The following is a 57,671-nucleotide window of genomic DNA, read 5'->3' on the forward strand; positions in this document are numbered from 1 at the left end:
GGATGTAACTGACCTTAAAAATTCATTGCCTGATGAAGATTTTAGCGAAGCTTCTGTAAAGGGTATTGCTGCTGATTTGCTGATTTTAGTTGAGGCTAAAGTATTGGGCTATGCAACGCCTTATCAAAAAGCTCAACAGTTACGTAAACAACTTAAAGAAACGGCTGAAAAACTGTCACATCGTGTCCAGCCATCACAGAGGGAAATTGACTTCCAACACAATCCAGTCAAAGAAGATGATATAGGTGTTCCTAAGTACGCTATACCATCGAAAAGTTTTATGGCTGGTTTTCAGCCGATGGTCATTTCATAACGGCACTCGCAAGGGAGTTGCACACTAAAAAATAGCATGCAAATAAAGGGGGCTATTTGCATGTAAATTATCACGATAATAAAAGAATCAACTATATGTTTTTATTAGTTAAAAGTCATAAAAACTTTCATCATACTGGCTTCGCTATATATATACTAAGTAGTGCATACTGAAGATGATGTCTATTTTTAATAATTAAAATGGCTGCATATTCGCCCATTTGGGCGATGACAGCCAAGCACACTATCAATCCCAGACACACCGAATCACTCTTTTGATAACTTGAGTGTTTGTGGCTAATCACGCGCTTTGCGCGGTCTAAATTGCCAATATAATGTAAGTGCAAATCAATTTTATACTCCAGTGAATCTATAGTTGCACACAATCAACAATGGGAGTGTACCTATAAAATATCTACTACACTCCCCAAAAAAAGATGAAATATAGACAGCGTTAGTTAACTAATTAAGACTACAAATTATTGCTTCTTTTGAGTGTTAGTAGGTACTAGGTGAACACTCAATACAATAAATCTTACGATAGTGTCTACTCAATTAATCACTTTACATTTTTTCTTGGCGAGGTATTAGTTTTTAGGGTGCTCGCCAATATGCTGTAAATATTACCTTAGTAGATAGGTAGTGTCGTTGGTGTCCGAATACAATTCTAAAGAATTGGGCTACACGTATCAAAGTATTGAGTCTGTGTTGGCTTTTATTCCTATTCTTTGTGTTTAATGTTATTGGTGTGTCGCTATTGGTTAGCTTGAATGCTTTCATGGAGAAGTTTACACACATCAAGATGATGTACTAAAACGGTCGTTTGCGTACAGTGTCTAAATAAGTGTACGAAAATTAGGGTTGTGTTATTTTGTATGCTATGTATAATTGGTACATCCTTTCCGTACAGTATAATCGTCATGTCCAGAGTTTTTGCATATTGCCGTGTTTCAACAGCCGACCAAACCACTGAAAATCAAGTGTTAGAAATTCAACAATCAGGTTTTTCAATTGACAATAAGCGAATCATTCAAGAGTCCATTAGTGGTTCTGTGTCAGCTAACCAGCGACCGCAATTTGCCAAGCTACTTGACCGCCTTGAAGGTGGTGATGTGCTTGTGGTGACGAAATTAGACCGTCTAGGGCGTAATGCGATGGATGTTAGGGCTACAGTCGAATTGCTTGATAAACACGGTGTAAAGGTGCATTGCTTGGCATTGGGTGGTGTTGACCTTACTAGCCCAGCAGGAAAGATGACAATGGGTGTTATTGCTGCTGTAGCGGAGTTTGAGCGCGACCTATTAATTGAGCGCACACAATCGGGTCTTGAACGTGCTAAACAACAAGGTAAGACTCTTGGACGAAGAAGCGCATTGAATGATACCCAGAAAGCGGAAGTATTGGTAAAGATTGCGGCTGGTGAATCTGTGTCGGGAATTGCTAAAGAATTTGGCACAACACGGCAAACCATCATGAGAGTGAGGAATGCTGCTTAGTGCCAGATATTTTGGAATGTCTGCCGTTAAATTGCTGGCGGTGCGGTAGCCTGTTTGACAGAGTGGTGGAGTTTCCAAAATTCTAAAAAATAATTTTCACTATAGAGTAATTTAATTTTTTATTTTATTAAAATCATAGCGCTCAGTGCGTTAGTTGGTGTGAATTCTTGATGGAATTGGCTGTTCAATCGCACTAAGACCAAGCAAAGGAATATGACAAGCAAACATCGTGCCAAATTCCACCATAATGCGATTTGGGCGATGTTTTGAGGGTGTGTGCTACTGTGTAGCAGGAGTGGTGCTAAAGGGCTAAAAATCGCCACACAAGCGTATTGGCTTTCCAGATTTTGGAATTCTTTTTTCGTTAAATGCTGGCAAAAATAGCCTTACTTAGCCAGCACTATATTTTGCACAAGAAGCGATTTTGGCAATATGCGCGTAAAGATACATAGGCGATTTAATACATTATTCTGGCTTTTTCACATTCAATTGCTTTGCAAGGCGATCAAAATGTGCAGCAGGGTTGAAGTATATAATATGTTCAACACCACTTTGGTCAAGCGTATCCAACTTGTCACGCAACGGCTTCATGATAAGTTCTTGCTTAACGAGTCTTAAGCGCATCATTGATAAGACTTGATACTCTTCAGGAACGGAGATTGTGACAAAGGCTGTATCCGATGTCTTACCATCACCACTCGCCAAGATTGATTTCATTAAACCACCCACCCATTTGTATTGCTCTATAGCTTTATCTTTTTGTCCAGTGCGTAAAAAAGCCGTACCTCTGAACAAATGACCTTGTATATCTACAGGGCATTGATTTACCCAATCATTGGTCAGTGTAATCAATTGGTCAAATTGCTGAGTATTCATGGCAATAACCATTTCTTGGGTATGCGGTTTATCAATACAGATTTTCTCAAAATCATCACGCTGACCATAATCATTCCGCAATTTTGCATAGTCAACATCTGTCGCAGAGGATGGCATATTCAATACTACTTGAGTGGCATCATCAGCATAGGTCAAAGGATGTGCAGACGTAAGCAACATTAGCAGTATAGCTTTTTGGCATAGTTGACGTACTTTCATCATCATTTTAATTCTCTAGATATATTGCTTGATCAACAGTTTATAGAAATCATGTCTGTATACTTAACTTAACCGACTTGGCGACATTACATCACCAAGCCAGCTTTGATTTCAGGTTAGACATTCAAACTTTAGTCATCTGCTTAGTGCGCTGCCGCCAATATGGGCGTAAAGAACGAACTATTTGCAGCATTCACTAAGCTCGATGAACTTGCTGAAGCAGGTGCAAATGAAGCCATAGCACTGATTAAGCTATCTAGACTTGATGTCATTGGTTTTTCAGCTACAGCATTTGGATTAAACGCTAAATCAACCCCTGCAATATCACCCGTCTTACCATTTGCCCATGTGAAGGTGCTGTCATCAAGAATCGTATTGCCATTGTTATCCTGATTGATATGACTGCTATTCAGATTGATTGAGGTAATTCCCAGTTGATCGAGTGAATGAAGTTGATCTGCATTGAAATTACCTGTGCCATCTGTCACCCAAACCCGCATGTCTTTCCATGCTTGGTCTTGGTTATTGAACATGCTGTCATGGTTACTGTTCATACCTTGCAGGATCGAAAAGCCTGCAACGAGTTGGCTGTCTTGAGTCACTGCACCATCGGGATTAGTCGGATTGTAGACCAGCATGCCCTCGCCCGCAGTTGCCCAGCCTGTTTGGACGGCTTGATCATTATTTTGCATGTCAAAGTAAGCGGATGAGCCTGAGAGTGATTTTGTCTCGACAGGCTTGCCCTGCAGATTGAGAATGACGGGGTCTTTAACCCATTGAGCGGTTACCACATTACCAACTGTTGTGGTGACGGTATGACCTGTTGTACATTGATTTGGATATGAGGCTAAATTAATTTCATTTAACCCGGGATTATTGCTACTACTCGGTATAAAGACACCATTTTGAATCGTTCCTATTTGAATCGTTGTTCCCGGTGTAATTGATTTAGGAGCTGGGGTATTGGGAGTAGCTGGTGCGCTAGAAGTTGGTGCAGATATGCTTTCGACTCCGCTTGCTGACCATGTATGAACCCGTCTAGTTCCATTACTGAGGTTTTCATATACGGTCATGCCATTTTTACCACCAATAAATTTATTACCATCCCCATTAACTTCAAGCACATGATTCATGACGATGGTCTCTGCGGGATGTCCGTTCACACTGAGCTGATAAGAGCTGGTTAAATTATTGAGATTGAAAGTATTATCATTACCTCCCACGGTTAATGACGATGATTCATGCGAATCACCCGGGGATATTGTTGCACCTACATTAAGTGTTAAATGAGACCCAAATATTGTATTATACAAGCCTGTATTTACAGCAATATCAGTCCCTGTAGCCGAAAGGCTGCTGGTTCGCCCCATAGAAACCGTGTCGGAAGTACCAAATAGTGTTGTCCAGCCACCGTTGCTCAAATTAATTCGTCCAAATCCTCCACTATCGATTATAGTCGAGTCATAGATAGAATCTAAAGTATTCACTGTAGAGCCTGCGCTTCCAAGCGTAACGAGTTGACTTTTGCCGCAAAGCCCGACCGTCCCACCTCCATATATTGTAGAACTAGTTCCCGTATCGACTAGATTGACCAAATTTCCGGCATTGCCATTAATGGTTTGATTTACACCTGAAATACCCACATACGCACCAGTATTTGCAGCCTGATTCACGGTGTCATAGCCGCCTTTAATATTAGTGCTGTAGCCACCCTGATTAAAATTAAAGATTTGATTCGATGCGGTGACATTCTGATTATTAGCACAAATACCGACTGAACTTCCTCCTCCATTCACAGTTGCAGAAGTTCCAGAGTCTGCTAAATCAACACGTGTTGAACCACTGATTCCATTGATCGTTTGATTTTGACCAGCGACGACAAGATAAGCTCCGCTTGACCCTACGCCATTAATAGTATCGCCATTACCTTTGATCGTAGTGGTATAGCCACCTTGGTTAAAGTTAACCAACTGATTCCATGCGGTCACAGATTGATTGGTTCCACAAATGCCCACGGAACTACCGCTTCCATTGACGGTGGCATTAGTGCCATCACCTATCAAATCAACTCTGCTTGTTCCAATGACCCCATTAATAGCGAGCCCTGTGCCTGAAGCAACCACATATGAACCATTGTTTCCATTTTCATTAATGATGTTGCCATTACCTAAAATCGTGGAGCGCAATGTGCCTGTTGCAAAATTGATTCGCAAATTGCCAGTAGTCACCGTTTGATTATTATCCATTAAACCAATGCTACTGCCATTACCGCCATTTACAGTTGCCGTTGAGCCTGAACCCATCAAATCAACTCTGCTTGTTCCAATGACACCATTAATAGTGAGTCCAGTTCCTGAAGCAACGACATACGAACCATTGTTTCCGATTTCATTAATAATATTACCATTACCTAAAATCGTAGAGCGTAATGTGCTTGGTGCAAAATTGATGCGTAAATTGCCAGCAGTTACGATTTGATCATTATCCATCAAGCCAATGCTACTGCCATTACCACCATTTACAGTTGCAGTTGAACCTGCGCCAGTTAGGTCAATTCTGCTTGTCCCAGAAACTCCATTGATGGTCAGACCTTTACCTGAAGCTACGATATAAGAGCCGCTATTTGCTGTAAGAGATAGGCGATTATTATCTCCTAACACTGTTGCTAGAGTCCCTGCATTGAAATTAATATTGATGCCTGTTTGATTAACAACTGCGCCATTGCCTGAGACGGAAGCATAAGTTTGACCACTTACTGGCGTGACCAAGAGACTTTCATAATCAGCGGTAGAGCTATGCCCAACTAGATCAAGCAATTTCATACCATTAGGGCTCGTTTCACCTAACGTAACTGTTGGGTTCCCTTGTGAGTCGAATCCTTGGGTTGTTGATATTGCCCTAAAGAAAGCATTCGAATTTCCAAAAGAGGTAGTTAGAATGTTTGGACAGCCCGGGACAGTATATGTTCCAATCGCATTTGAAATCGCACTTGTAGAAATACCTCCAGCCAATGCCGCAGTACACCATGCAGAGTTTGAATTCTGAGAAATTGGCTTATATGTCAGATTATCATTACTGATCTGACTCATGGCATTTGAAATGTTATTCCACTGGGCACTTAAATCTGTGCCCGTAGCTAAAGTAGATTGTGGATTTCCATCCGCAAACCATTTACTTCCATAAATGACCTGATTATTGTCTCCTTTACGGCCTACAAAAGTAGCTAACGATCCGTAAGGCGTTGAGGAGCCAGCTTCAGCAGCAAAAATATTTGCTGGGCTACTGGCATCCATATTTTGATTAGATCGTGTACCCGCAGCATAAAACTGCTGTCCTGCTGAATTAGTGTATAACAATGTACCATGATAAACTTCATATATACTGCCATTTAATATGTCAACAATAGGTTCAAAGACTACTTTAATACTCTCTTGAGGCATGATTTTAAATCCTCACAATCCTGTTGAATTAATATTTACTAACATGGTTTTAATCGTAAAATTTTCATCCGAGATTGGGGAGAGAACTATAAAAAGCTCATTCTGCCCCAATAGAAATTGCTCCATAGTAAATTTACCTATAAAAAATCTTGGATAAGGATTGTTTCTTGGAAAATCACTTAATTGAAAACCTGCGGCGGTAAGAAAATTTCCTGCTTCTACCATACTAGATCCGATAGGGATATATTTCTGAGCAATTTGATAGATTTGAGTTTTTATTTCAGGGTAAAAGTCAGAATTATACTTGTTTTGTTCTTTCATCGTTTTGTAAAGACTATCCATCTCTGCCCTAAATGCTTTGGCTCGTTCTATTGTGGCAGCAGACGGGGCATGTGAAACGACATATTTAGTACTAACGGAATCACCTTCTGTTGAGTGATCTATCGTTTTCGTGCAACCTGAGATTACTAATAAAATAGATAAACCTATCCATCTCTTGCATCCTAGATTTTTTATAGGTATTACATTCTTTGCCATGTATCTCTCCGTTATGTTAGCTGTATCTTTTGAAAAGGATGCTTCACATCTATTTCTTATGTTTTTCATTTCTAATCACTTATGTAGTATTTACTAAATGGTCTAAAATTACCAGAAAGATGACGACAAAAAATCCGCTTTTGAAAAACAATTTTATGTCTATTACTTTGCATAAATTATGGTATTCACTAATCATTGAGTATGGTGAAAAACCATTAATAAGAATAGTGAGAAGATATGATTATCCGAAATATTTATTGAAAATCTTCGAATTAAGCCCTACTTACCGTGTCGATTCATTGCTATAGAAGCCTTCATGACCAACCCAATATGAACCCGATGCTTGATTGTTATCATCGAGAAACTTAACCTCAGTCGGGGCGGTGAAATGAGGATAACCAATCATTAGAATCCTTTGAGTAGCACGGCTTTGGGTGCAACCATCAGCAAGTTCGTTGATACCTTGCCCTATGCGCTCTCTTTCTTCCTTAAAGGACTCTTCACTATCACAGACAACTGCCCCTTTCTTTACATACCATGCTGCGGGGTCATTACTATGCTCATCCTTTGGAATGAGAGAAGTGGCAAATGAACACGCTTTAAATAGCACAAGAATAATAATCGCAATGATGGCAAAGACAGCAACCACGGCAAAATAGCCACCAATCTTGTCGAACGGTGAATGCAATTTCTTCTGGATTTCAAAAGGTACAGTGTATGGACACAACTTTAACTCGCTAATTTGCTTATAGGAGTTCTCATTGGTCTTACAGGTAGAAGTCTCATCATTGGTAAAGGTGATGGTGAAATAGACGACAACTTGTTTATTCTCAAGCAGCTTGATGGACTTGATACAATCGCTTGGTATTCTGAATGAAGCGGCTTTTCCATAAACCGTTCCTGTACCGTTTAAATAAGGGTCTGAGAAATACCATGTAGAGTCTCGTAGAAAACCATCAACTATTTCAAACCTCATACTATCTCCTTTGTATGCCGTTAACTCTTATTGAATCCTCTTCAGCAATTAAGCCGAGCTACGGAAGGCTATTATCCGCTACTAAGAATGTGAATTAGGTCTTTGATGACCTTGATTACAGGATTGGGTGAAATTCTACTATGTCATTTCATTAAAAGATAGTTAAAACAGGTGCTGCCATTAAGCGTGTAGTTAACAAGCGTAGTGTAATTAAGAGTGTAGCCATACCATCCATAATTATTTGGTGGGTGGCTTATGGACACAAACGACAGAGCAAAGCTAAAAGCTTTCGGAGATCGACTAAGGGAGTTGAGGAAGAAACAGGGGATTGCTCAAGAAAAGTTAGCTTTGATTAGCTGTCTTGCCCGTAGTTATGTAGGAGAGGTCGAACGTGGCAATCAAAATATATCATTGCTAAACATTCACAAGCTTGCAGAAGCTCTTAATGTTGCCCCATCAGTCCTTTTAGAGACTCCATTGGAAAGTTAGTTTTTTTGAGAAAATATTTTGTTTGAATAGTTCTGGGATTAGAGTGACTTTATAGCTTTCCGTGTGTGTATTTGTCTACGAACTCTACCAAGCACCCTATTACTCTTACCACCCACACCAGTAGAGAGCGAATAAAACCCTCTAAGCAAGGATTGTTTTACTGTATTACCTATGTAACTGATATTGCAAAGTTTAGGTCTTATCAAACCATAACATGCTGAAATTATAGTCTTTACTTGAGCGATTGAAAGTTTCTTAAAGACTTACTCTTATTGTGGGATTGCCCTCTCACAGCAACAAGTCCCAATAATTGCAAGCTTTACATGTAGAATTGTGTATTGGCGAGAGAGGCTTAAAGTCTAAGAAAACAATAATCTTAATCGTTATGAATTGCATCACGTGTGAGCTAACTAAAATATGACACTGTAGTTGCAGGTTTGGAAATCATACTGCCTTTGAGTGACTAATGTTCGATTAGTCATTAATAATCGGAAAAGTTTACAATTTTATTTGCGTACTCAATAATCAAATTCAGACTTTAAAGAAGGACAGTAATAGGCAGGTGAATTCCCGCCACATCGGGGTTAGATTGAGGGTAAAATATAGTGTATTCTTAAAAATATTTTTTAAAAACAATTGCTTATTTAGTATATTCGAGCCCCACACAACCCACCATATTTAAGATTATTAGAATAATGCTCTTGCTAAATACATGAGCTTTTTTTTGCCTAGTGCGTGACTGGAAGGATTCAGAAAATGGCACATCGCCAGAATTTTGTCGGAACTATAAGATTCAATCCAAGCGCTTATTTAATTATCGTAGTTTAAAAGGTAGATATAAAAAAAATTGATGAATATTAAGGCGCCTAAACTCTTCGTAAAAGTCGCCAATCAGGAAGAAATTTCACCCAATAAAGGTAAGTAGAGCATTGTAGGACGTAAACTATGAAAATGCTTGGAAAAACACTCATCTCTAGGAGGAGAGTTTTTTAGAAAAGCTGTAAGAAAAGAATGTCCTTGCTATCGAGAGACCAATTAAAAATTTTAAATAAACAATCTAATAATAAGAGCTATAAGAATATCAATGTCTTTTGCTATAGTTAACAAATTTTAATGCGACCTGTACCAACCTTTAGTCGATATGTAATTATTTATATTTATCAAATAACTCGTATCTAATAGAAAATTATTTTTTTTAGTTCATTCAGGGAAAATCATGGCTGATAAATCCGTAAACGAATTAGCACAGCAAGTCGGCCGTCCAGTCGAAAAATTATTATCCCAAATCGTTGAAGCAGGTTTACCCGCGCGGGCTGCAACTGCACTCGTCACTGAAAATGAACAAGAAAAACTGGTTGCTCATTTAAGACAGAGCCATGGTCAATCTGCGCCTGATACCACTCAAATCACATTACAGCGCAAAACGCTGGGCAGGGCCAAAGTGGCAAGCTCAAGCAGTAAAGCGAGAACTATTAATGTTGAAGTGCGCAAAAAACATACTTTTGTTAAGCCTGATCTTGCAGCACAAGCTGAGGAACGAGCCAAACTTGAATTAGAAGCGAAAGTGCGTATTCAAGCTTCTATTCAACAGAAAGCAGCTGAAAAAACTAATAAAATTCTAAGTACACTTAGATCGCTTAACATCAACCTACGTAACCTGTACAAAGGCAGCGGGAATTTGGATTTCAAGCTAAATAGCGATATGGATATCATAGAACTAGATTTACATGGAATGGGCCTAACGGATCTTTCGGAATTTAATAAATATGAACTAGACCTAACCCATCTCGTTAAATTAGATCTTAGTGCCAACTCATTTTCTAAACTCATAATTAATTGGCCGATGCCTGAACTACAGTCACTGAATTTAGGTGGGAATGAGATTCAACATTTAGGTATTATAGATACGGGATTAATATCTTGGGAAGTTATTAAAAACCTAAACGCAAACACCATTGAAGAATTATATTTAGAACGTAACCACCTATCAGTTTTTGAAATCACTACTTCAATGCCAAAACTTCGTATTTTGGAAATTTTTGAAAACAGAGTTCAGCTAACTAAAGTAGAAATTTCAGTTGAAATGAAAGCTTTAATGCTTATATCTATGCGCTTCTCACAAATTGAAGAATTTATCATTTCAAAACGAGAATATTTACCATGTCTAAGTAGCTTAGACCTTCGCTTTAATAACATTAAAAAAATTGGCATAGCTTTAGATTTTTTTGATCCAAGTAAAGCAGATGATTATGATATATTATTAGATAATAACCCGCTTTCAGACCTACTTCTAGCAGCCTTAAAAAAAGAATCCAATAAAGAACGTTATCAAGCGTTATGGGATCTACTTAAAAGCACGACAATTGTCAACCGTGTCAAGCTAATATTTATTGGAAATACAGGCGTTGGCAAGTCTACTCTATATAAGATTTTAAAAAAGGGAACCTCTGGATATATTCCACAAAAGGGGGATAGCACACATGGAGTTAATATCTTCCATTATCTAGTTAAATCAACTATGGGAAAAGGAAATATTGAAGTGACTGGTTATGACTTTGGAGGGCAGGATTATTATCATAGCATACATTATAGTTTCTTTGGTTCAAATGCGTTATACATACTCCTATGGGGAGCTGGGCAATATATATATCATCGTGCACATTGCATTCGCAATGATAAAGAAGAAATTAGCTACCCTTTGAACTATTGGTTAGATAGTGTCGATTATTTCAGTAAAAAAGAATACGACTTTGAAAAGGCACTGAATAGCAAACCTTTTGAAGAAAATATGAAGAATTCTGAAATTGAGAAAATAGAACAAAAAAAACTGAATGAACTAGATAGACCTACTGAAAAAAATAATAGCCTGAGTTTACATTTATTTCAAAACCCTAGAAAACTTCTAGATTGCGAAGCAGATAAGCCTTTTGAGCTTGATATCGTTAGTTTACGTCAGAAATTTAACTTCATAGACAAAGTAATTCAAGTTCCACCTCTTACAAACATTAATTTTTCAGATTATCATGAAAGTGTTAAAGAAATATTAGATAATTTAATCGATGATTACGCTAGACCAGAAGACTATCCAAAAATCCTGAATGCCGTCGAAAAACAACTTTCTAATAAAAAATTTATTAGTGATACAGATATAATTATTCCAACTGCAAGAATAATAAATTTTTTTGAGAAATCAAAAAAAAACTTAGATTGGGATGGTGATTCAGAACAAATACTAGAATGGCTAGATATTACAATGAGTATTTATTGGGTTTCACCAAAATCTTTAAAAGTCAAAGAAGATTTAACTCCAGAAGAAAATAAGCAACTTGAGGACTATGAAAATATTATATTGAATACTTCCTTCAAAAATACAGTTGAACAAGACAATGCATCATTTTCGAAAAAAATAATCAACAAATTTTACTATTCATCTCCAAATGGTGTTTACTCAGATAATTTTCAAAAGATAAACCCTATAACTTCATTTGGCAACATATTAACTACTACAAATACTAAGCAAGAAAAAAAAATAATTGATTTTGAAATTCAAAATAATCTGGACGAAAATGAAAAAGCAGTTAAGAAATTAAAAATACTACTTAGAGAAGATCTAAATGTATATGATAAAAAACTGTTATGTGAACATGCTGTATTAAAACTAGCTGATCTGACTAATTTTATTCACAACATCTTAGATTTAGAGTGCACTGGACATATAGATTTGTCTGGAATGAAAAAAGGTTACTTCACTCACGATAGTATTACAACTGGGTATGAAAAGAATTGGGATATTTTTAAAAATAGTCATCTTTTTTCAAAACCTGATTCTATTAATTTTTTAAATGAGTACTTAGACTATATTATTGCCTTTATGCTATACAACAAAATTGCTTTCAGAGCACCTAACCCATCTAAAGACGGCAATATACTTTATATAGCACCGACATATTTAGATGAAAGTCTCTCATCAGCTGAAGAAATATTTTTAAGCGCATTTGATAAACCCATCGTCGAATATCGGTTTGATGGTTTTTATCATGTGAATATTTTTACTGAAGTTCTTGTTAAATTTCAAAAACATCTATCCAACTCTCAATTTGAGCAAAAAAACGATGTTGATTATTTGCTTTGGAAGAACAAAGCTATTTTGTTTGAAAATAAAAAAGAATTACCTGAATCGCAGGATCGGAGCTTAGCTGATTTATCGTCAGAATCTAAACAAGCATTGCTTTATCTTGATTTTGATCTTGGTGAGATATTGGAGAACTCATCAGATAAAGCACTTGATGATCAAATAAGATCTAAGCGCCAACCATGTATCCGTTTGCGTACGTTTGGACATAATAAAAAACAAATCAGTGAAAGTTTTTTGCGACAAATCATAAATTTTATCGATGAACAACTCGAAGGATATATCTATGAAAAATTTGCTTTAACTCCAAATAAACTCGACTATGTGAATGTAAAAGCAATGGTTGATTTTGAAAATCATGAAGGAAAGTCTACTGGCTCCTTTACTTATGAAAATAGAGTCTATAGGCTCTCAGATTTTAATTTATTCATAAAAAATAGAAGTGCAATGAAGAAAGTATTCATTTCGCACTCTACCAATGATTACAAAGAACTAATAGATTTTACTACTTACATACATCCACTCAAACTTGAAGGTTTAATAGATCATTGGCATTGTAGCCAACTGGTTGCTGGTGATTTTTGGGATGCCGAAATTCAAAAGCATCTTTGGGAGAGTGATATTATTTGTTTGTTAATTAGTCCAAGTTGGCTTGCTAATAACTATACATTTTACAATGAATTAAAAACTGCTCTAGATAGGAAAAATAATTTCAAAATGAAAGGCCAAGGAAGAGATATAATCATATTGCCAATTATTATCAAGCCATGTATGTGGGATAGAGTTGAATGGCTTAGCGAGATACAGGCAGCACCACAGAAGGGAAAACCTGTGAGCAGTTTCGAAGATAAAGATATAGCGTGGAATGATGTAGCTAAAAAGCTTATAGAAGCTATTAATAGAATAGACAACCCATACTATGTTCCAGTAATCGGAAGTCGAATTGGAAAGCTATTTGCGAGCCAGTATGAAGGTAAATTAGATAAATAAAGCGTACTTAGCTTTTTTGCAAGATATCTTAGGGTCATAGTTATTAAATTATCGGCTAGAGAAGATATTTCGTTAGCTAAATAAACACGGTGCCTAGTTCCAGCACTAGAATCGGCTATCTATGTAGTCTTACTGTTTAACGTTAAAATGAATAATAGCAAGATAGGCCTTGAGCGATTATAATATTTTAGAGCATATTCAAAAAAATGAAAAAAGAGGGCTAAACCATGGTTTAGTCCTCTTTTTTATTACCAAATTAGCCTATATCAAGCAATCAAAAACTCTTCCAGATGCCGTGCGACCACCGGATAAAGATTCATAGGGATACTGGGTGCCAGTTTACGCAGCATGTGTTTATTCAGCATTTTGACGATACTAATCACCCCATCCAAAGTCTTGTTCACCACAAAGTTAAACTTCATCAGTTCTTTTGGACGAATCAACAGCGGTTGCAAAGTCTCGTCAAACACTTCTACCAGCAGATCCACAATCTCTTGCACATCCGTGACACGCCCATCTGCCAGCTTGGCAAGGGCTTGTTTCAGCACGGCGGCAAAATCTGTGGTGATGTTAAACGCCATATAGGGTTTGGACCCACTGCCCAGATCCATCTGATGCATCAAGGTATAGTAATGGGCGATGACAGGCGGTAAGCGATCATTGGAAATAAAAGGACCAATCCAGCGGATGTAGTGCCGTGCCTTTGATTTGATATCTTCAATCACGGCATTGGCATCCAGCAGGTCTTTGGAAGGTTGCAGCCGTGAAAGCTCCTCAAAGATGCTGCCGAAACAGGTATCCAGAAGATCACAGTTTGCCTCAATCAACAATTCAAGACCGAGTTTCTTATCGGCATCGCTCACCCGTGAACGGGTACGTTGATAGAGCCCCTCTAACTCTGTGGTAATACGGTCTTGCACGGTACTTGCAAGAAACGGCGCATTGATGCTCATTTTCTTTTATTCCAATTTTTGTGATGTCTCGGTTGTTTTTTTTATTGATCTTGAGCTTGATAAAATGCCCAATGATTCGCTGAATATGATTGCACTAGTTGGATAGGAATGGCAAGTGTTGTCTGACAAAAATTTAAAGTTAGAGTACAGTTTCAATGATCTTAGGCTAAAGCTAAAAAAGCCATCCTAAGATGGCTTTTTTAGCACGATTAACGCCTTACCAACCTGATGCTACGGATGTGTAAGCGATCGTAATTCTAGCCTTACTCCCTGCAAGTCCACCGCTAACAGATACGTTCCCACCATCCAAATAAACCAGAGCCATCGGGTTAGCTTCGCTGGATGGGCCTTTAGAGAATGCCTGTACAAATAAAACCTTCAGATGCCCGCTAGAAATATTATGAGCACCAACGTATTTGCCCGCTGCATCCAAATCAACAACAAAGTTCTTGTAGAGCACATCTCCGATCAGATCATTGGTGATGATATCGCCATTACCTGCATTGTTATTTTGAGTATAGCTACCCAAAATGCCAGCTTGGCCGCTATATTGCCAACCATTAAAGTTATTGCCTGAACAATAATTCGAAGCATTATCAGAAGTATATTGAACGGCAACTCCTGACCCCGTTCCCCTAACATTCCATGAACAGTTTTTAACCACAACAGATCCAGCAACCTGTAGCACATGCGGAGCCAAATAGGCGGATGTTGAAGAAGGCAGGAATTTAATGCCATTTAAGGATAAATAACCCCCATCACATTTTGCGAAGGAATTATTGATATTGGTGAATAAAACCTCCCCCCCATTAATCGTTAGGCTCCCAGTATTACTGGTATGTACTTCGCTACTGCTCAATACTGAAGAACAAGCAAACGAGTCAATGATACAAGTTCCTGATGACACATCAATCGTCGGTACAGATGCCGCTGGGGACTTGGTTGAATATGCTTGGCCAATACGGATATTACCTTGATTGATCAATAATCTAGCACCATTACCATCTAACTGTAACTTGCTGATCAAAGTAGGAATTGCAGGATTAACTGTAGGCTGAGCAATCACTATCTTTTGTGAGAAGGTGGAGATACTATCAACCGTCAATCCATCACATGCCCCAAGGGAAAACGCCGAAGCCACGCCATCATAGTAAAGATCATTCAGGATGGCTTTACCCGCAATTCCAAATGGCCAGAAATGCCAATGGCCCCCATGGAAAAAATCCGCGGGTCCATCAATAGTAAGCCCATTACTTAAGGCACCCACCTCGATAAAACCGATATAAGATCCTCCACAATTCCCCTTCGCACTAATCCCAGCCCAGCCATTCTCAATACGAATTCGATCTATAACAGAACGTGGCAAAGCATTCATATCAATCGCAGGTGGATAAGCTAAACAAGTACTCCGATCAACTGTAGTTGCCGGCTGAACAAAGCGAAATCCTATATCAAACACTTGAGCACCCGGCTCAGCCGTCCCCAATCGAAGTACGCCTGATGCACTCATATTGAAATCACTTTGAATCAGGAAGTATGACTTTGTCCTGCCATCACCGCGTAAAATCTGACCATTCTTTAATGTAATTTTATCTTTGACATGGTATGTCCCTTCAGGCATATAAATTTGATAACCAGTATTAATCGCGGTCTGTATCGCGTTGGTATCGTCAACAACACCATCACCAATTGCATTATATGGCGCATCTTTAACATTAATAATCATCATCGTTCTCCACAAGAAAGTTGATTAACGACGCCTTAGTCTGTTGCTAAGACACAAAGATTCAATGTGTGGTATAGGCCTTTAGCACATAGAGCAGCCACATGTAAGATACATAAACACTGAATCGTTAGATTTATCTTACTACAAAAAGTCAATTAATGCTTCCCGATTTAGTTTACTTTTCGTACGGGTAAGCCTATTCTTTTATTGAGAAAACCGATAATCAGAAATTATTAAATATTATAAATTCAAATAGATGACAACTTAACTCTTCTGCAAGGTACCATCATGAACGCGACTCAAACTGCACATCTGCTTTCTTTAATCGGGAAGCGAGTGTCGTGGGCTTGATACCCAGTTTTGCCGCAGCCCCATCCGTACCAAACAATTTGCCATTGCAGGCTTTGAGTGCCGCCAGCATGTTGCGATGCTCCAGATCACGTAGTTGGGCATCAGTGAGTATCTGATCCGAAGCCGCATTAGGATTGATCACGTCACTTGCCGCGATGGATGGAAATGAATCAGACAATTCAATATTCAAATCTGCGCCGCGTGAGGTGATCAGTGCACGCTCAATCACATTCTGCATTTCACGGATATTCCCCGGCCACTCGTAGTGCTGGAGACGTTGGATATCACTCTTGCTCAGGCGACGTCCCGGCATTTTAAGACGTTCGCTCACGCTCTTTAAAAAGTGCGTCGCAAGCAAAGGAATATCGCTGCGCCGCTCTCTGAGTGCTGGTGAATAAATCGGGAAGACATTCAAGCGGAAGAACAAGTCTTCGCGGAAACGCTTGGCTGCGACTTCACGACGTAAGTCACGGTTGGTCGCAGCAATCACGCGTACTGTGACATTCCGCGTGCGCTCTTCACCCACCCGTTCAAATTGCCCCTCTTGCAGGACACGCAAGAGCTTACTTTGTAGCTCCAGCGGGATCTCACCAATCTCATCAAGAAACAGGGTGCCGCCATTGGCCAGTTCAAAGCGCCCAACCCGATCACGAATCGCACCCGTAAACGCACCGCGCACATGACCAAAGAATTCACTTTCAAACAGCTCATCGGGAATCGCAGCACAGTTGACGCGAATCAATGGTTGATCGCTACGCTTGCTGGCTTGATGGATGGCACGCGCAATCAACTCTTTGCCCGTACCCGACTCCCCATGAATAAGCACATTGGCATCGGTGGGTGCAACCACATCAATCTGCTTGGCGATTTGCAGGATGGCATCACTCTGACCGACGATCTCGCGGTAGTTATGCTCGGTCAGGATTTCTTCTTGCAAATAGGCATTTTGTTCTTCCAAGCGTTTTTTAAGTGCTTGCAACTCAGTCAGTGCATTCTGCAATTGAGTCTCGGTGTTGCGGCGTTCAGTGATATCACGAAAAACCACGACTGCACCGACTATGCTGCCTGCTGAGATCACTGGCGTGCTGGTGAACTCGACGGGAAAGAAACTGCCATCACGCCGCCAGAACACTTCTTGCAGACCCTCGTGCACCACGCCATCACGCACTGCGGCGTAGATCGGACAGTCTTCCACAGGGTAATGACTACCGTCGGCATGGGTATGGTGATGGATACGGTGGATGTTTTTACCCAGCATTTCTTCAGGCTTCCACCCAAGCATCCGCGCACCTGCAGGATTCACGAAGGTCGCAAGGCCTTCACTATTAATACTATAAATCCCATCACCAACCGCACTGAGCAGCAATTGATTACCGCGTTCTGATTCTTTAAACAGATTGAGGATCGTCTGCCATTCAAGCAGTCCGGCACGCATGGTGCGCTCAGTCTGTGCTTGATCTTGTTGGTAGCGCTCATGATGTAGGTCACGGATCACGAGAACAAGATGAGGTTTGCCTTTGAGCTTGAGGTAAGTTGCCGAGATTTCGACCTCAAGGCGCTCACCATCTTTATGGATGCAGGTGAGCTCGTTCGACCATGCACTGCCATTTTCCATTGCGGCTTGCGTGAAGACGACCAGATCAGGCAGTTGTTCGCGATGTCCGAGTACTTTGGTCGCAGACAATGAGAGCAACGCTTGTCGTGAATAACCCAGCAACTGACACGCTGCGATATTGACATCATCGAAGCGATTTTCAATCGGATTCAACACCAATAAAGCTTCACCGCAGTGTTCAAACGCCATATGACGTGCTGAATTGGCCAGCCCCGCCTCTCCTGCGATGTATTCAATCTCATCCACGGCGATCCCCTTAAGCAAAACTACGAAATATCGTATATTAACTACGGATATTCGTGATTATACGATAGTTCGTAGATTTAAACGAGCAAAATAGATACACCATAGATTTTCTAATTTTTTATTATATTTAATTAATTCAATGAATTAATCATCAGTAAACATCATTTTTAAGTATTATTTTTCCGTTGGCACAGTCCTCGCAATAACAGGAATAACAGCAGCACGATTTGGCACCACCAATACCCTGCTGTTTAAGCCCTTATCTATTCGGAGAAAATGCGTCATGCCTACCGTCAATATCCCAGCCTATAAAGATGGCGACTTCCTCGTAAACTACGAAGAAAAAGTCTTTGAAGACGTTAAAGCAGAACCCGGCGAGAAAGCGTTGATCACCTTCCATACCGTTGCGTTTGAAGGCTCTATCGGTCTGGTCAATATGCTGCAAGCCAAACGCTTACTGCGCAAAGGTTTTGAGACCAAGGTCCTGCTCTACGGTCCAGGTGTACAACTCGGCGTACAACGTGGTTTCCCAACCTTGGGTGCCGAAGCCTTCCCCGGTCACCTTGCAGTCAACAATCAGATCAAAGGATTCATTGCCGAAGGCGGTGAAGTTTATGCCTGTCGTTTTGCCCTGCAAGCGCTTTACGGTCAAACCGAAAAAGCCTTGATCGAAGGCATCCGCGCCATCAATCCGCTGGATGTCATGGACCTGCGTCTGCTGATGCGACGCGATGGCGCGCTCATCATCGACACGTGGACCGCATAAGGAGCAGGCATGACGATCATTAAAGCAGCCGCAGTGCAGTGTAGTCCTGTTCTGTATAGCCGTGAAGGCACCATCGCCAAGATCTGTGGCCTGATTGAGTCATTGGGTTTACAGGGCGTGCAATTCGCGGTCTTTCCTGAAACCGTCGTGCCGTATTACCCCTATTTCTCGTTTGTGCAGCCCGCCTTCGCAATGGGGGCGCAACACTTGAAGCTGATGCAAGAGTCGGTGGTCGTGCCTTCAGCCGCTACTGAAGCATTGGGCGAAGCCTGTCGTAAGGCGAACATGGTGGTCTCGATCGGTGTCAATGAGCGTGCGGGGGGCACGATTTATAACGCCCAATTGCTGTTTGATGCCGACGGCAGCCTAATTCAGCATCGACGCAAAATTACCCCGACCTATCATGAGCGCATGGTCTGGGGTCAGGGTGATGGTTCAGGTTTACGCGCGATAGACAGTCAAGTTGGGCGCATTGGTTCGCTGGCGTGTTGGGAGCACTACAACCCGCTTGCGCGTTATGCCCTGATGGCGGATGGCGAGCAGATTCATGCTGCGATGTTCCCCGGTTCACTCGTGGGTGACATCTTCGCCGATCAGATTGAGGTCACCATTCGCCACCACGCATTGGAGTCTGGCTGCTTTGTGGTGAATGCCACGGCGTGGCTTGAACCTGATCAACAAGCGCAAATCATGCAGGATACTGGCTGTGGCATTGGGCCGATCTCAGGCGGTTGCTTTACCGCAATCGTTTCCCCCGAAGGCAAGCTGCTCGGCGAACCACTGCGCAGTGGTGAAGGCGTAGTCATCGCTGATCTCGACTTAAGTCTCATTGATAAACGCAAACGCATGATGGATTCGGTTGGGCACTATAGCCGCCCTGAGCTGCTGAGCCTGCTTATCGACCGTACACCTACATCAACCACACACGACCGCATCACAACCCCTCATCCGCAGCACTCTAATCTGGAGCACTCTAATGTTGGCAAATGATCTGATGACCAATGATTTGATGGCAGAGTTACAGTGCCATGGTGTCCTGTGGGATGGAGAGACTGGCCTTGCCCGTAAGGGGGGCGCAGGTCCTTCTGATCACAAGGCACTGAGTATGGGATCAAGAACGCTGATGATCCCGATCTTGAACCTTGCTTCACGCGAGTCCCCCTACTCGGCAAAAATCAGTGCCAATGAGGAAGAAGCCTTTATCTTTCGCGAAGGTCTGCAAGTCGGTACGGTGAGCATCCCCCATGTGCCCAAATTCTATGGTTTATCGACTGAAGATGGTACGCCCTATAGTCAGATTGCAACCCTGCATGGTCGTGACGTGCTGGCAACGACCATATTGCAGCACTGCATTCGGATGAATGACCCTGCAACCGCCTGCCAGTTCTGTGCGATCAGCCAATCGCTCAACTCAGGACAAACTATTGCCCGTAAACGCCCTGCCCAACTGGCGGAAGTCGCCAAGGCGGCAGTCGAGCTGGATGGCGTCAAACATATGGTGATGACCACCGGCACCCCGCAGACCTCAGATCGCGGTGCCGCAATCCTCTGTGAATCCGCCGCAGCCGTGACGCAGGCGGTAAATCTCCCCATCCAAGCCCAGTGTGAACCACCCGATGACAACATCTGGTTTCAGCGCCTGTATGACAGTGGTGTGGTGTCTCTGGGCATGCACTTGGAAGCAGTCAATCCACAGATTCGCGCCCGGATCATGCCCGGCAAAGCCGAAGTACCGCTCAGTCGCTACTTCGAGGCTTTCGCTGCGGCGGTGGATGTCTTTGGTCGCGGGCAGGTCAGCACCTACATCTTGGCGGGTCTGGGTGACACAGAAGATGAGATTACCGACATGAGCGAACGCTTAGCAGCAATGGGGGTTTATCCTTTCGTGGTACCGTTTGTCCCGATTGATGGAACGCCGCTGGCGCAGCATCCCAAACCCAATGCCGAGATGATGACGCGTCTCTATCCACGTATTGGTCAGCATCTGCGCACCCATGGACTGCACTCTGACCAGATCAATGCCGGTTGCGCCAAATGCGGCGCCTGTTCTGCCCTGAAGCAATACGAGTAGGAGTCCTGTCATGGCCACTGCATTCGATCTATACATCAATGACTTTATCGAACCTACATTCGTTCCCGCTGACATTCAAGTCAAACCGATCAGTGAAGCGTGGGAAAGGCAAGGTTACTTTGCTTTGCGTAAACGCGTCTTTTCGCAAGAGCAGCAGTTACTGCTGCGTGACCGTGATACCCATGACTTTCAGGCGATCGGCATCGTGGCGGTAGCCAATATCTGCGGCATGGCCGATCAAGTCGTCGGTGCAGTACGCATTTATCAAGCCGAAGCGGGTCTGTGGTACGGCGGACGGCTCTGCGTTGCACCGGCCTATCGACATCACCACGACATTGGCAAGGCACTGATCAATGAAGCAGTTGCACGCGCCATAGATTTAGGCTGCATGCGCTTTCTGGCGACCGTACAAGTATCCAATGAGCACTACTTTCAGCAATTGTACTGGCAAACCTTAGAGCAGATCACACTGCTTGGTCGTCCTCATTGCCTAATGCAAGCCGAACTTACGCACTATCCTTTTATGCCGCGCGGTTTTACTCCGCCTCTGCATGTGAGTCACCATCATGACTCTTGAATACACTTTGGATCAGATGATTCAGCAGATCCACGCCCTGCCCGCCATACAAGCTAAGCGGGACATTCAAACGGTCTCTCATTTACTGGCGCATGATGATGACATTCATGATCTGACCTCACGTTATGCCCTACCCGGGGATGACTGTGCGGCGATTGCAAGCGGCGCTGGCTATCAGTTGCTGGCGATGGAAGGCATGCTACCGAGCTTTGTCCAAGCAGCACCATGGTTTTCTGGCTGGTCGGCGGTGATGGCCAATGTCAGTGATATCGCAGCCATGGGTGGTCGCGCGACTGCCATCGTTAATGCTTTTTGGCATCACGATGAGGATTCTGCCCGCGAAATCATGCGCGGTATCCGCGATGCCTGCCGTGCCTATGGACTCATACTCGCTGGGGGGCATAGCAGTATGGGTGCCCATGTCAGCGCGAATCTTGCCGTTGGCATCATGGGCTATGCACATAAGTTGCTCTCGACTTTTCACGTTGAACCCAATCAGTGTATCGCCATGGCTGTGGATTTAAACGGTCAGTGGCATGCCAACACAGCCTACTGGAAAGCCTTTGAGGGCAAAGCAGATAAGGTGTTACGCGCACAACTTGAAGTCATCCCAACACTGACCGAAGCAGGTCACTTGCTCGCTGCCAAAGACATCAGCAATGCCGGCATCTTGGGCACGCTGATCATGCTGCTTGAGACCACGGGCTGTGGCGCCGAGATTAATTTGGATGCACTGCCCTGCCCAGAGGGCGTCGATCTTTTACGCTGGCTACAAATCTTCCCCAGCTATGGCTTTCTCTTCACCTTAAGCAAAACCGATCTGCCTACGGTCATTGATGCCTTTGCGGCAGAAGGCATCACGTGTGGGGCAATCGGTCAAACCACTATGGATGGCAAGGTTCATCTGACCCATCAAGGACATCGCGCGCTGTTCTGGAATCTACGCACTCAACCTTTCACTGGCTTTAGCTATACCGCCAAACCGACCCTTAAGCCCAAGGAGCCGCATCATGCCCGCTGTCAACTTTGAGATTCAGTGGCCCGATGGCCAGATCAGCAGTGGTTACTCTCCGTCTACCATCATCCATGACTACTTGGCTGAAGGCGTCAGTTATCCGTTAAGCGACTTTATGCAGCGTGCGGAATCAGGACTAAACGCCGCATCAGAACGTGTCCGTACGGTCTACGGCTATGCCTGTAGTTCCGCCATGGACTGCCTCTACATTCTGCAACAACAAGCCCAAAAATACCCTGACCCCAAAGGCCAGATCACCTTGCTTCGCATGCGCCAGTCGCCTTAAAGACCTGATCTAACATTCCTTATTAGACCCTATTTTGGAGAACATCCATGAATTTCAGTATGATTCAACCCAGCATCTATCACACCAGTCACTATCCCGTCATTATCGTTGGCGGGGGTCAGTCTGGGCTATCCGCCAGTCACTACCTGCAGAAACTCGATATTGAGCATCTGGTGCTGGAGAAACATGAAGCCACTCATGCTTGGCGTGAAAAACGCTGGGATGCCTTTAGCCTTGTCACACCCAACTGGCAATGTAACCTGCCCGGCTACCCCTACGCAGGCAATGATCCACATGGTTTTATGAAACGCGATGAAATCATTGCTTACTTGGATGGCTTCATCGACACCTTACAACCACCAATTCGGGAAGGCGTGGCAGTGAATCTGGTCACACCACTTGAAAGTGGTGGATACGAACTGCAAACCACTGTCGGCACGTTCACGGCTGATCATGTCATCGTGGCTTCAGGTGGTTATCACACGCCGATCATTCCTGACTTTGCTGCAAAGCTGCCAGCCGCGATCACCCAGATCCACTCAGAACAATATCGTAATCCCGAGAACCTACCTGAGGGTGCGGTACTCGTGGTGGGTTCAGGTCAATCCGGCGCACAGATCGCCGAAGATCTGCATCTGGCGGGCAAGAAGGTGTATCTGGCCACCGGAGATGCTCCACGCTGCGCCCGCTTCTATCGCGGACGCGATGTCGTGGATTGGCTGGCAGATATGGGCTATTACGATCTGCCGGTTGAGGAGCATCCACTGCGCGAAGGGGTGCGGAATAACACCAATCACTATGTGACGGGTCGTGATGGTGGACGTGACATTGATCTACGCCGTTTTGCACAGGATGGCATGGTGCTGTTTGGACGCTTAGAACAACTCGATGGAGATACATTGAGCTTTGCTCCAACGTTGAAAGCCAATCTTGATAATGCAGATGCCGTCTACAACCGCATCAACCGCTCGATTGACCAATACATTGAAAAACATGGCATTACAGCAGAAATCGCCTCCAGCTATGAGCCGGTCTGGGAGCCTACGAATGAGCAAAATACGCTAAATCTGAAAGAGGCTGGAATCACATCCATCATCTGGTGTATCGGCTTTCGACCTGACTTTAGCTGGGTGGATGTACCCGTGTTTAATGCGCAGGGTTACCCCAATCACCAGCGCGGTATAACCACACATGCAGGGCTATATTTTTTGGGATTGCCTTGGCTGCATACGTGGGGATCGGGACGGTTTTCAGGGGTGGCGCGGGATGCTGAATTTATTGTGCGGCATATTGATGAGCAGGCTATAAGCCTATCAATCTGTGCGGGGAATTCATTTGAAAAAAGTTTGGCAAGCCATTAGAAGCACTGCAAAAGCCTATGCTTAAACACTCTGAAAAGGGGTGACTCTATCCCTTTAAACTTATCTCCAGAGCACTGTTTGATACATTCGATCAGTGCTTAGGGATGCTCTTTTGAAATGAGGGGAATAGAAATATGATTCTTGGTGACTTTACCCCAATAAAAACGAATATTCGTCTCAAGACCTCGTTTTAAAAACGATCATAATACTCTGCCCAGTTCCACCAACAACATGAATATACGACACATCAGACCAAGATAGATTGATCACTAAGTGAAGTCATAAATCAAATATCCTATCTGGAAAATATAAAATACACGCAAAACAAGAAAATCCTGATCACATATCTCTATGCAATGAAATTTAAACCAAAAACTTTATATCTATTCAACTTCCTTGAAATAGGTATCGTGTAATAAAAGAACAAGTATAAAATCAACGATAATCATCAATACGGCACGGGAATTTAGGGAAAAATCCATACTTCGGACCTGCGTAGGCTCTGCCGGATTGATATGAACACGGATCACCTTTCCTTGAGGATATCGGGTAATCTCCTCTTGAGGGGCTCCGCAATTAGAATCTTGTGTTTCTAAGAATGATGTCATTGAGAGATTTTGATAAACATAACTAATCTTAATCTGATCACAATAATACTTCCGACCTTTGTTACCAACCTTCTGTACGACTGATGAATTGAGGACAATGGCATCGACTAGCGGCCATTTTTTTGTGAATTCTGCAGCCAAATAATCCTTAAAAATAAGTGTCGTGATAAAAAATATACTGAACAAAAAAATAGCTATTGCAAATCCCCTCATCACCCTATTTGTTCTCGTCATTCGAACGTCCTACCCCAATCCCCAAAAAAATTTAAACAACCATACGCATCTTATATACCATAGCTTTTTAATATTTTTTAAACAATTGAGAATCTTAACAATCACTAATTTCTTAAATTGGATCAATTTCCCTCCCTCACAATCCCCATCAATCCTTTTTAGGATTACAATGAAGCAGATACATATAAAATGCGACTCAATCGCGTAAGATCATGCTGAATGCTGGGGAAAGATGTATGAAAGAAATTGCAATTGCTGCCCTACTGGCAAGCATCAGTTTGCAGGTCGCATATGCCGCAGATGACAAAGTGACTATCTGCGTTTTCGACCCTTCTGGGCAGCACGGTTATGCCTATGGCTATGCCAAAGACTATATGGTGCAAGCACCACGCTTTGGCGTGATCAAACCGATTGATCTTAAAGTCTATACCAATGAAGAAGGGGTGGTGACTGATTTTAAAACGGGGCGCTGTGATGCAGCGATCATGAGTAGCCTGCGTGCTCGCGAATTCAATTCATACACGGGCAGCCTAGACGCAGTCGGCGGACTCCAAAACATCAAAGACTTGAATATGGCACTCCAAGTACTCTCCAGTAAGTCTCTTGCTCCGAAGATGGTGCAAGGGGATTATGAGATTCTCGGGATCATCCCGATTGGTGCAGCCTACTTGATGGTCGATGATCGTCGAATTAATACTTTTAACAAAGGTGTAGGCAAGAAAGTTGCGATCTTAAATCTAGAAAAATCCGCCAATAAACTCACGCAAAAAATCGGGGCTATCCCCGTACGTGTCGATTTAAACACCGTTGCCGACGCCTTTAATAATCATAAAGTCAATGTGCTTGCCGCGCCCGCTGTCGCGTTTAGACCTTTTGAACTGGCCAAAGGCATGACTGGACCTGATGGTTCCGTAAAAGGTGGCGTAGTGCGCTTTCCACTAGCGCAGATCACCGCCTCCTTTGTGGTGCGCAAGAGTAAGCTACCCAATCCTGACGTCAGTCAAAAGATCCGTGAATACATCTTTTCTCAGCTTGGTACGGCCTACAAGTTTATAGATAACGCAGAAAAAGATATTGATGATAAGTACTGGATCAATATGTCACCTGCGGATCAGCAAAGTACGCAAACCCTGATGCGCACCACTCGTATTGAGATGATCAAAGATGGGGTCTATGATAAAGACATGATGCACTTACTGAAGAAGATTCGCTGCAAAACGAATCCGAATAACCCAGAGTGCAATTCAAACGACGAATAAGAATAAAAAGACGGTTACGAAAGATGTGGAGTAAATCTACTCCACATCCTCAAGCGCTGCAGAGAGCAAGGTTTCTACTTGCCAGACGCGATATAAACTACAGAATACATGACGACGCCCACCGACCCGCAGTACGAAGGCTGGCAGATCAGGCACGCCTAGCGCATCGGCGCCTTTTTGATTGCGATTGAGCCAGACCAACGTACTCGCGGCATCACTGACCGCAACATCTGGCAGAACTTTGCTAAAGTGCGGGGTAAAGGCCATATCCGATCCTTGTGACCAGACACTCTCCAGTAACTCCAGTGCCCGATTCATCCGTGGCTCGTGCTTCAGACTGGTCAAGGTCTTGGCCATCGCCATCACTCCTGCTTCATCAGGACGGCAAAATGGCGAGAATGGGACGTCAATCCGCTTGGCCAGACGCTGTGCCAGACGCCAATCAAAACGATCACGCCCTTGATAAGGTAGCGGGAAAAACTTGATCTTCACATTGTAGTAGCCAACCATCTCTTGCTGTAGATAACGCAGCAGCAAGTAGGTAAACGGATCTTCCAGCGCACCATAGAACTTCAGAATCGGGCGCATCGCTTGAATATCGGCAAGTAGTACCGGGTCATTGACCAGATGCTCGCCCCACTCGACATGATTAATCAGAAAGACGGGCTCACTGGTCAACAGTTGCTGCTGATTCAAGCGCCGTGTTAGTCGCAAGAAGTCATCAATCGCCAGATAGCGACGCCCATCGTAGGTGATATAGGCTTCTGCCAATGGCTCATCGGTAAACTCTACTTCAGACAAACTGGCCGTTTGTTCTGTGGTCGTTGTACGCTGTAGAGCCATTTGATGCAAGAGTGCCAGCTTACCGCTTTGTCCCTGCCACACCATATGAAAGACGTTCTGCAACAAGTGCAGGAAGTCAGCACCCTTGAGTGGCGTTAACCGTAGAATCTCTAGGCCCTGTGCCATCTGCCCTGCATCAGGCGCAATATAATTTTCCTGAAAAACAAAGCGATGTTGATGGGCAAGAACCGCTGCATCATGATGCGTATAGCGTAGCCATTGCTCAGGGGTGAGGGACTTGGGAGGCCGTGCGGCTTGGGTAGAAATGATAATTTTGAACGGGCGCATGCGCGCGATGAGCAGACTATCTAATTTTGCTAAGATTTGAACCAGTAAATAACTGTAAACATCGTCCAAACGAATAAACACCGTTAACGCATGACGGCCGGCATGTGCAGATAAGCGCGGCTGTCGAATCGGTCGTTGCAGCAACCAGCGTGACCGCAGAGGGTCTAACCATCTTCGCGTAAGCGACATTTTTTTGAATACCCAAAAGGCAAAAATTAACAGCTTAGTTTTTAACACAAAAGACGTCTGTTCGCCATGTTAAAACGAAGCAGACATCCATTGATTATGCATAAATCGATCTAAAAAAACGATCAGCCTGCATGACGCCAATCAGAATCATGCAGGGAAAAGCGGATGATAAACTAATCTAGATTTAAGTCTGTCACGGCACCAGTCGATGCGCTAGAAACCAAACGAGCATATTTCGCCAATACACCGCGGGTGTATTTCGGTGCGGGGCGTACCCAAGCAGCACGGCGTGTCGCCAGTTCTTCATCACTGACCGAAACTGAAATTTCACGGGTGACCGCATCAATGAGGATGTTATCACCGGTTTGCACCAGACCGATCACACCGCCTTCAAAGGCTTCAGGCGTGATATGACCGACCACAAAACCATGTGAACCACCACTAAAACGACCATCGGTAATCAGCGCAACTGATTTACCCAGACCTTTACCCATGACAGCAGAAGTCGGTGACAGCATTTCACGCATACCCGGACCGCCTTTCGGACCTTCGTCCTTGATGACAATCACATCACCAGCAACCACTTCACCATTTAAGATACCGGCCAGCGCAGCTTCTTCACCGCTATAGACACGGGCACGCCCTTCAAAGCGCAGGCCTTCTTTACCGGTAATCTTAGCAACCGCACCTTCACTGGCAAGGTTACCTTTCAAGATCACCAGATGCGAGTCGGCTTTGATCGGTTTGTCAAACGGCATGATGATTTGTTGGTCGGCTGGGTAATCTTGTACGTCAGCCAAATTCTCCGCCAAGGTTTTGCCGGTAACCGTTAGACATGAACCATCAAGCATGCCTTTATCCAGCATGCGTTTCATCAGCGGCTGAATCCCGCCAATCGCAACCAATTCACTCATCATGTATTTGCCTGATGGACGGATATCGGCCAGCAATGGCGTGTCTTTACCAATGCGAACGAAGTCTTCCAAGTCCAGATCGACGTCTACAGTACGGGCCATGCCGATCAAATGCAGTACAGCATTGGTTGAGCCGCCAAGGGTGATCACGACTTTAATCGCATTTTCAAACGCGGACTTGGTCATAATGTCACGCGGTTTGATGTCCAGACGCAGCAGGTTCATCACCGCTTCGCCTGCACGTTGGCAATCATTTTCTTTATCGCTGGATACGGCATCCTGTGCCGATGAACCCGGTAAGCTCATACCCAGTGCTTCAATCGCAGAGGCCATGGTGTTGGCGGTGTACATGCCACCACATGAACCTGGACCCGGGATCGCGACTTCTTCGATTTGCTTGACTTGGATTGCAGACAGCTCACCCTTGGCATGCTGACCCACCGCTTCAAACACGGAGATGATGTCAGTATGACCCGCACCCGGTTTGATCGTGCCACCGTAAACAAAGACCGATGGACGGTTCAAACGGGCAAGACCCATGATGCAGCCGGGCATGTTTTTATCACAACCGCCGATAGCGATCAAACCGTCAAAGCCTTCACAGCCTGCAACCGCTTCAATCGAGTCCGCAATGATTTCACGGGACACCATGGAGTACTTCATCCCTTCAGTACCGTTTGCGATACCGTCAGAGATGGTAATGGTGTTAAAGATCACGCCTTTACCGCCAGCGGCATTCGCGCCTGCTTCAGCGATACGGGCCAGACCATCGATATGCATATTGCATGGGGTCACGTTAGCCCATGTTGATGCGATACCGATTTGTGGTTTTTTAAAGTCTTCATCAGTAAAACCGACCGCACGCAGCATGGAACGGGCTGGGGCACATTCGATGCCATCAACCACTTCAGATGAGTGTTTGCGGAGATTTTCAGCGGATGGGGATGTCTTATCGTTCATGACTAAACCTTATTTTGAATAAATTGGGCTGGCGATCGGCAGGATGAATGGCGTATTACTGTCAACGAATCATCCAAACCGTACTGCTAATGGCGAGCTGCTGAAGCTATTTAGTCAAAACTGCGGATAACACTTTTGAGTAGAAACGCCGCAAGGATGTATTGCGCGCGCATCGAAATCTGAAAAAATCAGTCAGCGAAAAAATCTGGTGGCTAATTCTATCCTTCATGCCGCCAGAGGGAAAGGATAAAGCACAATAAAAATCAAAGTTCCCGCTATCCTTTTTCATTTTCCATACAAGACAGCGGATCAATGGGTTTATCGCATTCAGTACAGATCAATGAGACGCTAAGGCCAGGTTCGCGTTACAATAGTCACTAAATCTTCATATGATCTATAAGAGTCGCTTCGTGAATCTGATTTTTGCCGGGACACCCGAATTTGCTGCAACTGCACTGCAAGCCTTGATCGATGCAGGACATCACATTGTCGCTGTCTATACGCAGCCTGATCGTCCATCAGGTCGAGGACAGAAGCTGACGCCATCGGCAGTCAAAGCCTTGGCAGTCGAACATAACCTGCCCGTCTATCAACCCGTGCATCTCAAAGCCTCAACCGCAGAGGGTCTGGCTGCACAGGCAGAGCTCGCTGCTCTGGTTGCAGATCATCAGGTCGATGTCATGGTTGTCGCAGCCTATGGTTTGATCCTGCCGCAAAGCGTGTTGGATATGCCACGTCTAGGCTGCTTGAATATCCACGCCTCCTTGCTGCCACGCTGGCGCGGAGCGGCACCAATCCACCGCGCAATCCTGTCTGGTGATACCGAAACAGGCATCACCATCATGCAGATGGATGCGGGTCTGGATACGGGTGATATGCTGAGTAAAGTACATCTCCCCATTGAAGCCAAAGATACCAGCGCGACCCTACATGATCGCTTGGCAGTCTTGGGCGGTAGCGCTATTGTGGATACTCTCGCCCATCTCGCGGACTATCACGCGCATAGAACCCCGCAAGCCAGTGGTCACGCCACCTATGCCGCGAAGCTCTCCAAAGCCGAAGGGAAGATCGACTGGTCGTGTGCCGCTATCGTCCTCGATCGTCTGGTCCGTGGACTCCAACCGTGGCCTGTGGCGTATACCCAGATCGGTGAAGATATCTTGCGTGTCTGGTCAGCGGAACTGGTGCATGATCGTGCCACACATACAGCGGCCCTTGCGGGTGAAATTATCGCCGTTGATAAACATGGTATCAGCGTTGTATGCGGCGACGGTCAAGTGCTGCGCCTCACTCAACTCCAATGGGCCGGCGGCAAACCGCTGAACAGTGTCCAAATTCTACAAGCCCAGAAACTTAATGTCGGACAGCAGTTACAATGAGAAATAGCCAATGAGCCAAGATAACGCCAGATCTGTAAAGCCGCGTAAGTTTCACAACCCACCCGCCAATGCTCGCACCCGTCCAGCCCCGCTTAACCTACGTGCGCAAGTGATCCGTGTCATCATCGCGGTATTAGATGGTCAATCCTTAAGTGCAGTTCTGCCTGCCGCGCTGGAAAAGACGCTGGAACGAGATCGTGGTTTGTTTAATGAGTTGGTCATGGGTACGCTGCGCCACTGGTTTGCATTGGATGCCGTTCTGCAACCGATGTTGGCGCGTCCGCTCACTGATAGCCGTGTACAAGCTGCACTGCATTTAGGCCTTTATCAGATATTCCAAACCCGTATCCCTGCACATGCTGCAATCAGCGAAACGGTGGATGCCGCCAAGCAACTTGGACAAGAAAAAGCCAGTGGCTTGGTCAATGCCCTACTGCGTCGTACGCTGCGTGAACAGACAGAACTGCAAGAGATTTTTGAAGCGCATCACGCGCTGCCAGACTGGTTCGCTGCGGCATTAGAACAAGACTGGGCAGAGGAATGGCAAGGTCTTGCGGAGTCTCTCCGCCATAGCGCACCGCTTTTCCTGCGTGTGAATAAGCGTCAGCGCACACGCACCGGCTACTTGGATGCACTGGCGCTACAAGGCATTAATGCCAACAGCACCGACAATGCCACCCCTGAAGCGATTCAATTGCTGCAACACGTCAATATTCCGAGTCTACCCGGTTACTTAGAAGGCTGGTTCTCGGTGCAGGATCTCAATGCCCAGCGCTGTGCTGGGCTATTCAGTGATGCACACTTTAACGGGTTAGATGGCAAAACGGTTCTGGATGCCTGTGCGGCTCCCGGTGGCAAGACAGCTCATCTCTTGGAGCAATTTAGCCCCAGCCATATGACCGCAATCGACAGTGACTCCTACCGTCTAAAGCGCGTACGGGAAAACTTGAATCGTTTAGAACTGTTTGATCAGACTCGTGTAACGGTGGCAACGGCAGATGCAAGTGCATGGACGGCAGCGGAACCTGTGGATGCGATTTTGCTGGATGCGCCGTGTAGCGCAACGGGTGTGCTGCGTCGCCATCCGGACATTCGTCTGCTGCGTCAATCTACCGATATTGCGACCACTGTTGCCCTGCAAGCCACACTACTGGATCACTTGTGGACACAGCTTAAAGTCGGCGGACGGCTGGTCTACATCACCTGCTCTTTGCTCAAAGATGAAAATGAGCATCAGATTGCGGCGTTTCTTAAACGGACGCCCAATGCGACCGAGCATGAGATTGATACCAGTTGGGGTTTTAAACGTCCCGTCGGTCGTCAATGCTTTCCGGAAACGGATGGCGGGGATGGCTTTTATTTTGCGGTGCTGGATAAGACCACTTAAAGGAAATCATCGACGATGCGTATTCAATGGCATGCGCATCGCTGATGTAAAACTTAGACTAGCTAATGCCAAACTGACGTAAAAGCGTCTCGCAAATGCCCCGCTTCTCTTCCAAAGAATGTTCATGTACCAGCAACCCCTCGATCACAAAGACCAACACTGTCGCTAAAGCGCCCACATCCGCTTCGGCAACATCATGGGCTTGCAGTTCACTGCGCAGCAGCGCCTCACCCATACGATGAAAATTATCATGCCACAGGTTAATAGCCGGTGAGCTTTGTAAGCGTGAATGCACGGTGGTGATCAGCTTACTGGACTCCTGTAAACGCGCAACCAGCCACAATAATTTATCGATCGGTTTCGGCAGAACGGCCGTAATATAAGCGAGCCATTGGGCTTGTAGTACCTCAGTCAATACCGTCGCCAGCACATCGTCTTTATCTTTAAAGTACCAATAGATCGTATTCGGAGCGATGCCTGCTGCCGCTGCTAACCGACTCATGGAAGTGGATTCAAAACCCTCTTCGATAAAGAGCTGGCGCGCCATCGCCACGATTTCATCTAGCTTTTCCTGACGCTCTTGCGGACGTTTATTTTTTGCCATAGTGGGAAATCAATCAATCATTGGTTGAAATTATATCTTGAATAACGTTCAAGGTGTAGTTAGAATCCATTTTATCTTGAATAGCATTCAAGATAAAATTTAACCTAATTTGGGCCATACCCTCCGTGATGGAGCAGAACAATGAGTTCAGCAATTGCTAGTCATACCGCAGAAGAATTAAAAAAGCTCACGACAGAAGAACTTGTGACGTTATTCAAGAGCTTGCCCAGTCCTTTGATCACTGAAATGGACGGGGAGTTCGCCGCTTGTCTCTTGCAGCAACCTTCAGCACTATCGCGTCTTTTTGGGCAAATCAGCGTCGCCAATCCGTTGATGCCATGGCTGTGCAAGGCATTCCGACCAGTCGATGCGGAATCAGGTCGCGGTTACAACACCTTTAGTCTATTAGGAAAAGTCGTACAACGCTTTCCCATGCAGACCGTCATCGCGCCTTCACGTTATGACGACAAACCCGCTTATACCTTGGTTTACCACCTCTATCACTCGATGTGCGGTGATATCCACATGGTCGATGAAGTCAGAAAAGTCGCTGATGGCATCTACCTCGGGATTGGCACATGGGGCTTCACAAGCGCGCAGCGCCAAATCCCACTGCCGTTTTTACTCGAAGGTCCGATCGGAGCGTATCGTAAAGACATCGGGCGCAAACGCTCAGGGTCCGTGCTCGCTCGCGAAATCCCTGCACTCAACCGCTAACCTCTCAATTAGGAGTTCATGATGTCTTCCAACAATACCACTGCGCTGATCACTGGCGCATCAGCAGGCATTGGCGCCTGCTTTGCGCGTTTCCTTGCAGCCCAAGGTCATGACCTGCTGCTGGTGGCACGCCGTGAGCAACGTCTACAAGAACTGGCGACCGAACTGCGTGCGCAGTATGGCATCCGCTGTGAAACTCTCGCCGCCGACCTGACAGATCGTCATGCGCCTAAGGCGATCATGGACTATACCACAGAGCAAGGTTTAGAGATTGATGTGTTAATCAATAATGCAGGACTCTCGGGCAAGACTGCTTTCTCCGAAACTCCATGGGACGTGCTTGATGCGGAATTGCAACTGATGGTCACGGCAGTGACGGAGCTCGCCCATCGCGTACTTCCCGGCATGCGTGCACGTGGCTTTGGACGTATTATTAATTTGTCCTCTATCGCCGCACTCTCCCCACCAGGTGGCAGCTTGCTCTACAGCGGCATCAAAAGTTATGTACTCCTCATGTCACAGTCATTGGATATGGAACTCAAACCCTACGGCATTCACGTCACAGCGCTGTGTCCCGGCTTCACCCACAGTGAGTTTCATGATGTGATGGGGACGCGTGATGCTGCAAACCATTTGCCCAGCATCCTGTGGCAAGAGCCCGAGGCGGTCGTTAAGGAGGGTTGGACTGCGGTGAACAAAGGTCAGCCTATCTGCGTGCCCGGCACGGTCAACAAACTACTGGCCGCCAGCATGCGACCCATCCCAACACGTATCCAGTATTTCTTAGGGAAGACCTTTAATCCGTTCAAAGAGAGCTGATTCAGGCTTTTAGTCAATCATAAGGCACAGGACTTGATAGATCTTGTGCCTTATGTATTTGAAGATATGCTTACGATGACGTATTACTTAAACAGCACTTTGCGGGCTTCCTGCCAGTCTTCCCAGCAATTCTCTGCGATCAGATCGGGAAAACCACGTGCTTTCTCTTGTGCAATCGCTTCGCTATACGGCACATTCATACACACCGCATGATCGCGAATTTTGAGCACTTCATCTTCAGTGAGTGGCGTACCACGCTCTTTTTCCAGTTTATACAGCAGTGCAACCAACGGTGGTGTGAATACAAGGCACAGCGGATCGTTTACTTCAGCATCATCGTTCGTCATAACACTCTTAGCTTCTAAAAATTGAATCCATAAAGTGCAATGATGTCATGAATCGCCTTGGGCAACAATCCACAAGCGTCAACCTGCGATGCGTTGAGGCCTGCGCATCAAAGTCGATTTGCCAAATAAGCTACCAACCAGATCCACTGCCACATGCGCGGTCTGGTTACGCACATCCAGCGCTGGATTCAACTCCACGATATCAAGCGACGCCATAAGACCCGTGTCGGCGATCATCTCCATACAGAGCTGGGCTTCACGGTAGGTCGGGCCACCGAGTACTGTCGTGCCTACCCCCGGTGCGATATCCGCATCGAGAAAATCGACATCAAAACTGACGTGCAGATGGGTATTTTCATCGAGATCCGCCAGCGCCGCCTGCATGGTGCCGCGCATGCCGACTTCATCAATGAAGCGCATATCAAAGACATCCAAACCTTCTTGATAGACCAAGTGTTTCTCGCCCAAATCCACGCTACGTATACCGATCTGCTTGACCCAAGTCGATGAGATCGCAGGCGTATGTCCACCGATACCCGTTAACTCGGGTGGTCCATAGCCACATAAGCATGCGACAGGCATACCATGCACGTTGCCACTGGGTGTTAAGGTGTTGGTATTAAAGTCAGCATGGGCATCTAGCCAGATGATGCGTAGCTTCTTGCCGGTATCGCGGCAATGACGTGCAACCGCACTGATCGAACCAATGCCAAGACAATGGTCGCCGCCCATCAAAATGGGTAAACGCCCCGACTGGAGCTCATGATAGACCGCATCATGCACGGACTGGTTCCATGCTGCGACTTCAAACAGGTGACGATAACCATTGACCGGAGGCTGCCATGGATTGGCGGGTCCAAACAGATTGCCGCTATCAAGGACATCAAGTCCCTGCCCTTTTAGAATCTCGACAATATTGGCAACACGCAGTGCTTCGGGGCCCATCGATGCACCACGTGCACCCGCACCAATATCTGTCGGTGCACCAATTAAACTGACATGCAGGTTGGGGGTCACAGTCATGATGGAATTACTCAATATATTTTTTCAAAAAAAGAAAGTTCATACAGAACCAAGTCGTTAGCACGGTCATTCCCAAAAGAATGAGCAGCTTCATGACTTGGCTTAAGCGCTGGGAATGCGGATTGTTAAGCAATGATCACGCCAAGCTACGGCGTAACCTTAACCAATCGAAATGCACACCGGGATCAGTCTTGCGACCAGGGGCAATATCACTATGTCCAGCCAAATGATTGACGGTATCGGGATACGCACGCTGAATGACGGGAATCACTTGGGCCAGTGCAGCATACTGCGCGTCTGTGAACGGTAGATGATCGGCACCTTCTAGTTCAATGCCAATTGAGTAATCATTACATTCGGTAACACCCAAATATGATGAACGGCCCGCGTGCCATGCGCGGTCATCAAAGGAGACAAACTGAATGATCTCACCCACCCGCGTAATAAACAGGTGAGCAGAAACCTTCATGTCTTTGATGATTTCAAAATAGGGATGTAGCGCGGGATCAAGCTGGTTTTGAAAGAAGATTTCGACATAGCGCTCAGAGGCATATTTATCGAAATCCTCCAGCGTTTCGGCGGGCGGCAAGCTGATATTATGAATCACAATCAAGCGCACCTTGCCGTCAGGGCGTACATTGTAATTCGGTGAAAGGACTTGCTTTGCTGCACTCAGCCAGCCAGATTGAATGGTAAAGTCGGCTGGATCTGTTGTTGAACTACTGGTGGAACTCATGCTGATAATTTTCTTAACCCGTCAACTACTGATAATAGCGCACGATCGAACATTTGGGGTTGTTCGGTGAGTACAGCGGCGCGATTTTGACTCAGTTCAATCGCCAATTGCATCATCGATAGCTCTGCCGCTTTGATGCCACGTTTATTGGCGAAGATCAATTTTTCTGAAGAACGGATTTTGGCGACCAAGCGATGACGCACTGAGCTATCACTCTGTAAGAACTCTACCCATGTACCGACCACCAGATGACGCACCTCCACCACATGCGGATCGTTGGGAGATAATGTATCACCCTCATAGATCGATGCCACTTGCGCCACAGGCATCGCCACAAACTTGATTTCATTAGGATGTGTACTGCTCATCGCCTGCTGTACAGTGATTGCCTCAGCACTCTCTTTGGCATTGGCTTTGTTCTCAGGGTCCAGTACTTCAACCAAGGGCGCGCTCACACCATTGATGATCTCTTGATGACTCTGCAGGATCTCCGCAAGCATTTTTTCAAGCTGCTGGGTATCAAAGTTGACCGACATGAGACCTTTACGCAAACTATTCAGCAGCTTAGGTGAGACGCCTTTTAAGCGCTCAATCCACTGCACATCACCCGCAGGCGGTAGCATACTCCAGATCAGTGCATCAACCACTTTGATCGACTGGCGCCATGACTCGGACTCGGTGCCTTCTTTCAGCGCAGACAGGTACAGCACATGACGCCAGCCCTCTTGGAGAAGTTTAACAATCGACATCGGTAGCTTTAAGCCATTCAGACGACGGTTTAGGGCTTGCTGTACCAAGGTGCGTGCTGCTTCGGCACGGGCACGATTTTCTTCGGCTTCACGCGTGCGCGCATCCATTGCCGCCAGACGATCCTGCTGCTGCTGATAGAACTCTTGGAAATCATTCAGCAGACGTTCAAAGATACTGATCTCATCATGGAACTCGGTGAGGACGACAAAAACCACCTCCTCGACTTTCTTGTAGAGCACTTCACTGCTCTTGCTGTTTTCATCCCAGCTTTGGCCGGCTTTAGCGAGTAAGTTAAGCAGTTTACGTGCTGGATGATCTTCACCGCTAAAAAAGCTTTTATCCACCAAAGCGACTTTGAGGATTGGAATCTGCAAACGACCAATCAATGCTTTCATCGCCGTTGGCAGTTCTTTGTCATCCAGAATATAGTCAAACAAGGTGGAGACCAAGTCGATGAGATTGGTTTCATTTTCGGCAATGACTTGCGTGCTCTCGGCATCGCTATGCAGATTCTGGCGAATGTTATCGCGTACCGCAGCCACACTCTGCTGAATCTCGCTTTGCTGCATGGGTGTGCGTGGTTCAACCGATTGCAGTTGTCCCAGTAGGCTCAAAAGCTCTGGTTGATCAAGCACCTGTTCATTGGCAAAAGGATGCGGATTAGGAGCTTGTAATGGCGTACTGGCGATACTTTTGCTCATTGCAGCAAATAGCTTAGCCTGTTGAATCAACAGTGTCGGATCAACCACCAGTCCCCCATGCGGTGCAACATGCAGAATCGGAATGCCGTCTTCCATAATCGGTGGTGGCATCACAGGCTGAGGATTGACAGATGCCGCTGGAGCCTGTGCTTGTCCTGCTGGTGCAGCGACTGCTTTCGGTTTTTCTGGCGTAGCTGTCGACTTATTCGGTTGGAATTTATCGCGCTCAGGAACTTCTGCGTATTCAAGTGCGGGCAGAATCAGCGCTTTTAATTCATGCAGCGCAGGCAAATCCAGTTGAATCGCAAAGTGGCGGACCAGCGAGATGCGCTGTGCAGGCAGCAACGATAAAGGTGCAAGGCTATCCAACAGTACTTGAAAGAGTGCACGTGGATGAAAGGGAAGTTGGGTTTGATTGCTTAATTTTTCGGTAAAACGCTTTAAACGCTGGAAGGCATTGCCCAGCTCTGGCTCGAGTGCATGAGCCAAACGATCCGCCAAAGCATCCACTGCAACTGCAACTTCAAAGTCGGCGGCATCCACCAGACCGATATGCTCAAAGTCGACATCCGGTAGTTTGCTCAGTTTGCTATCACGCACTTGTTCAAGCTGCGTAAAACGGTGCAATTGCGTGTCCATGAAGGTAACGGCATTTTGTTCGATCAACGTACGACTACGGCGCAGCTCTGGAATAATTTCCATATAGCGTTGCTGCATCGGTGCAGGCAAGCTATCACAGCGTTCGATGACCCAACCAGGGATCTCGTCCAAAAGCTTATTGAATTTGGGCGTAAAAAACTCAATGAGTGGCTGGCGGATCGCATCAGAAAAATGCGTGAGCGTCGCAGGAGCTTTGCTTTTTGGCAATGCTCTTAGAAACAATGGATCATCTGGTAAAGACGAGTCTATATGAGAATTCATGGCATCATGCACAATATTTCAGTCCTTGAATGATAATATATACCGATTTTCGAGAGCCGCACAGTCGCTTTAGTCGATTAAACTAAGTTTATTACGCACTTCAATGTCAGTCAGTGCCACTTATGAGTACTGGTTGACATAAATTGTCATAGAAACAAAAATATATCGCGTGTGGTTGAACATACCATGCTAAATGCTGCAAATAAACCATCATCCACCGATTAATATATAATTTATTAATAATTTGCTAACCAGATGAACAGGATAAAGACTGTATGATTTCCGCCGAACTTCTAAACCGCACCATTTTGCGCAATATTGATCTCGCTTTAGACGAAGATATCGGTAGCAACCTGGTTGCAGACAGCGGCGATATCACCGCACAGTTGATTCCCGAAACCGAACAAGCCCATGCCCGAGTGCTGACCCGTGAAGCCATGGTGCTGGCTGGTCGGCCGTGGGTAGATGCACTATTTGCCAAACTCGATCCGACCGTCGAGATTACGTGGCTGGCGGCTGAGGGTGATTATCTGGCTGCAAATACAGTTTTCTTGGAGCTCAAAGGCTCTGCACGTAGCCTGCTGACTGGCGAGCGTCCAGCACTTAACTTTATTCAGACCATATCTGGCGTTGCCACGCGTGTTGCCGCTCATGTCAAAATCCTCGATGGATTAAACACTCGCCTGCTGGATACCCGTAAAACATTACCCGGCCTGCGCATTGCCGAGAAATATGCAGTCGCTGTGGGTGGTGGTCAGAATCATCGCTTGGGGCTGTTTGATGCGTTCTTGATTAAAGAAAATCATATTTTGGCTGCAGGCGGCATTCAGCAGGCGATTACTGCTGCTCATCGCATCGCACCGGGTAAACCCGTTGAGGTCGAAGTCGAAACGTTTGAAGAGCTCAATCTCGCCTTAGAAGCAGGTGCTGACATCATCATGTTGGATAACTTCAGTAACGACGACATGCGTCAAGCCGTGGCCCATACGGCTGGGCGGAGCAAGCTAGAGGCCTCGGGTAACATCACCGATATTAACTTGCGTAGCGTCGCAGAAACGGGCGTGGATTATATTTCACTGGGCACTTTGACCAAGGATGTGAAAGCGATAGATCTTTCGATGCGCTTGGTGAAATAACGTTATTGAATGCTTCTATATTGAAGCTTTTATGCTTTTCAATGACCCACATCGGCGCTGTCGTGCCGATGTGGGGTATGAGCAAACGCTTACGGATGTGATCAGAAACGTTTCCACTTCGGATTATAAGAATACAGCACCAAGTTGCCATCATCCTGTAGTGTCAACTGAGGGTTAGGTGAACCTGAAGTTTTGCTGCTCCAAAGTGCTTTGCGAGCTGCAGAGTACACAACAAAATTACCATCCGTTTGCATAATCGCATAATTACCCACGCCCACGGTATTGGTCTGGAAGGTAATCAGCCCATCAGAAACACGTGTCACGACCAGATTCCCTGAAGCCAGCATCTTCAATGCAAACTTACCATTCCCTGACGAGTAGGTTTGACCGACATTGATGTTCTTGCCAGTGAGGAAAAAGTAATTACCGGCCTTACTTGTCCCTGCCGTGGGGTCTGAATAATTACTGGAAAATTTCACGACGACATCGTATTCCACGACATTGCCATCATCCTGAACCCGTAGAATCGGGCGACCAACAAATGCGCCTTTAGAGGTTGACCATACCGCATGATCCGCGCTGTCATAAATTACAAAGTTGCCATCGCCTTGGATGAGTGCACGGACAGGCGTTTTCGCAATCGCCGTATTCGTCCACTGCTGGGTATTACTATTGTCCGTCAGAGTCAGACTACCATTATTTCGCAGTCCTAAATGATAATTCCCCGCAGGAGATGTCATTGTATCTAGCGGACAAAGCAGCGTGCCTTTATTCAAGGAATTGGCATAGCTGGTGGGTGTCTTGTTAAAGCACTGCCAACTGCTGGCCTGTAAATTCTGTATCCCAGAAATCTGCCATTGCTGCGCGGCTGCGGTTGAACAATTCTGTGCAATTAACTGTGAATTGACCGAAGCCAAACACAGGTTCGTGCCTTTGTGCATGATACGACCCGTTTGGTAACTCCATAACTGCGTGGCATCGCCTGTACAACTGCTGACAGGTAGACCGGCTGTATTGGTCAGGCAAAGATGATTATTTTGAATCGCGCCATTGCTACCCAAAACCCAACCCTGCTTGCCATCAAAGATGCTGCAAGTACCCAAGGCTGACGCGCCATTATTATTCAGTAAGCAATGTCCTTGCGAATCCACAATCGGACCACGTAGCGAGTTATGGATTGAGTTTTGAACCAATACATTGCCTGCCGTGGTATCGACGTTAGTACGGGTCTCGGTTGCACAGCTATTGCCATTACTGGTAGAACCCACTTTTGCAGGCGTTGCAACGCCGTTGACGTTCACGATAGGCATGCCAAATGTCGCTTTGGTATACGGCTGGTCGGTACAGGTGGACAATGGGCTGTTCCACTCAAAGAACTCCGTCCATGATACGGTATTGCCTTTAGGATCAATAGCATCTCGACCCGTTTGAATACTGCCGACTTTATAGGAAGTATTGGTGGTTGTATCCGTGATGGTCAGACCGAACCATTGATCGCCTTCATTCACCAGATGAAACTGGTAGGTGTGACCTGCTTGCCAGTAGATCGCCTGAGTACGACAACTCACAAATGGAGAACCTTCCGTCCCATTTAAACAATAGCTCCCTGCATCACCCAACTTATAGACATTCGGTCCCCAGATTGAGATCAGGAAAGTGCGCTTACTGCCGCCATTGGACTGCATGCCCATATAACCCGTCAGTTTGGTCGGTGCAGCTGTGGTCGCCGCAAGGTCAAACTGATTACTCCAAAACACATTGGCCAGCGGACCTGAGTCTTGATTGACTTTAACACTATAGGTGATATCGGTAATTGCGGTGACATTAGAAGGGAAAGACCACCAGATATAATTTCCGGGCGTCGTTCCAGTAGCAGCAACAGCTGCGTGAGTGCAATACAGTAGGAAAGCAAGGATTGCCCCTACTCTTTTGACAACATGATTCATCATCCGTTTATTCCTTAAACTTTATTAAGCATCCTTGATTGATCAAACCATTAGATACCTCTCCCCTGAGATATCGCCCGATAAGGCTGGAATTGATCATTTACCCCACCATAATTATAAAGAAGTTCGGTTTATTTTTAAGCGCGAAGAGTGCTGTACCGATCACAGATTGTGATATTTTTTAAATAAAACAACCATAAAGCGAGACAAATAAAAAAAGCCCATTTAAAAAATGGGCTTTTTTTAACATCCTTAAAACTTACCAGCCAAGTGCCTTCTGCTGTAGCAAGATCAGATCCTTGATGCCATCTTCTGCCAAAGCCAGCATCTGATTACATTGCTCACGGCTAAACGGTTTCGTCTCAGCAGTGCCTTGAATCTCGATAAACTCGCCGGATTGGGTCATCACCACATTAAGGTCGGTTTCGCACTTGGAATCCTCTTCGTAGCATAGGTCAAGTAGGGCTTCGCCCTTGTACATGCCTACAGAGATTGCTGCAACCAGACCTTTAAGCGGATCGGCCGTCAGTTTCTTTTGCGTCATCAGCACACCCAGTGCATCCACCAGTGCTACCGCACTGCCTGTGATCGCAGCGGTACGGGTGCCACCATCCGCTTGCAACACATCACAGTCGATAGTGATGGTGTTTTCTCCCATCTTTTTCAGGTCTACCATGGAGCGCAGGCTGCGACCGATCAAACGCTGAATCTCTTGAGTACGGCCAGTCTGCTTACCGCGAGCAGCTTCACGGTCATTACGTGTATGGGTTGAACGTGGCAGCATACCGTATTCAGCGGTGATCCAGCCTTGGCCAGTACCTTTTAAGAAGCGCGGCACGCCATGTTCAATACTGGCAGTACACAGTACACGGGTGTCGCCAAACTCAATGAGCACAGATCCTTCTGCATGACGCGTGAAATTACGAGTGAAGGTAATTGGACGTAATTGGTCATTACTACGTTGATCGTGGCGCATGAGCTGTCATTCCGATAAGATGAAAAAAGAACTAAATGGGGTCTGCGGACATTCTATGGTGAATGATCGTCGTTGAGTTTCATTATAATGGGTATCGACGATGATTAATCCGTAAGAAGGATGTATTTTTTCCAATCCTGTTGGACAGATCGAGAGCAATATTTTACCTTTTGAGAGCTTAAACCCACCATGAATACCAATCGATTAGAAGCCTTTAGTGATGGGGTGATTGCCATCATCATCACCATCATGGTGTTAGAGATCAAAGTGCCTCACGGCGAGACACTGGATGCGCTCATCCCACTGATTCCTGTACTCCTCAGCTATGTGCTGAGCTTTATCTATGTCGGGATCTACTGGAACAACCATCATCACTTTATGCATATGGTACACAACGTTAATGGCAGAATCCTGTGGGCCAATCTGCATTTGTTGTTTTGGTTATCACTGATTCCCTTTGCGACGGGCTGGATGGGTGAAAATCATATCGGGGCTGTGCCTGTTGCGCTCTATGGTCTCATCTTATTTATGTGTAGTGTCGCCTACGCCATACTGGTCAGCGCGGTACTGCGCTTACAGGGACAAGATCCTAAGCTGGCCGCTGCGGTCGGACGTGACTATAAAGGCAAGATTTCGACCATCCTGTATCTGGTCGCGATACCACTGGCCTTCGTCAATCAATGGATCAGTATTGCGCTGTATGTGACGGTGGCGATCATTTGGTTCTTGCCGGATCGACGGATTGAGAAGGTACTGGTGGATTAAGATTCTGATTTGTACATGAGTCGTTGCTTTTACTCATTACCTTTGTCGGTTTCAACAAAATTGTTTCTACAATAGAGTTTTGACTGGCTGAGAAACGCAATGTCTATCGCACAAAGATATCTAAACAAGATTGGCTATGTCGGTTCTCTTGAACCGACTCTGGATCTTCTCAAAGTACTGATTAGTTTACATGCCGAAGCCATTCCTTTTGGAAATCTTTCCTGCTTTATCGGCGAACCCATATCCATAGCCCCTGATGACATCGCAACCAAGCTCCTAGACTCAGGACGTGAGGGGTATTGTCTTGAGCATAGTACCCTGACCCGAGTTGCTCTGAAGGAGCTCGGCTATCAGACCCGAAATTTACTCGGTCGGGTCTACTACCAAAATACTCCACAAGCCACCCCAGCCAAAACACATCTGGTCACAGTCGTGACGCTGGATGACAAAGACTATCTTTTTGATCCCGGATTTGGTGGCATGACGCCAACGGGGTTGATTTCCTTTGATCTCGGAGATCAACCGCAAAATACACCGCTTGAATCTTTCAGATTGGTTAAATCCGCGGATACAGGTCTGCATCCAGATACACTTGAAGGGATCGAAGTAATGCTGCAATCATATGTGCGGGAGACGTGGATTAATGTTTATGGCCTCAATCCACATGAGCTAGTCACGCATTCTGATGCGGTATTGGCGAATTGGTATATCTCCACCTCGCCGCAGTCACTGTTTACTCAGCAACTCATGGTTGCTCGCGCTACCTTCACCGAACGGACAACCATGAATGGGACGACCATGCGGACACATGGCATGAACGGCTCCAAAACCCAGAAGCTGGAATCATTCAATGATTTTCAAAAGGCCATTGAGGACACGATGCACATCAATACGCACGAACTGGATTTAATGCGTGTTTATGAGCGTGTAAAGGGCTGAAATAGGACTTAACGTTTATGAGCGAAACACATTGGGAACAGGTCTATTCAAAGAAATCTGCTAATGAGGTCAGTTGGTTTCAGCCGCGTGCTGACTTGTCCCTTAAGCTGATTGCTGCGACCGATACGCCTTATAGTGATGCCATTATTGATGTAGGTGGTGGTGCATCAACACTGGTGGATGATTTATTAAAAACAGGCTACTCAAATCTCACGGTTTTAGATTTATCTGCCGCTGCCTTACAAACATCTCAACTTCGTTTAGGTGAAGCTGCGGCACAAGTGCAGTGGATAGCAGCCAATATCACAACAGCTGGTTTACCCGAACAAACCTATGCGATTTGGCATGACCGCGCTGTATTTCACTTTCTTACAACGCCCGCCGAACGACAGGCCTATATCGATATCCTACGCAAGTCACTTAAGCCGGGTGGTCATGTAATTATTGCCACTTTCGCAGAAGATGGCCCCATGCAGTGCAGCGGTCTACCCGTAATGCGGTATAGCCCCGCTGCATTATGGGCTGAGTTAGGATCATTACTCACGTTGATACACTCCGAAGAAGAGCTACACTACACACCATTCAACACGACCCAGAAGTTTATCTATTGTTACTTTAAGTATTCCCCCTGATGCGTGATTCAATGATCGTCGCCAAGGTTTGTGGCGCTTCTTCTGGAATCCAGTGACTTAAGTTTTTCAGAATTTCTAGTTTGTAATCGGCATCCACAAAGCGATGCGTCAGCTCAGCACCCGCCTTGGCTAAGGCCACATCCCCTTCACTCCAGACATGCGTGGTCGGAATTTTGACCTTGGTCAGCATAGTTTTGGGGTTCATAAACGGCATAGCGCGATACCAGTTAATCGCCGTGGTCAGTGCCCCACGATCTACAATGTCATGCTTAAAGTGCTGAATTTGCTCTGGGGTCATGCCTGAATTTTTAAGCAATCCTTTCATAGTTGTCGTTTTCATCGTCAACCACTCGGGCACCCGTGGTAGTTGAAAAAGGAACATATAGTACGATTTAAACAGTTGATCACTGCTGAGCATTGACCGCACATAAGCCCCTGGATGCGGTACGGAGACCGTGGTCAAAGTCTTGATCGGATGGGTATGTCGCTGCGCAACCCGCCATGCCACCATAGCGCCCCAGTCATGTCCAACCAGATGGATCGGCTGAGCAATCCGGTCAATCAGTGCCTCAATGTCAGCCGCTAAAAGATCCAAACGATAGTCACTGCGTTTTTGCGGTCTAGCCAATGGCGAGTAGCCGCGTTGGTCAGGGGCAATGGTGCGATATCCCGCTGCATTCAAAAGACTGCTCACCGCTGCCCACGACTCTTTGGTGGATGGAAAACCGTGGAGAAAGACGACCACTTCGCCATCAAGTGGACCTGAATCAACGACATCAAAGGTAAGTCCCTGATGCGTGAACTGACTGATTCTTTGGCTGATCTTTGCATTACTAAGCTTGGCCATCTTGAACTCCACTAACAACATTAAACCTTACGGATAAACAGCTCACGGTCAAAACGCACTTGCGGCCAGAACACGCCGTCCAGTTCCCGCTCACCTGCCCCTATCACCATGATCGGGAGTTCGGCAGAGGATAAATTCAGAATCTTACGGACCCGAACTTCATCAAAGCCTTCCATCATGCAGGTATCAAAGCCATAGGCACGCAGTGCCAGCACCAAGTTTTCACACGCCAATGCAGTACTTTTGGTCGCCCAGAGTTTGACATCCTGACGATTAAATGGACCGCGTGGCACAGCAGTGAATAATCCGCCTAATGCCACAGCCGACTTCTTCACAGCGGCAAAACTATTCAATGGGCCTGGGTTATAGCTTAAGGGAATCAACTGATAGTAGCGTTTGACCAAAGGGGGCAACTTGGGCGTAGGCCACTCGCGCAGCATTTGTCTAGCGAACTCATCAATGCGGTCGGTACGGGCAACACAAACAATCAGCTCTTGCGCGGTGGATGCCGCGAGTTGACTCATACAGGCTTTGACCAGTTGTTTTTTCTTGCTTGGCGTGCGCACCACATAAAAAGTCCACGGCTGGAGGCCGGATGAATTTGGTGCCAGCATTGCCATATCGAGGCAATCATCCAGCACCGCTTCAGGAATCGGCTTACTGGTAAACTTGCGCACAGAACGGCGGCTTTGCAGTACTTTTCTAAAATTTTCGACATCAATATCGGTCGGTGCAGGCTCGTAATAGCGAGACTTGCCATTCATCATTACGGTTTTGGTTGTATCAGGTTCAACTGATTTCATGATTCTCTCGCCATGTCTGTGTTTTTAGGGGTGTGGGTTAAACATCTTGATCTTAAAATTTCAGCTTTACTCGGCAAAATAAATGCTGGCCCATTAAAGCATGACAGCCCTATTCATACCTTAGCGAACTGTGCTTAACAATAGCAGCCAAATCTTTACCTTTTTAGACAATATTTATTGTCAGTTTAGTCATGTTACACAGGTTCTTAATTGGAATCTAGTTATGAAAACTGTTGCGTCATCTTACACATCTCTACATAAATCAGTTGATCAGATGCAATCCACCCCAGTACTCTACTCAGGCTGGCATGGATGATGGACACTGAAGCAAAATCGAAAAATAGCCCAATATAGAAGTGGATACAACATGGAAAAGAAAACGGCGACCAGTGGTGAAACCCCGACCCAGTTGATTGATGCAAAGATCGCAAGCTTAGATGATTGGCGCGGTAAAACCCTAGCCCATGTGCGTGCGCTGATCAAACAGGCTGATCCTGATGTGATTGAGGAGTGGAAATGGAGCGTTCCGGTGTGGTCTCACGATGGGATCATCTGCACGGGTGAGACGTATAAAAAAGCGGTGAAGCTCACCTTTCCGAAAGGTGCTACGTTGCCGGATCCGACGGGACTCTTTAATTCTAGTTTAGAGGGCAATGTCAGGCGGGCGATTGACTTGCATGAGAGTGTGGAGATTGATGAAGTGGCTTTTAAGGCGTTGATCTTGGCGGCGGTGGGGTTGAATCGGGGGGGAGGCTGTGAGTTATCAGATGCTGCGGATGGGGTTTAACCCATCTGTTCTCTGATGTGTTAACTACTACCCCTCAAACAATGAATATGCCCAATTTATAAAAGCAAGAGATACACAAATGAAAAACACAGATATGCCTAGACTGCATAATGCATCAATAGCCATCGTGATACCGATTAACACCAATGGTACAGCTATATAAACGACAGCCAAAAAAATATATATGTGGCGTTGTTGAGCTTTGGGTAAGTCTTTAAATCTCAATCGCATCACTTTGTCCACCCTCCGTTTGCTCTCATTTAACTCATCCGTCTGAACAAGTTCGCTATCGATCGGAGATAGGAAGAGAATGGCTCAAATAACTCAGCCCAGCTATATACCTGCTTTACTACCGCTGGATTAATACACTCACGGAGTTCAGCCCATGGAACCTTTTGAATTTCCGGCTCATACAAACACATCAACATTTCCAAACAAATTTAAGATGAGATTATTTCTATTAGCAAGCATAGGATGAGTTTTAACTCATCACTCTTTATTCAACTCTGCCTCTAATCTACAGTCTCCCAAACCTCAAAACCACCCAAAACCCACTATTTTCCAAATTTCCCACTTTCTTATCGTCTAACTCTCTTGAAATGCATTCACCCTGCCCTCATCAAGCCGTCATTAGCCCTATTCTTTAGTTTTTATTTGTGGAGTGTTACCGCTCATGGCGAAGCGTGATTATTACGAAGTGCTGGGTGTCGCTAAAGGCTCAAGCGAAGACGAGATCAAAAAAGCCTATCGCAAACTTGCGATGAAATATCATCCAGACCGCAATCCAGACGACAGTTCTGCGGAAGCCAAATTCAAAGAAGCTTCCGAAGCTTATGAAATCCTCTCCGATGCCGACAAGCGTTCTGCTTATGACCGTATGGGTCATGCGGCATTTGACGGTATGGGTGGCATGGGCGGTGGCGGCGGTTTTGGTGGCGGCAACTTCCAAGATATGTTCGGTCAGTTTGGCGATATCTTTGGGGATATGTTCAGCGGTCGTCAAGGTGGTGGTCAATCACGCCAACGTCGCGGTGCCGATCTGCGCTATGTAATGGAACTAACCCTTGAAGAAGCCGTCAAAGGCGTGAAAAAGAATGTGACCTTCACCGCACCAGCACCCTGTACTGCATGTGATGGCAAAGGCGCAAAAGATCCGAAAGACGTACAAACTTGTGGTACCTGTCATGGTGCGGGTCAAGTGCGTATGCAACAAGGTTTCTTCTCGGTTAATCAAACCTGCCCAACCTGTCACGGTCGCGGCAAAACCGTTAAGAACCCCTGTAATGTCTGTCATGGCAGCGGCGTGAAAGATAAATCACGAACACTCGAAGTCAGCATTCCAGCCGGTGTGGACAACAGCGATCGCGTGCGTCTAACCGGTGAAGGTGAAGCAGGTGGTGCAGGTGTACAACCGGGCGATCTGTATGTAGAGATCGTGGTTAAAGAACACAAAGTGTTCCAACGTGATGGCGCGGATCTGTATATGGAAGTGCCTATCAGCTTTACCGATGCTGCACTGGGTAAAGATGTTGAAATCCCAACCCTTGATGGTCGCGTCAATCTGAAAATTCCAGAAGGCACACAAACCGGTCGTCTGTTCCGCTTGCGTGGTAAGGGTGTGAAACCTGTGCGTACTACGATGACGGGCGATCTACTCTGCCGTGTCACGGTTGAAACGCCAGTGAACCTGAATAACCATCAAAAAGAACTGCTGCGTGAGCTGCAAGGCTCGATGGATAACGGCGCGCAATCACCGAATAAAAAATCTTTTTTTGATCGCATTGGCGAGTTTTTCTCATAAGCCCTGTGTAAGACATATACAAAAAACGCCAGCGAATTTTCGACTGGCGTTTTTTTATGGACAATCTATTAGAATCGACTACGCGTTTGACGGAGTTTGTACGCCATCATGGATTCTTTTCAGCTACAATTCATGCCGTTCAATTTACATTTTAAAGGCAACGCTTCCTCTAAAATCAAGTAGAAGCAAGATGCCACAAGGACTTTAAACCGTATGACTACCTCCACACGCATTGGGATTTTAGGGGCTGGCGGCCGCATGGGACGCATCCTCATTCAAGCAGTCGCTGAAGCAGGCGCTACACTGGCTGCCGCAGTGGTATCACCAGGCAGTTCGCTGATCGGCGCGGATGCTGGCGAGATGGCAGGGATTCGTAAAAATGGCGTGAAGATCGTCGGCAATCTTGCCGATGAAATCTTGCACTGCGACGTGGTCATTGACTTCTCTACCCCTGCTGCAACCATGACCCATCTGGAAATGTGCCGCGCTGCGGGAAAAGCAATTGTCATTGGCACCACAGGTTTGACTGAAGAACAGTTTGCCTTGATTGATGAAGCCGCACAGGATATCCCCGTGGTGTATGCCGCCAACTACTCTGTCGGCGTCAATGTCTCACTCAAACTTCTGGAACTGGCTGCAAAAGCCTTTGGCGATACCGTTGATATTGAGATCATCGAGGCGCATCATCGCCATAAAGTCGATGCACCATCAGGTACTGCGTTTATGATGGGTCAGTCGGTCGCGGTTGCTTTGGGTCGTAATCTTAAAGAAGTTGCGGTGTACGGTCGTGAAGGCCACACGGGCGCAAGGGATCGTCAAACGATTGGCTTTGAAACCATTCGCGGTGGTGATATTGTTGGTGAACATACCGTGATGTTTATTGGTGAAGGCGAGCGGGTTGAGATCAAGCATATGGCTACCAGCCGTATGAACTTTGCCAGCGGTGCGGTGCGTGCTGCGATCTGGGCTACGCCTAAATCCCCGGCTCGCTATGATATGCAAGATGTCTTAAATCTAAAATAAACAGTAGCGCACGCGGCTCCACTAGCGTGCCGTTACATCGATAACAAGGATAAGGAAAGACTGCCATGAAGAAGATGCTCAAAGTTGTCCTATTGCTCTCCACGCTAACGCTGGTCTCCAGTGTCTATGCCGAAGCCACGCCGCAGAAACTTGCGATTGATCGCGATGGGGTTAAAGTCTGGACCTATAAGGAAGACGGCAATCCCACCATGAACTTCCGCGCCACCACCGTACTGGACAGTACCCTAGTCGGAGCTGTTGCCGTGGTCATGGATACTGATCACTCCGCAGAGTGGGCACCCTATACCGGCAAAGCACTGATTCTGGATCGTAATGATCAGGCGGGTACATTTATCCTGCGTATGGATCTCGACTTTCCTTTCCCGCTCAAAGACCGTGATGTAGTGATCTCAGGCCGTTTGAGCCAAGCACCAGATGGTGTTGTCACCATCAAGAATGATGTAACGACTGATGGTCGCGCACCCGTGCGTGATAAATTCATCCGTATCGACCACTACCAAGGACTCTGGCAGTTCAAACCGCTGCCAAAATCTGCAAGCGGTAAGCCACAAGTGGAAGTCACGGTGAGTGGCTATGCTGATCCGAATGGCATGTTGCCAAAAAGCATTGTGAATCTGTTTGTGCAAGAACAACCGTTTGAAATGCTGCGCAATATGAAAAATTATGTCAAAGCGGCAAAGTATCAGCAGGCGACTGTGGTGGGTGTGAAAGAGTTTTAATGATTTCACACAGATAATCTATGCAAATAAAAAGCCCCATTCCTAAATCCAAGAATGGGGCTTTTTTTTGCTTTATCGCTTTAAGCCTGCGTCACCGCTATCCGCAGTTCTTTAGGCATGGAGAACACCACGTTCTCTTCACGCCCTGCTAGCTCAACTGGTGTCTGACCGCCCCACTCACGCAAGCGTTGAATCACTTGGCTGATCAATATCTCAGGGGCCGATGCGCCCGCAGTCACACCGACTTGCTTGGCATCTTTAAACCATTCGCGCTGCATCTCGTCAGCATTATCCACCAGATAGGCATGCACACCTTCACGCTCGGCCAGCTCACGCAGACGATTAGAGTTGGAAGAGTTCGGTGAACCAACCACCAGAATCACATCGGCTTTGACTGAGAGATCACGCACAGCATCTTGGCGGTTTTGGGTGGCATAGCAGATATCATCTTTACGCGGTCCTTGAATCTCAGGGAAGCGGCTACGCAGCGCATCAATCACACGCGCGGTATCATCCATCGACAGTGTCGTTTGCGTCACGAAAGCTAGTTTGCGATCCAGACGAACCTCAAGCTTAGCCACATCTTCTTCATCTTCCACCAAGTAAATCTTGCCACCGAAGCCTGTATCGTACTGCCCCATGGTGCCTTCGACTTCAGGGTGGCCTTGGTGCCCAATCAAAATCGCATCCACCCCTTCACGCGCATAGCGGGTGACTTCAATATGAACCTTGGTCACCAGTGGACAGGTGGCATCAAACACTTTTAGCCCACGGCGAGTCGCTTCGGTTTGCACCGCCTTAGAAACGCCATGCGCACTGAAAATTACGATGGCATCGTCAGGCACCTGATCCAGCTCTTCGACAAACACCGCACCGCGCGCACGGAGATCGTCCACCACAAACTTGTTATGAACAACCTCATGGCGCACATAAATCGGCGCACCAAAGACTTCCAAGGCACGATTCACAATCGCGATCGCTCGATCTACGCCGGCACAAAAACCACGCGGGTTTGCTAATACGATATCCATGATGGCTACTCTAACTCTGGTCTACAAACAGATGACGATGCTTATAAGCGATTTAAATTTCATTTTGCACTATAGATTACTGCATTGTGCAGCTTTTTATGTACTATATTGCCTACCCATATTTTATGCTGTTTTCATACTGCACAGTGTATGAGTAACACTTTTAACGAAAAGATTTTTGGAGAATCGCATGGCGGGCTTATTATTTGTGGTGGCTGCGGCCTCTGGCACAGGCAAAACATCACTGGTCAAAGCACTCCTTGAGCGCACACCCGAGCTCTCCTTGTCGGTTTCTCACACCACCCGCGCCATGCGTCCGGGTGAAGAAAATGGTGTGCACTATCACTTTACGGAAAAAACCGTCTTTGAACAAATGATCGGCGATGGCTATTTCATCGAGCATGCCGAAGTGTTTGGCAACTATTATGGGACGAGCCATATCGGTGTCTCAGAACAGCTTGAACAAGGACATGATGTTTTGCTGGAGATCGACTGGCAAGGTGCCGAGCAAGTACGCAAGATATTCCCTAAATCGATTCAGATCTTTATCATTCCGCCAAGTCTTAAAGCCCTGCGCGAGCGCTTGTCCAATCGCGGTCAGGACAGCGAAGAAGTCATTCAGACCCGCTTGAATGGTTCAGTGGAAGAGATTCGCCAGCATGTCAACTTTGACTATCTGATCGTCAATGATGACTTTGATGCAGGACTGTCTGATCTGCGTGCCATCATCCGTGCGGCTGGTCTCACCTCGGCACAGCAAGTGGTTAAGCAGCAAGATTTGCTAATTGCTTTATTGAACGGATCACATGACTAAATCGCAGCTTTAACGCATCAGACATTTAATCGATGCGTAAGACACCGAAGTCTTACGCATCAGTGACATAACACCTCAAATCACACGCCTTGCATCACGCATAATCACCCCCATATTTAACGCACATCGACAACAGATGTCACTCGTGCTGACTAGAATTTGGATGGGAGCTTGTATATGAAAGTTGATATTTGGTCTGATATTGTGTGTCCATTTTGCTACATCGGCAAACGCCGTCTTGAAGCCGTTGCTGCAGAAGCCGGCATCACCCTCGATGTGACGTGGCATAGTTTTGAACTCGACCCTAATGCACCGACCAACCACTCAGAAGACCTCGCCACGCGCTTAAGCAAAAAATATGGCAGAACCCTTGAGCAAGTTGCCGAGATGCAAAAAGGTATCATCGCTGCGGGAGCTGAAGAAGGCATTCACTTCAAGTTTGATATTGCCCGCTCAGGCAACAGTTTTAATGCCCATCGCATCATTCATCTAGCAACCGAGAAAGGTCTCGGCAATGAAGCTGAAGAGCGCTTCTTTAAAGCCTACTTTATCGAAGGCGAAGCGATCGGTGATCGCGATACCGTTGAACGCTTGGCGATCTCGATAGGGCTTGATCCTGCGGAAGTGAAAAATGTGTTGGATACCGATCTCTATGCCGATGCAGTCCGTCAGGATGAAGCCATTGCTCAGCAAGAACTGAAAGTATCAGGCGTGCCGTTCTTTGTCTTTAATAATCGTCTTGCGGTCTCAGGTGCTCAACCTCGTGAAGTATTTCATCAGGCGTTTCAGCAGGCGGCAGAATCGTAAGGCAGTTATTTTACCTTTTTATCCTCTATTCCTAATGCTGCCAGATCACCCTCATCAACTGCACGCAGGAATAATGCTTTTTTTTGCATCACTTCTTGCTGCTCGGTAGGGGTTAGGTGATTCATCAGTTCATCTTCCAAAGACAAATTACAGGCTGATCCTGACAAGCAAGATAATTGTTGATCCAGCGCATCTTTAGAGCATTCTCTGCCCAGATCACAAGCAGCTAATCGGATGGCAAACTGTCCGACAACCCCTTTACTCTCCGCACCTTGCCAACGTTTAAGTATAATATCCTGAACAGAATTTATTGCATCAGGTTCTTTGGAAAGAATAACTTCTTTTAAAAGAGGGATTATCTTGTCGCGCTCCCCCTGACTCGCTAAAAGGATCATTCTGTCCACGGCACTAGAGTAACTCTCTCCGCTCACCACCCTTTCAGACAATCGCTCTTCTTCAGCAAAATACTGTTTGGCCGTTTTAAACTCATGGCTAAAGGTAGAGCAAATGCTATAAAGGTGCTGAATTGCGGTGTTTTGATCTGGGGTATGATTTGGGAGAGGGTTATACATGCTCTTGGGAGAAAGTGTTAACGCCTCGTCAGAGGGCGAAGAGATAAACTGTTTACAAAATGATATGGCTTGCTCCGCTATATATAGTTCATCAGGATTCTTGCTCTCTTTATATTTTAAATAAAGCCCATGCAGATCATCACTCAGTTGATATTCATGGTTTAGAGCAACAGCATGTTTAAGATTATGCTGAAAAGGAGTGATTGGTGAACTAGGCTTGTCGATAACTTGAGGACTCGTAGTTATTGAATTTTGTTTTTGGAGTATCGGAACTGAATTTGGTTGTGATTTTGAGGTGTGCGTAGATGAATTCAATAGCGTATAAATAAAAATGAATCCCAATATAAAAAATAAGATAATGAGAAGCTTCTTAAGCATACAAAATTTTCCTCAACTAAATCATATTATGGCATCTCAAGATAGTAGCCAAAAGCATCGCCACAAAATACACCAATTGGAAAAACATAAATGCTTTTTACAATCAAATTAATAGAAGGGAAAGAAATAGTTGCTCCAGGAGATTAATAGGATTGCTCATTAGCAACACAAGCTTGAATGCCTGTTGAGATGGCATGTGCTACTCGCTTGATAGTCTCCGGTTGACTCACACGAATCTCATCATCGGGATTGGCAATCACGCCAATCTCGACCAAGACTGCAGGCATGGGTGCTGTCTTAAGCACAATCAGATCATCATAGCGATGAACGCCTAAGCGACGATCAATGAAAGGACGGTTCTCCCCTGCAATTGACGTGGCATGGTAAAGCGAGGGCTTCTGTCCGCTCTTCAACATTTGCTGACCAATCTCTTTGGCACAGCGTACACTCTCGGCATATTTGGGATTCTTGGTCGAAACAAAGATCGAATAGCCTGAAAATTCACGGACTCGTCCTGCATCCATCCACGCTTGAGGGATAGAGTCATGGTGAATCGAGACAAATACATCCGCATCAGGGTTATGGGTGGCACGATCAGGCAGTTCGATCTCCTTGCCATCTGCTGAGATACGCACCACGCGCTCATTGGCACGTGTCAGGTCAGCCGCTAAAGCATCGGTCATATCCAGATTATAGCGATACTCAACGCGCCCACTTGCGGCGGTGGCACCCGGATGTGCCGATGTGTGTCCTGTATCTACGATGATAAGTGCCGCATGGGCAGGCAGGATCATGCCAATAGCCAAAACGGCTAAAAGGTGTCGGTACCCTCTTAGATCAAACATTCATACAGCCCCATAGCCCTCTCAGGCAATATATTTAACGCATGACTTAATGCTGATTTGCATACAAATACTTGGTCATATCGGTATAGGAAAAATACTGATTATCGACCTTAAACATATCCCGCACTTCACCCGTTATTTTAAAACCTGAGCGGAGATAAAGGCGAATGGCGGGAGTATTATTGGACAGCACTTGTAAGTCAATCCATCCCACTGCGGTCTCTTGCTTAGCCCAGTGCTCGACATATTCAATCAGCGCAGCACCCAATCCAATTTTGCGATGCGCTCGGTCAACCCCCATCCCCAGCAAGCAGCGTTCAGCACTCCATCGCTCAGTATGTGAGCGCAAGTCCACATGACCCACGATCTGTCCTGTCTCGTTCCTCGCAACCCATGCCCGCCGCCAGCCATGTTGGGAGAGTGGAACCTCCAGCGCACCCCTAAACGCTGCGGCACGCTGAGGTGAAAAAGCATGCTGACCTTGCGGCGAGGGCTGGAAATACGCTGTACCATCCTTGCCGTTATCCGACAGATGATCATCCAGATAGTCCATAAACTCAGCAAAGTCTAAGGGATGCAGGGGGACGATCTGAATGCTTACCGGTAACGTCATCGGGTTAGTTTTATCCTTTGAGCTCTGGGAGTGGGCTTGGGATTGCTCGCTCTCGACGCTTCAGCGCTTTAAAAATCTGCGTCGCGATCGCACCCCATAATAAACCACAAACCATGCCCGATACGCCACCATAAATCAGTGGCGAAATATCCGTCTTTTGCAGCGAGCAACGCACAACATACAACGCCACCGCAAACTTACTCATGAAAGCCAGCAGTGAAATCAGTAGCATACGGACTGAGCCCGGGCGATGGATGTGCTGGGTATGACGATCATAGTGGTAACCCTGTAAACCCTTGAATATCGCAACCCCTAAAGCCAGACCTATGGTCAAACCTAAGACTAGCCAGACATCAAGTGCGACAGTAGCATGTCCAAACTTCGACAGCCCGAGCCCCGCCCAGACAGTAAAGACCACGGGTAATATCAGCATGCCAGACAGTGACATACTATTGGGGCGCATCGCTTTGATGCCGCGCATCACCAAAAATAATAAAATTAACCAAACCCAAAACGGCGTCATCACTAAAATCGTGCTCATGGCTCATCCTTCCCGATCAATATGGATACTTAAAAAAAGATACTTAAAAAATTAAAGATGCGTGTGTACACCGCGCGCTATTTCATGCGCACGCAAGGTGACTCAATCAATATTGGATAAAATATCGATCAGCGGATTCGCATTAAGGAGGAATCCGCAATCTGTTTATAGCGACCTGCCCAGCCTTTTCTCAACCTGTTTCTTCTCCCACTTGGCATCGAAGAAAGGAAACAACATAAAGACGCGTGCAGCGTGAAAGAGGATCGCAACGCCCCACCACAAAGCGACCCAGAGCACCCAGAGCACATGAGGGCTGGTCACAAAGTTAATGATCGCAAGGATACTGATGACCAATACATAGCGAATGAGATGCAAATAAAAACGCTTTAGGTCCTGAACATGACGAAAAGCCAGTTCTTCATCAAGGCTTACGCCTCGGTTAAGCGCATGTTGTGTTTCTTGCGCATACGATGAGTCGTCCATAGTGTCCTCCGTATGGATGGATGAAAAGTCAATTTCAAAAACAGCGGCAAGTGACTTTAAAGACTCGGTACTTGCAGTT

Annotated in this window: 51 protein-coding genes (2 of these 51 running past the window's edge); 26 read left to right on the forward strand and 25 right to left on the reverse strand. The window is 45.9% G+C overall.

What is annotated here, in order from left to right; translation table 11 throughout:
- Positions 1-313 carry the 3' portion of a hypothetical protein gene (locus ACLHG7_RS03200; protein ID WP_410209608.1) on the forward strand. The gene continues 431 nt to the left of window position 1, outside the view, so 313 of the gene's 744 nt are visible here — the last part of the coding sequence; its start codon lies beyond the left edge, outside the window; its stop codon occupies positions 311-313.
- Positions 314-1,232: 919 nt separating this feature from the next.
- The gene (locus ACLHG7_RS03205; protein ID WP_410209609.1) at positions 1,233-1,808 is read left to right on the forward strand and encodes a recombinase family protein; all 576 of its coding nucleotides are present in this window, start codon (positions 1,233-1,235) and stop codon (positions 1,806-1,808) included.
- 465 nt (positions 1,809-2,273) lie between these two features.
- On the opposite strand, the gene ACLHG7_RS03210 is transcribed toward ACLHG7_RS03205, so the two are convergent.
- From ACLHG7_RS03210 to ACLHG7_RS03225, 4 genes are all read right to left on the reverse strand, one after another.
- Positions 2,274-2,909, reverse strand: a complete 636-nt coding sequence (locus ACLHG7_RS03210) for a DUF4919 domain-containing protein (protein WP_410209610.1) — start codon at positions 2,907-2,909, stop codon at positions 2,274-2,276.
- A gap of 137 nt (positions 2,910-3,046) precedes the next feature.
- A complete protein-coding gene (locus ACLHG7_RS03215) occupies positions 3,047-6,343 on the reverse strand; it encodes a beta strand repeat-containing protein (protein ID WP_410209611.1) in 3,297 nt (1,098 codons plus the stop codon).
- 12 nt (positions 6,344-6,355) lie between these two features.
- On the reverse strand, positions 6,356-6,880 hold the full coding sequence (locus ACLHG7_RS03220; RefSeq protein WP_410209612.1) for a hypothetical protein: 525 nt from the start codon (positions 6,878-6,880) through the stop codon (positions 6,356-6,358).
- A 283-nt stretch (positions 6,881-7,163) separates the two neighbouring features.
- Complete coding sequence (locus ACLHG7_RS03225; RefSeq protein WP_410209613.1) at positions 7,164-7,856, reverse strand: hypothetical protein; 693 nt, start codon at positions 7,854-7,856, stop codon at positions 7,164-7,166.
- A 255-nt stretch (positions 7,857-8,111) separates the two neighbouring features.
- Between ACLHG7_RS03225 and ACLHG7_RS03230 the strand changes: the two genes are divergently transcribed.
- On the forward strand, positions 8,112-8,345 hold the full coding sequence (locus ACLHG7_RS03230) for a helix-turn-helix domain-containing protein (protein WP_410209614.1): 234 nt from the start codon (positions 8,112-8,114) through the stop codon (positions 8,343-8,345).
- Between the two features lie 1,216 nt (positions 8,346-9,561).
- Positions 9,562-13,467: a translation initiation factor IF-2 associated domain-containing protein gene (locus ACLHG7_RS03235; protein ID WP_410209615.1), complete on the forward strand. Its 3,906-nt coding sequence runs from the start codon at positions 9,562-9,564 to the stop codon at positions 13,465-13,467.
- A gap of 266 nt (positions 13,468-13,733) precedes the next feature.
- Here ACLHG7_RS03235 and ACLHG7_RS03240 read toward each other — a convergent pair whose 3' ends face one another.
- From ACLHG7_RS03240 to ACLHG7_RS03250, 3 genes are all read right to left on the reverse strand, one after another.
- Positions 13,734-14,420, reverse strand: a complete 687-nt coding sequence (locus ACLHG7_RS03240) for a hypothetical protein (protein ID WP_410209616.1) — start codon at positions 14,418-14,420, stop codon at positions 13,734-13,736.
- 217 nt (positions 14,421-14,637) lie between these two features.
- Positions 14,638-16,149, reverse strand: coding sequence for a glycosyl hydrolase family 28-related protein (locus ACLHG7_RS03245; RefSeq protein WP_410209617.1), 1,512 nt, complete (start codon positions 16,147-16,149; stop codon positions 14,638-14,640).
- Positions 16,150-16,432: 283 nt separating this feature from the next.
- On the reverse strand, positions 16,433-18,358 hold the full coding sequence (locus tag ACLHG7_RS03250) for a sigma 54-interacting transcriptional regulator (RefSeq protein ID WP_410209618.1): 1,926 nt from the start codon (positions 18,356-18,358) through the stop codon (positions 16,433-16,435).
- Between the two features lie 283 nt (positions 18,359-18,641).
- On the opposite strand from ACLHG7_RS03250, the gene ACLHG7_RS03255 reads away from it, so the two are divergent.
- Genes ACLHG7_RS03255 through ACLHG7_RS03285 form a run of 7 tightly spaced genes read left to right on the forward strand, consistent with a single transcriptional unit; the run spans position 18,642 to position 24,434 of the window.
- Positions 18,642-19,124 (forward strand): MSMEG_0572/Sll0783 family nitrogen starvation response protein, encoded by a 483-nt coding sequence (locus tag ACLHG7_RS03255; RefSeq protein ID WP_114899765.1) that lies wholly within the window; start codon positions 18,642-18,644, stop codon positions 19,122-19,124.
- Between the two features lie 9 nt (positions 19,125-19,133).
- A complete protein-coding gene (locus ACLHG7_RS03260; RefSeq protein ID WP_410209619.1) occupies positions 19,134-20,114 on the forward strand; it encodes a Nit6803 family nitrilase in 981 nt (326 codons plus the stop codon).
- The gene (locus tag ACLHG7_RS03265) at positions 20,101-21,195 is read left to right on the forward strand and encodes an MSMEG_0568 family radical SAM protein (RefSeq protein ID WP_410209620.1); all 1,095 of its coding nucleotides are present in this window, start codon (positions 20,101-20,103) and stop codon (positions 21,193-21,195) included. Before ACLHG7_RS03260 ends, ACLHG7_RS03265 begins: the two co-directional genes overlap by 14 nt.
- Positions 21,196-21,205: 10 nt before the next feature.
- A complete protein-coding gene (locus ACLHG7_RS03270) occupies positions 21,206-21,772 on the forward strand; it encodes an MSMEG_0567/Sll0786 family nitrogen starvation N-acetyltransferase (RefSeq protein WP_410209621.1) in 567 nt (188 codons plus the stop codon).
- The gene (locus ACLHG7_RS03275; protein WP_410209622.1) at positions 21,762-22,802 is read left to right on the forward strand and encodes a sll0787 family AIR synthase-like protein; all 1,041 of its coding nucleotides are present in this window, start codon (positions 21,762-21,764) and stop codon (positions 22,800-22,802) included. Before ACLHG7_RS03270 ends, ACLHG7_RS03275 begins: the two co-directional genes overlap by 11 nt.
- A complete protein-coding gene (locus ACLHG7_RS03280; RefSeq protein WP_410209623.1) occupies positions 22,783-23,073 on the forward strand; it encodes an MSMEG_0570 family nitrogen starvation response protein in 291 nt (96 codons plus the stop codon). Before ACLHG7_RS03275 ends, ACLHG7_RS03280 begins: the two co-directional genes overlap by 20 nt.
- A gap of 47 nt (positions 23,074-23,120) precedes the next feature.
- Positions 23,121-24,434 (forward strand): MSMEG_0569 family flavin-dependent oxidoreductase, encoded by a 1,314-nt coding sequence (locus ACLHG7_RS03285; RefSeq protein WP_410209624.1) that lies wholly within the window; start codon positions 23,121-23,123, stop codon positions 24,432-24,434.
- 383 nt (positions 24,435-24,817) lie between these two features.
- Here ACLHG7_RS03285 and ACLHG7_RS03290 read toward each other — a convergent pair whose 3' ends face one another.
- Positions 24,818-25,276, reverse strand: a complete 459-nt coding sequence (locus tag ACLHG7_RS03290) for a DUF3592 domain-containing protein (RefSeq protein ID WP_410209625.1) — start codon at positions 25,274-25,276, stop codon at positions 24,818-24,820.
- Positions 25,277-25,512: 236 nt separating this feature from the next.
- On the opposite strand from ACLHG7_RS03290, the gene ACLHG7_RS03295 reads away from it, so the two are divergent.
- Positions 25,513-26,535 carry a putative solute-binding protein gene (locus ACLHG7_RS03295; RefSeq protein ID WP_410209626.1) on the forward strand — a complete coding sequence of 341 codons (1,023 nt, stop codon included), beginning with the start codon at positions 25,513-25,515 and terminating at the stop codon, positions 26,533-26,535.
- A gap of 36 nt (positions 26,536-26,571) precedes the next feature.
- Here the strand turns inward: ACLHG7_RS03295 and ACLHG7_RS03300 are convergent, their stop codons facing one another.
- Both ACLHG7_RS03300 and ilvD read right to left on the reverse strand, forming a co-directional pair.
- Complete coding sequence (locus ACLHG7_RS03300) at positions 26,572-27,855, reverse strand: hypothetical protein (protein WP_410209627.1); 1,284 nt, start codon at positions 27,853-27,855, stop codon at positions 26,572-26,574.
- A gap of 173 nt (positions 27,856-28,028) precedes the next feature.
- Positions 28,029-29,729: a dihydroxy-acid dehydratase gene (gene ilvD, locus ACLHG7_RS03305; RefSeq protein ID WP_410209628.1), complete on the reverse strand. Its 1,701-nt coding sequence runs from the start codon at positions 29,727-29,729 to the stop codon at positions 28,029-28,031.
- 410 nt (positions 29,730-30,139) lie between these two features.
- Between ilvD and fmt the strand changes: the two genes are divergently transcribed.
- Both fmt and rsmB read left to right on the forward strand, forming a co-directional pair.
- Entirely contained in the window at positions 30,140-31,108 is a 969-nt protein-coding gene (fmt, locus tag ACLHG7_RS03310) for a methionyl-tRNA formyltransferase (protein WP_410209629.1), read from the forward strand.
- Between the two features lie 10 nt (positions 31,109-31,118).
- Positions 31,119-32,495 carry a 16S rRNA (cytosine(967)-C(5))-methyltransferase RsmB gene (gene rsmB / locus ACLHG7_RS03315; protein ID WP_410209630.1) on the forward strand — a complete coding sequence of 459 codons (1,377 nt, stop codon included), beginning with the start codon at positions 31,119-31,121 and terminating at the stop codon, positions 32,493-32,495.
- Positions 32,496-32,553: 58 nt separating this feature from the next.
- Here rsmB and ACLHG7_RS03320 read toward each other — a convergent pair whose 3' ends face one another.
- Positions 32,554-33,099 carry a TetR/AcrR family transcriptional regulator gene (locus tag ACLHG7_RS03320; RefSeq protein WP_410209631.1) on the reverse strand — a complete coding sequence of 182 codons (546 nt, stop codon included), beginning with the start codon at positions 33,097-33,099 and terminating at the stop codon, positions 32,554-32,556.
- A 141-nt stretch (positions 33,100-33,240) separates the two neighbouring features.
- On the opposite strand from ACLHG7_RS03320, the gene ACLHG7_RS03325 reads away from it, so the two are divergent.
- Both ACLHG7_RS03325 and ACLHG7_RS03330 read left to right on the forward strand, forming a co-directional pair.
- Positions 33,241-33,816 (forward strand): hypothetical protein, encoded by a 576-nt coding sequence (locus ACLHG7_RS03325; RefSeq protein ID WP_410209632.1) that lies wholly within the window; start codon positions 33,241-33,243, stop codon positions 33,814-33,816.
- Positions 33,817-33,837: 21 nt separating this feature from the next.
- On the forward strand, positions 33,838-34,635 hold the full coding sequence (locus ACLHG7_RS03330) for an SDR family NAD(P)-dependent oxidoreductase (protein WP_410209633.1): 798 nt from the start codon (positions 33,838-33,840) through the stop codon (positions 34,633-34,635).
- A gap of 83 nt (positions 34,636-34,718) precedes the next feature.
- On the opposite strand, the gene ACLHG7_RS03335 is transcribed toward ACLHG7_RS03330, so the two are convergent.
- The 4 genes from ACLHG7_RS03335 to ACLHG7_RS03350 all read right to left on the reverse strand — a co-directional run bounded on the left by ACLHG7_RS03335 (position 34,719) and on the right by ACLHG7_RS03350 (position 39,113).
- Entirely contained in the window at positions 34,719-34,982 is a 264-nt protein-coding gene (locus ACLHG7_RS03335) for a hypothetical protein (protein WP_410209634.1), read from the reverse strand.
- A 78-nt stretch (positions 34,983-35,060) separates the two neighbouring features.
- Complete coding sequence (gene rocF / locus ACLHG7_RS03340) at positions 35,061-36,005, reverse strand: arginase (protein WP_410209635.1); 945 nt, start codon at positions 36,003-36,005, stop codon at positions 35,061-35,063.
- Positions 36,006-36,141: 136 nt separating this feature from the next.
- Complete coding sequence (gene ampD, locus ACLHG7_RS03345; protein ID WP_410209636.1) at positions 36,142-36,741, reverse strand: 1,6-anhydro-N-acetylmuramyl-L-alanine amidase AmpD; 600 nt, start codon at positions 36,739-36,741, stop codon at positions 36,142-36,144.
- Complete coding sequence (locus ACLHG7_RS03350) at positions 36,738-39,113, reverse strand: DUF1631 family protein (RefSeq protein WP_410209637.1); 2,376 nt, start codon at positions 39,111-39,113, stop codon at positions 36,738-36,740. Before ACLHG7_RS03350 ends, ampD begins: the two co-directional genes overlap by 4 nt.
- A gap of 275 nt (positions 39,114-39,388) precedes the next feature.
- On the opposite strand from ACLHG7_RS03350, the gene nadC reads away from it, so the two are divergent.
- Complete coding sequence (nadC, locus tag ACLHG7_RS03355) at positions 39,389-40,249, forward strand: carboxylating nicotinate-nucleotide diphosphorylase (RefSeq protein WP_410209638.1); 861 nt, start codon at positions 39,389-39,391, stop codon at positions 40,247-40,249.
- Between the two features lie 101 nt (positions 40,250-40,350).
- On the opposite strand, the gene ACLHG7_RS03360 is transcribed toward nadC, so the two are convergent.
- Together ACLHG7_RS03360 and rph are read right to left on the reverse strand one after the other, a co-directional pair.
- Positions 40,351-42,198: a DUF3472 domain-containing protein gene (locus tag ACLHG7_RS03360; protein ID WP_410209639.1), complete on the reverse strand. Its 1,848-nt coding sequence runs from the start codon at positions 42,196-42,198 to the stop codon at positions 40,351-40,353.
- A 256-nt stretch (positions 42,199-42,454) separates the two neighbouring features.
- Positions 42,455-43,171, reverse strand: coding sequence for a ribonuclease PH (gene rph / locus ACLHG7_RS03365; protein ID WP_114899782.1), 717 nt, complete (start codon positions 43,169-43,171; stop codon positions 42,455-42,457).
- 189 nt (positions 43,172-43,360) lie between these two features.
- On the opposite strand from rph, the gene ACLHG7_RS03370 reads away from it, so the two are divergent.
- From ACLHG7_RS03370 to ACLHG7_RS03380, 3 genes are all read left to right on the forward strand, one after another.
- Entirely contained in the window at positions 43,361-43,936 is a 576-nt protein-coding gene (locus tag ACLHG7_RS03370; protein ID WP_410209640.1) for a TMEM175 family protein, read from the forward strand.
- Positions 43,937-44,035: 99 nt separating this feature from the next.
- Complete coding sequence (locus ACLHG7_RS03375; protein WP_410209641.1) at positions 44,036-44,875, forward strand: arylamine N-acetyltransferase family protein; 840 nt, start codon at positions 44,036-44,038, stop codon at positions 44,873-44,875.
- Between the two features lie 17 nt (positions 44,876-44,892).
- The gene (locus ACLHG7_RS03380; RefSeq protein ID WP_410209642.1) at positions 44,893-45,507 is read left to right on the forward strand and encodes a class I SAM-dependent methyltransferase; all 615 of its coding nucleotides are present in this window, start codon (positions 44,893-44,895) and stop codon (positions 45,505-45,507) included.
- On the opposite strand, the gene ACLHG7_RS03385 is transcribed toward ACLHG7_RS03380, so the two are convergent.
- The gene (locus ACLHG7_RS03385; protein WP_410209643.1) at positions 45,491-46,354 is read right to left on the reverse strand and encodes an alpha/beta fold hydrolase; all 864 of its coding nucleotides are present in this window, start codon (positions 46,352-46,354) and stop codon (positions 45,491-45,493) included. The genes ACLHG7_RS03380 and ACLHG7_RS03385 overlap by 17 nt on opposite strands.
- 20 nt (positions 46,355-46,374) lie before the next feature.
- The gene (locus tag ACLHG7_RS03390; protein ID WP_410209644.1) at positions 46,375-47,157 is read right to left on the reverse strand and encodes a nitroreductase family protein; all 783 of its coding nucleotides are present in this window, start codon (positions 47,155-47,157) and stop codon (positions 46,375-46,377) included.
- 367 nt (positions 47,158-47,524) lie between these two features.
- Here ACLHG7_RS03390 and ACLHG7_RS03395 point away from each other — a divergent pair, with 367 nt between their 5' ends.
- The 4 genes from ACLHG7_RS03395 (at position 47,525) to ACLHG7_RS03410 (ending at position 51,508) form a co-directional block, all read left to right on the forward strand.
- On the forward strand, positions 47,525-47,944 hold the full coding sequence (locus ACLHG7_RS03395) for a DUF1801 domain-containing protein (RefSeq protein ID WP_410209645.1): 420 nt from the start codon (positions 47,525-47,527) through the stop codon (positions 47,942-47,944).
- A 673-nt stretch (positions 47,945-48,617) separates the two neighbouring features.
- The gene (dnaJ, locus tag ACLHG7_RS03400) at positions 48,618-49,745 is read left to right on the forward strand and encodes a molecular chaperone DnaJ (protein WP_410209646.1); all 1,128 of its coding nucleotides are present in this window, start codon (positions 48,618-48,620) and stop codon (positions 49,743-49,745) included.
- A 213-nt stretch (positions 49,746-49,958) separates the two neighbouring features.
- Entirely contained in the window at positions 49,959-50,768 is an 810-nt protein-coding gene (gene dapB, locus ACLHG7_RS03405) for a 4-hydroxy-tetrahydrodipicolinate reductase (RefSeq protein ID WP_410209647.1), read from the forward strand.
- A gap of 65 nt (positions 50,769-50,833) precedes the next feature.
- Positions 50,834-51,508, forward strand: coding sequence for an START domain-containing protein (locus ACLHG7_RS03410; protein ID WP_410209648.1), 675 nt, complete (start codon positions 50,834-50,836; stop codon positions 51,506-51,508).
- An 80-nt stretch (positions 51,509-51,588) separates the two neighbouring features.
- On the opposite strand, the gene ispH is transcribed toward ACLHG7_RS03410, so the two are convergent.
- Positions 51,589-52,539, reverse strand: coding sequence for a 4-hydroxy-3-methylbut-2-enyl diphosphate reductase (gene ispH / locus ACLHG7_RS03415; RefSeq protein WP_410209649.1), 951 nt, complete (start codon positions 52,537-52,539; stop codon positions 51,589-51,591).
- A gap of 190 nt (positions 52,540-52,729) precedes the next feature.
- On the opposite strand from ispH, the gene gmk reads away from it, so the two are divergent.
- Together gmk and ACLHG7_RS03425 are read left to right on the forward strand one after the other, a co-directional pair.
- The gene (gene gmk / locus ACLHG7_RS03420) at positions 52,730-53,353 is read left to right on the forward strand and encodes a guanylate kinase (RefSeq protein WP_410209650.1); all 624 of its coding nucleotides are present in this window, start codon (positions 52,730-52,732) and stop codon (positions 53,351-53,353) included.
- Between the two features lie 177 nt (positions 53,354-53,530).
- Positions 53,531-54,160 carry a DsbA family oxidoreductase gene (locus ACLHG7_RS03425; protein WP_410209651.1) on the forward strand — a complete coding sequence of 210 codons (630 nt, stop codon included), beginning with the start codon at positions 53,531-53,533 and terminating at the stop codon, positions 54,158-54,160.
- 5 nt (positions 54,161-54,165) lie between these two features.
- Here the strand turns inward: ACLHG7_RS03425 and ACLHG7_RS03430 are convergent, their stop codons facing one another.
- The 5 genes from ACLHG7_RS03430 to ACLHG7_RS03450 form a co-directional block, all read right to left on the reverse strand.
- Positions 54,166-55,110, reverse strand: coding sequence for a hypothetical protein (locus ACLHG7_RS03430; protein ID WP_410209652.1), 945 nt, complete (start codon positions 55,108-55,110; stop codon positions 54,166-54,168).
- 143 nt (positions 55,111-55,253) lie between these two features.
- Entirely contained in the window at positions 55,254-55,955 is a 702-nt protein-coding gene (locus ACLHG7_RS03435; protein ID WP_410209653.1) for an N-acetylmuramoyl-L-alanine amidase, read from the reverse strand.
- 46 nt (positions 55,956-56,001) lie between these two features.
- A complete protein-coding gene (locus tag ACLHG7_RS03440) occupies positions 56,002-56,568 on the reverse strand; it encodes a GNAT family N-acetyltransferase (protein ID WP_410209654.1) in 567 nt (188 codons plus the stop codon).
- Positions 56,569-56,578: 10 nt separating this feature from the next.
- The gene (locus tag ACLHG7_RS03445) at positions 56,579-57,109 is read right to left on the reverse strand and encodes a DUF6622 family protein (protein ID WP_410209655.1); all 531 of its coding nucleotides are present in this window, start codon (positions 57,107-57,109) and stop codon (positions 56,579-56,581) included.
- A gap of 165 nt (positions 57,110-57,274) precedes the next feature.
- Positions 57,275-57,671 carry the 3' portion of a 2TM domain-containing protein gene (locus ACLHG7_RS03450; RefSeq protein WP_410209656.1) on the reverse strand. 104 nt of this gene lie beyond the right edge of the window, so 397 of the gene's 501 nt are visible here — the last part of the coding sequence; the start codon falls outside the window, past its right edge — the gene reads right to left on this strand; it ends in the stop codon at positions 57,275-57,277.

The organism is Aquirhabdus sp. (assembly GCF_046462495.1).
GTDB lineage: Bacteria > Pseudomonadota > Gammaproteobacteria > Pseudomonadales > Moraxellaceae > Aquirhabdus.

Bases quoted from the DNA above. Each gene is read 5' to 3' on its own strand.
- ilvD (WP_410209628.1), bottom strand. From the start codon at position 29,729: ATGAACGATAAGACATCCCCATCCGCTGAAAATCTCCGCAAACACTCA.
- ACLHG7_RS03430 (WP_410209652.1), bottom strand. From the start codon at position 55,110: ATGCTTAAGAAGCTTCTCATTATCTTATTTTTTATATTGGGATTCATT.
- ACLHG7_RS03360 (WP_410209639.1), bottom strand. From the start codon at position 42,198: ATGATGAATCATGTTGTCAAAAGAGTAGGGGCAATCCTTGCTTTCCTA.
- ACLHG7_RS03210 (WP_410209610.1), bottom strand. From the start codon at position 2,909: ATGATGATGAAAGTACGTCAACTATGCCAAAAAGCTATACTGCTAATG.
- ACLHG7_RS03220 (WP_410209612.1), bottom strand. From the start codon at position 6,880: ATGGCAAAGAATGTAATACCTATAAAAAATCTAGGATGCAAGAGATGG.
- ACLHG7_RS03265 (WP_410209620.1), top strand. From the start codon at position 20,101: ATGTTGGCAAATGATCTGATGACCAATGATTTGATGGCAGAGTTACAG.
- ACLHG7_RS03395 (WP_410209645.1), top strand. From the start codon at position 47,525: ATGGAAAAGAAAACGGCGACCAGTGGTGAAACCCCGACCCAGTTGATT.
- rocF (WP_410209635.1), bottom strand. From the start codon at position 36,005: ATGACTGTGACCCCCAACCTGCATGTCAGTTTAATTGGTGCACCGACA.
- ACLHG7_RS03435 (WP_410209653.1), bottom strand. From the start codon at position 55,955: ATGTTTGATCTAAGAGGGTACCGACACCTTTTAGCCGTTTTGGCTATT.
- ACLHG7_RS03350 (WP_410209637.1), bottom strand. From the start codon at position 39,113: ATGAATTCTCATATAGACTCGTCTTTACCAGATGATCCATTGTTTCTA.
- dapB (WP_410209647.1), top strand. From the start codon at position 49,959: ATGACTACCTCCACACGCATTGGGATTTTAGGGGCTGGCGGCCGCATG.
- ACLHG7_RS03300 (WP_410209627.1), bottom strand. From the start codon at position 27,855: ATGTCGCTTACGCGAAGATGGTTAGACCCTCTGCGGTCACGCTGGTTG.
- dnaJ (WP_410209646.1), top strand. From the start codon at position 48,618: ATGGCGAAGCGTGATTATTACGAAGTGCTGGGTGTCGCTAAAGGCTCA.
- ACLHG7_RS03370 (WP_410209640.1), top strand. From the start codon at position 43,361: ATGAATACCAATCGATTAGAAGCCTTTAGTGATGGGGTGATTGCCATC.
- ACLHG7_RS03215 (WP_410209611.1), bottom strand. From the start codon at position 6,343: ATGCCTCAAGAGAGTATTAAAGTAGTCTTTGAACCTATTGTTGACATA.
- ACLHG7_RS03280 (WP_410209623.1), top strand. From the start codon at position 22,783: ATGCCCGCTGTCAACTTTGAGATTCAGTGGCCCGATGGCCAGATCAGC.
- ACLHG7_RS03290 (WP_410209625.1), bottom strand. From the start codon at position 25,276: ATGACGAGAACAAATAGGGTGATGAGGGGATTTGCAATAGCTATTTTT.
- ACLHG7_RS03295 (WP_410209626.1), top strand. From the start codon at position 25,513: ATGAAAGAAATTGCAATTGCTGCCCTACTGGCAAGCATCAGTTTGCAG.
- ACLHG7_RS03275 (WP_410209622.1), top strand. From the start codon at position 21,762: ATGACTCTTGAATACACTTTGGATCAGATGATTCAGCAGATCCACGCC.
- ACLHG7_RS03445 (WP_410209655.1), bottom strand. From the start codon at position 57,109: ATGAGCACGATTTTAGTGATGACGCCGTTTTGGGTTTGGTTAATTTTA.
- ACLHG7_RS03235 (WP_410209615.1), top strand. From the start codon at position 9,562: ATGGCTGATAAATCCGTAAACGAATTAGCACAGCAAGTCGGCCGTCCA.
- ACLHG7_RS03410 (WP_410209648.1), top strand. From the start codon at position 50,834: ATGAAGAAGATGCTCAAAGTTGTCCTATTGCTCTCCACGCTAACGCTG.
- ACLHG7_RS03325 (WP_410209632.1), top strand. From the start codon at position 33,241: ATGAGTTCAGCAATTGCTAGTCATACCGCAGAAGAATTAAAAAAGCTC.
- ACLHG7_RS03380 (WP_410209642.1), top strand. From the start codon at position 44,893: ATGAGCGAAACACATTGGGAACAGGTCTATTCAAAGAAATCTGCTAAT.
- ACLHG7_RS03205 (WP_410209609.1), top strand. From the start codon at position 1,233: ATGTCCAGAGTTTTTGCATATTGCCGTGTTTCAACAGCCGACCAAACC.
- ispH (WP_410209649.1), bottom strand. From the start codon at position 52,539: ATGGATATCGTATTAGCAAACCCGCGTGGTTTTTGTGCCGGCGTAGAT.
- ACLHG7_RS03330 (WP_410209633.1), top strand. From the start codon at position 33,838: ATGTCTTCCAACAATACCACTGCGCTGATCACTGGCGCATCAGCAGGC.
- ACLHG7_RS03240 (WP_410209616.1), bottom strand. From the start codon at position 14,420: ATGAGCATCAATGCGCCGTTTCTTGCAAGTACCGTGCAAGACCGTATT.
- ACLHG7_RS03225 (WP_410209613.1), bottom strand. From the start codon at position 7,856: ATGAGGTTTGAAATAGTTGATGGTTTTCTACGAGACTCTACATGGTAT.
- ACLHG7_RS03260 (WP_410209619.1), top strand. From the start codon at position 19,134: ATGACGATCATTAAAGCAGCCGCAGTGCAGTGTAGTCCTGTTCTGTAT.
- ACLHG7_RS03270 (WP_410209621.1), top strand. From the start codon at position 21,206: ATGGCCACTGCATTCGATCTATACATCAATGACTTTATCGAACCTACA.
- ACLHG7_RS03375 (WP_410209641.1), top strand. From the start codon at position 44,036: ATGTCTATCGCACAAAGATATCTAAACAAGATTGGCTATGTCGGTTCT.
- ACLHG7_RS03285 (WP_410209624.1), top strand. From the start codon at position 23,121: ATGAATTTCAGTATGATTCAACCCAGCATCTATCACACCAGTCACTAT.
- ACLHG7_RS03320 (WP_410209631.1), bottom strand. From the start codon at position 33,099: ATGGCAAAAAATAAACGTCCGCAAGAGCGTCAGGAAAAGCTAGATGAA.
- ACLHG7_RS03390 (WP_410209644.1), bottom strand. From the start codon at position 47,157: ATGAAATCAGTTGAACCTGATACAACCAAAACCGTAATGATGAATGGC.
- ACLHG7_RS03425 (WP_410209651.1), top strand. From the start codon at position 53,531: ATGAAAGTTGATATTTGGTCTGATATTGTGTGTCCATTTTGCTACATC.
- rph (WP_114899782.1), bottom strand. From the start codon at position 43,171: ATGCGCCACGATCAACGTAGTAATGACCAATTACGTCCAATTACCTTC.
- ACLHG7_RS03230 (WP_410209614.1), top strand. From the start codon at position 8,112: ATGGACACAAACGACAGAGCAAAGCTAAAAGCTTTCGGAGATCGACTA.
- rsmB (WP_410209630.1), top strand. From the start codon at position 31,119: ATGAGCCAAGATAACGCCAGATCTGTAAAGCCGCGTAAGTTTCACAAC.
- ampD (WP_410209636.1), bottom strand. From the start codon at position 36,741: ATGAGTTCCACCAGTAGTTCAACAACAGATCCAGCCGACTTTACCATT.
- gmk (WP_410209650.1), top strand. From the start codon at position 52,730: ATGGCGGGCTTATTATTTGTGGTGGCTGCGGCCTCTGGCACAGGCAAA.
- ACLHG7_RS03255 (WP_114899765.1), top strand. From the start codon at position 18,642: ATGCCTACCGTCAATATCCCAGCCTATAAAGATGGCGACTTCCTCGTA.
- ACLHG7_RS03335 (WP_410209634.1), bottom strand. From the start codon at position 34,982: ATGACGAACGATGATGCTGAAGTAAACGATCCGCTGTGCCTTGTATTC.
- nadC (WP_410209638.1), top strand. From the start codon at position 39,389: ATGATTTCCGCCGAACTTCTAAACCGCACCATTTTGCGCAATATTGAT.
- ACLHG7_RS03385 (WP_410209643.1), bottom strand. From the start codon at position 46,354: ATGGCCAAGCTTAGTAATGCAAAGATCAGCCAAAGAATCAGTCAGTTC.
- ACLHG7_RS03440 (WP_410209654.1), bottom strand. From the start codon at position 56,568: ATGACGTTACCGGTAAGCATTCAGATCGTCCCCCTGCATCCCTTAGAC.
- ACLHG7_RS03245 (WP_410209617.1), bottom strand. From the start codon at position 16,149: ATGATGATTATTAATGTTAAAGATGCGCCATATAATGCAATTGGTGAT.